This window comes from Pseudomonas sp. AC532, from assembly GCF_979258965.1.
Genome location: NZ_OZ409888.1, coordinates 3608486 through 3666156, shown reverse-complemented (window position 1 = coordinate 3666156; position 57671 = coordinate 3608486). Strand labels below are relative to the sequence as shown.

Below are 57671 nucleotides of genomic sequence, written 5' to 3'. Positions count from 1 at the left end.
AATTCGAGCGCGGCGAGCCACCGAAGAACATCGCCAAGCGCCTGCAGAAAGACGGCCTGGTCGAACGCTTCAACCAGCGCTCGGGCATCTTCACCCTGACGCGCATGAGCAACAACGACTGCTATTACCTGGACCGCAAGAGCCGGCTGTGCACCATCTATGAGCGCCGCCCGGACACCTGTCGCAACCACCCGAAAGTCGGTCCGCGCCCGGGTTACTGCGCCTGGCGCCCAAAGTAAATCCTGCAACTTCCGGTTACCCGCCTGCCTGAACGCCCCCGCACGCCAGTGCCTCGAACCCTCCATGCCCGGCCTTACCGCCCCGGAGGATTCGCATGCGTCACCGCTCCCTCATACGCCCCTTGCTCGCCGCCCTTGCCCTGCTCGGCAGCGGCGCCCAGGCCGACTCGCCAAGGCCTGGCTGGCAGGAACCGCTGCTTGAACGCCTGCAGGCGATAGCCGCCAGGCAGGATGGCGAGTTGGGCGTGTACGTGAAGGACCTGCACAGCAACCTGGCGGTCACCCTGCATGCCGAGGAACTCTGGTACATGGCATCGGGCATCAAGGTGCCGGTGGCCATCGCAGTGCTACGCGGCGTGGAGCGTGGCGACTGGACGCTCGACACCGGCTTGACCCTGGCCGCCGATGATTTCGTCGACGGCCCCGGCAGCACCAACCAGCACGGCCCGGGTGCGCGGGTCAGCGTTCGCGTGCTGCTCGAGCAAATGATCACCTACAGCGACAACAGCGCCACGGACCGGCTGATCCGCCTGGTCGGCCTCGACACCGTCAACCGCCTGGTCGGCGAGCTAGTGCCGGGGGGCTTCGAGCCGATTACCTCACTGGCCGACGTGCGTCGCCATATCTACCGCGAGCTGCATCCTGCTGCCGAACAGCTCGGCGGGCGCGACCTGATCCGCCTGCGCCAGGCCCGCAAGGATGCCGACCGCCTGGAGCGGCTGGCCTCCCTGCTGGGCGTGCCGCGCTCGCAACTGGCGCCGATCAGCCTCGATACGGCCTATGACCGTTACTACCGCAGCAACCTCAATACCGCGCGGCTTTCCGCCTACGGCTCGTTACTCGAACGCCTGGCAGCGGGTGAAGCGCTGGGCGCTGAGCAGACTGCCTACCTGCTGGGTGTGATGGGCCGGGTGAAGACCGGCAGCAAGCGCATCATCGCCGGCCTGCCGGATGACGCGCGCTTTGCACACAAGACCGGTACCCAGCGCGCACGCTTTTGCGATTCGGGGCTGATCGAAACGCCGGCTCGCGGCGCCGCCGAGCCGGTGCTGGTGGTGGCATGCGTGCGTGGTGAGCCATCCCTGGCCAGGGCTGAACGCAGCCTGCGCCAGGTCGGCGAGGCGCTGGACCAATCCGGCGTACTGCAGCGCGAAGCGATCAAATGAGGGTCCGTCCATGAAGCGATTGCTCGGCGGTACCGCGCTGCTCGGCTGCGCAGCAATCTCCCTGTGGCTATGGGCCGCGCCACAGCGAGACGAAGGCCTGGTGGCGCTCGAGCAGCGCCTGGTCGAACTCGACGAGGCCGCACCGGGCCAACTGGGTGTGTACCTGCTGCGCCCCGCGGACGGCAGCGAACTGAGCTACAACGCCGACCGCCCCTGGTACCTGGCGTCTGCCACCAAGGCGGCGATCGCCATCGCCGTGTTGCAGGCGGTGGATGACGGCACCCTGCAGATCGACCAGCAGGTCACCCTGGAGGAGCGCGACCGCGTCGACGGCTCAGGAGGCCTGGCCTGGGAAGCCCCCGGCGCGCAATACAGCATCGCCGAACTGCTCCGGGAGATGCTGCAGGAGAGCGATAACACGGCGGCCGACATGCTGATCCGCGTCGTCGGTGCAGAGCAGATCAACCAGCGCATCGGCGCAGCCGCTGGCGCCGGGTTCGGCGAAGTGACCACGCTGCTGGAGGTGCGCCGGGACCTCTATGGCCGGCTGCACCCCGACGCCCGCATGCTGGAGAATCGGCAGATCGTCGAAATCGCCGCGGCGCCCCTCGGCCCCCGACGTGTCGAGGCTGTCGCCAACGTGCTTGGCCTGCAAACCGCCCAGCTCGACACCAGCGACCTCGATGACGCCTACCGGCGCTATTACCAAACCGGCCTGAACAGCGCCACCCTGGTCGCCTACGGACAGTTACTCGGCAAGCTGGCGAGCGGCGACCTGTTGTCCCCCGCCAGCACCACGCTGCTCTACGACACCATGGGCCTGGGCAGCTACGACGCCTATCGCCTGGAAGCGGGGCTCGACAGAGAATTGCCGTTCATTCAGAAGACCGGCACCCAACAGCATCGCGCCTGCCATGTCGGTGTGGCCAACCCGCAGGACGAAAGCGCTCTGGTAATAGTCGTTTGCGCTGCCGAACTAGATGAGAACGACGAGGCCGGCAGGTTGTTCGAACAGGTTGGCGAGGCCATTCAGGAACACCTGCTCGACACCGCTGCCGTCGACGCTGCATAAGAGCCTGTTCACGATCTTTATGCGCCTGAAGTAGCAGCTACGAGGCAAAAGCAGACGGTGAGCAGAGTTTCTTTTGTAGGGTGGACGACGCTTCACCTACGCGGCCCGACCCGTCCAACGCTCTGCAATCGCAACGGTGGATGAAAAAAGCGCCATCCACCCTACGGGTCGAACGTCCGTTTTCGCCACTTAGCTGCCAAAATCGGCGAATCTGGGCTGAAAGATTATGAACAGACTCTAAGTGCCCCATCCCTGCACTGACCTGTGACATGAAACAGCGATGGCCTACCCGGTGCGCTGAACGCCCTTCACGTTCGCCCGTTGCCGCCACTGCCAGCCAATATGATTACAGCAAAGGCGCTAAGCCCTCGCATCATTGCCCAACTCTCGTCTGACAACACAAGTTTGGCGCCAGAAAATCGCAGAGCCTGGAAGCGACCTTGTAATCGCTCGCTGCCGTGACCTGGGCTTGCGTTAAGTCCGACAACAATTATCAACGGCGCTTTTGCACCCCACCCCACTCTTTTCGCTGCGGCCAGCCTGGCGGCACCCCGTCAGTTATTAAGTGCAGCTTAACGGCGCACTAAAACAAGACAGCAGAATTCCTATTAAAACAATAAAAGCACCAAACATGAGCAATGAAATTTTGACGCTGTAAATACGTCAAAACTTAAGCCATTGTTTTTTAAAGATAAAATTTAAACCATACGAATAATGGCACTCTGCCAAAACTTTTACTTGAACAATAAAAACAAGCACCCTACTATCGCCGCCGCTTAACACAGAATAAAACCTCCCCCCGCAATGCAGCCCTGCTTATTGCGCGCCTTTATAGGCGTGGCAATCAGTGGCGCATGCAAAAAAGCACCTATAGCCCTGCCTCACTTAATCAGGATGATGTTGTATGCGAATCAGTATTTTTGGCTTGGGCTATGTAGGTGCGGTGTGTGCCGCCTGCCTGTCGGCGCGTGGTCACCAGGTTATCGGCGTGGATGTTTCACAGGCCAAGATCGACCTGATCAACGAGGGCAAATCACCGATCGTCGAGCCCGGTCTTGCAGCACTGCTGCACAACGGCGTGGCGAGTGGGCTGTTGAAAGGGACCACCAATGTTGCCGAGGCGGTGCAGTCCAGCGAATTGTCGTTCATTGCCGTGGGCACACCCAGCAAGCGCAATGGCGACCTCGACCTGGCGTACATGGAGTCGGTGTGCACGCAGATCGGCATCGCCATGCGTGACAAGGCCGACAGGCACACCGTGGTGATTCGCAGCACGGTGCTGCCCGGCACGGTCAAGAACGTGGTCATCCCGCTGATCGAAGCGGCCTCCGGCAAGAAGGCCGGCATCGATTTCGGCGTTGCCACCAACCCGGAGTTCCTGCGCGAAAGTACCGCCATCAAGGACTATGACTTCCCGGCCATGACCGTGATCGGCGAGCTGGATGCGAAGTCCGGCGACCTGCTGCAGGAGCTTTACAGCGAGCTGGACGCACCGATCATCCGCAAGACCATCGAAGTCGCCGAGATGATCAAGTACACCTGCAACGTCTGGCACGCCACCAAGGTCAGCTTCGCCAACGAGATCGGCAACATCGCCAAGGCCTGCGGCGTCGACGGTCGCGAAGTGATGGACGTCGTCTGCCAGGACCACAAGCTCAACCTGTCGCGCTACTACCTGCGCCCGGGATTCGCCTTCGGTGGCTCCTGCCTGCCCAAGGATGTGCGCGCCCTGACCTATCGCGCCGGCCAGCTGGATGTCGACCACCCGCTGCTGGCCTCGATCATGCCGAGCAACCGTGTCCAGGTGCAGCGCGCCTACGACATGATCTCCAGCCAGGGCAAACGCAAGATCGGCCTCCTCGGGCTGAGCTTCAAGGCAGGCACCGACGACCTGCGCGAAAGCCCGCTGGTGGAGCTGGCGGAAATGCTGATCGGCAAGGGCTACGACTTGCGCATATTCGACAGCAACGTCGAATACGCCAGGGTCTTCGGGGCCAACAAGGACTACATCGAGTCGAAGATTCCCCATGTCTCCTCGCTGCTGTGCAAGGAACTCGACGAGGTGGTCGGCGCTTCCGACGTGCTGATCATCGGTAACGGTGACGACCGCTTTCGCGAGGTGCTGAACAACGCCGGGGACGACAAGCAGTTCATCGACCTGTTCGGTTTCATGAAGCACGCAAGCACGCCGAGCAAAGAAGGGATCTGCTGGTAATCGCCTGACAGCACGAGCCTCTGGATGACTGCAGCGCAGCATCCACGCTCACTGGCGGCCAGTGGCACGAGTCGATACTCCAAGGAGATACACCATGATTCCCCTCATTCTGTCCGGCGGCAGCGGTTCGCGGCTCTGGCCGCTCTCGCGCAAGCTTTATCCCAAGCAGTTCCTTGCGCTGACCAGCCCCGAGACGATGTTCCAGCAGACGCTACAGCGCCTGGCGCATGAGGGAATTGGCAAACCCATGGTGGTGTGCAACGAGCATCATCGCTTCATCGTCAGCGAGCAGCTCAGTGCCATCGGCTGCAGTGCCCAGACCATTCTGCTCGAGCCCTTTGGTCGCAACACCGCGCCCGCCGTCGCCATTGCCGCCATGCACCTGCTTGCAGAGGGGCGTGACGAACTGCTGCTGGTGCTGCCTGCCGACCACCTGATCGAGCAGGTCGAGGTGTTCCACCACGCGCTGGACATTGCCCGCCAGGCTGCCGAACAGGGCGAGATGGTGCTCTTCGGCGTGCCGGCAGAGCGACCGGAAACCGGTTACGGGTACATCAGGGCAGGCCTTGGTGCCAGCGGGCTGCCGGGGGGCGTGCTCGAGGTCGAACAGTTCGTCGAGAAACCCGACTTGACCACCGCCAGCCAGTTCGTGGCCAGCGGCGATTACTTCTGGAACAGCGGCATGTTCCTGTTTCGCTGCAGCCGCTACCTGGAAGAGCTGAAGCGCCATGCACCCGACATCTACGAAACCTGCCAGGCCGCGTTGAACCAGAGTGAAACGGACCTGCAGTTTCTGCGCATCGACCCGAGCGCCTTCGCCCGCTGCCCGGACAACTCGATCGACTACGCGGTGATGGAAAAGGTCGAGCGCGCCTGCGTCGTACCGCTGAGCGCCGGCTGGAACGACGTGGGCTCCTGGTCGGCGATCTGGGACGTGCAGGCCAAGGATGCCAATGGCAACAGCCACACCGGCGACGTCATCGTGCACGACAGCCACAACTGCCTGGTGCACAGCGAGCACAAGCTGGTGACGCTGGTCGGTCTCGACGACGTGGTGGTGGTGGAAACCAAGGATGCCGTGATGGTCGCGCACAAGGACCGTGTCCAGGACGTGAAGCACCTGGTCAGCACCCTGTCGCTGGACGGCCGTCCGGAAACGCAGAACCACTGCGAGGTGTATCGCCCCTGGGGCAGTTACGACTCCATCGACAACGGCCATCGTTTTCAGGTCAAGCGCATCATGGTCAAGCCGGGCGCCAGCCTGTCGCTGCAAAAGCACCACCACCGCGCCGAACACTGGATCGTGGTCACCGGCACCGCGAAAGTCACCTGTGACGACAAGACCTTCCTGCTTTCGGAAAACCAGTCCACGTACATCCCGATCGCCTCGGTGCACCGCCTTGCCAACCCCGGGAAGATTCCGCTGGAAATCATCGAGGTGCAATCGGGCAGCTACCTGGGCGAAGACGATATCGAACGTCTCGACGACGTGTACGGACGCGCGGACGCCACGCCCAACTGACCGCCTTTGCCACCATCGGCCAACGCCGCATGGCAGCACGGAACTGCTTCACATAGAGGGAACACATCAATGCGCAGGTATCTTTCCGGTGCTCTGGAATGGATCGAGACATCGCCGGTCTTTGGCAAGTTCTGCGGCTGGGCGTGCCTGTTCGCGCTGATTGCGCTGGCCTCGGAAATGGTCGCCCCGGAGTATCTCGACCCTTCGCACCAGAAGTTCATCTTCATCATCGGCGCGCTCGGCATGTGGCGCTACGGCAACGCGGCCATCCACTACCTGCGCGGCATGTACTTCCTGCACTGGCGCTTCCCCAGAATGCGCAAGGCGGTAGAGCGCATGGGCCCGGCGGCGCTGCCCGATCACATGTTCATGATCGTCACCAGCTTTCGCATTCCGACCCACACCACGTTCAAGGTCTACCAGTCGGTGCTTCAGGAAGTGCAGCGCCTGCCCGTGCCGTGCACGATCATCGCGTCGATCGTCGAGAAGGGTGACGAGAACTTCATCAAGGACATCATGCGTCAGGAGATTCGTGACCGCGACGACATCAAGCTGATCATCGTCCGCGCCCGAGGCACCGGCAAGCGTGACGGCCTGGCCCACGCGTTTCGCTCCCTGTCACGACAGATGCCCCTCGAGAACGCCGTGGTCGGCGTGGTCGACGGCGACACCATGATGCTGCCGGGTTGCGTCGAGCGGGCGGTGAGCCTGTTCGCCTACCTGCCAAGCGTCGGCGGCATCACCACCAACGAATTCTGCGAGGTGGAAGGCGGCACGCTGATGAAGCAGTGGCACACCATGCGTTTCGTGCAGCGCCACATCAACATGTGCTCGATGGCCCTCTCCAAACGCGTGCTGACGCTCACCGGGCGGCTGTCGTTCTTCCGCGCCAGCGTGATGACCAATCCCGAGTTCATCAAGGACGTCGAGGCCGACTTTCTCGATCACTGGCGCCTGGGTCGCTTCCAGTTCCTGACCGGCGACGACAAATCGTCGTGGTTCAGCCTGATGCGTTCCGGCTGGGACACCTTCTACGTGCCCGACAGCCATACCCTCACCGTCGAGCATCCACCAGACAGCAGCTTCCTGCGCGCGACCCGCCAGCTGATGTACCGCTGGTACGGTAACTCGCTGCGCCAGAACTTCCGTGCCACCACTCTGCTGGGCATGGACCGTCTCGGGCTGTTCACCATGTACGTGCTGTATGACCAGCGCGTGTCCATGTGGACCTGCCTGATGGGGTTGTCCGCATCGGTGGTCGCCGGCCTGCTGTTCGGTATCCAGTACCTGCTGCTTTATCTGTTCTGGGTGCTGCTGTCGCGCACGCTGGTGACGCTGCTGTTCTTCTTTGCCAAGCATCCGGTGTCGCCGATTTACCCCTTCGTTCTTTATTACAACCAGATCGTAGGGTCGGTGATGAAGGTTTACACCATGTTCCACATGGACCTGCAGAGCTGGACCCGACAGAAAACCAAACTCAGCAACGGCAGCGTCAATTTCGACGCGGCCCTGAACCGTTGGACCTCGAAAGCGATGCTGTTTTCTTCGCTCGCCATCTTCTTCGGGGTCATCACGGTCCTGCTCGATCTCACGCAACCTTAAGTAGGCGCGACTGCTATGAACTCTTCAGTCTTACCCACCAACGTCGTCCATGAAGCCATCGACGAGCGTCAATATGTACGGACCAAGATCCCGGCCAAGGTGCTGCTCGATGGTAATGGTCTCAGCAACCTGGAATGCGAAATCCAGGACATCTCCCTGGGCGGCCTGGGCCTGATCTACGACCAGTCGCTGACCATCGGCAGCCTGTTCAATGCCTCGATCCAGCTCAGGCTGAACAAGATCGATCTGAACATCGACGCCAAGGTGAAGATCGTTTCCCAGCGTGGCCGCGAAGTTGGTGCCGAGTTCGTCGAGCTCGACCGCCAGAAGCGCGACATCCTGCGCTACATCATCAGTGCTTACATGTCCGGCGAAATCGCCGACATCAACGGCCTGTTCAACGTGATGCAGCGCGAAAACTACATCAAGGAGCGCAAGCAGAAACACAGCGTTTCGCGCACTGCCGCAGACCGCCTGAAGGCTGCACTCGGCACCCTGCTGTTTCTCGCCATCGGCCTGGCGGCACTTGGCCTGATCGCCTACAAGAGCTACCTGCTGTTCTTCCGCGTGCCCGCCGCCCAGGCCATCGTCAGTGCCAACGCCTACGTGGTGGCCATGCCTGACAACGGCTACGTGAAGTACCTGCTCCAACCCAACCAGACCGAGGTCGCGGTGGGCGAGCCGGTGGCCAGCGTGTCCAGCCAACTGGCCGCGACGTTCACCACGCCGTCGGACATCCAGGCCCTGGCCGATCTTTCCCAGACCGACCTGCAGCTGCTGATGGGCCGCGCCCTGATCGAGACCGTGATCGCCAGCCCATGCGACTGCGAGGTGTTCTTCCCGGGCCAGAAGCTCGATGGCTACGCCTACAAGTACGCACCGCTGGTACACCTGCTGCCCAAGAACGAGGCGCTGTTCGTCAAAGCCACGGTGCCATTCGACCAGCTGGACAAGATGGCCCGCGTCAACACCGTGCGCATGCAGGTTTTCGGTATCGAGGAGCCCGTCAACGGCAGCGTCGTTTCCAGCAGCGTGGATGAGCTGAACCAGACCCTGGTGCTGAACATCAAGCCGGAGCATGAACTGCCGCGCGATGCCTATCAGAAACCGGTATCCGTGGAACTGTTCCTCGGCCTGCCAATGACCGCGCAGTTTTAAGGGCCGGCCATGAAGCTGCTACCGCCATTCGCCACCCTGCTCAGTGCCGCCCTGCTGGGCATCAGCCTCAGTACACCCGCAGCCGCCGGGCAGAGTCTGGAACAGATTCGCTATGCCCTGTTCAAGGACCCGGCGGCGCCGGTGGAGGCCGACCTGCGCCTGTTGGCCGAACGCGATGACCGGGCGGCTCAGCACCTGCTCGGCAACGTGCTTGCCGCCGACCCGGCGAGAACCCGCGAGGCCGTGCAGCTCTACCAGGCGGCCTTCGACGAGGGCCGTGGCGATATCGCCGCGCTTGGCTCGCTCGCCCGCCTGCTGGATCGCACGCCACGCGTACGCCTTGAGCAGACGGCCTACGTGCGTGACGCCCTGCAGCGATTCGCCCACGAGCGGGACCTGCGCAGCCTCAATACCAGCCTGGAAGTATTCGTCAGCTACCCGGCCCTGTTCACCGTTCCCCAGGTGAACACCCTGATCGACCTGTATGACCGCTCCTGCCTGGTGCAATGCAGCAGTGACCTGTACCGCGCCATACTGGCCGAACGGCAGGGCCACCTCGACGAGGCCAGGACCTGGTACGAGCGCGCCATGATGACCGACGTCCGCGCCGTCGACCGCTACTACCAGTTGCTGGGCGAACAGCAGGACCTGTTGTTCGCCGCGTTTGCGCGCAGCCGGATAGGCGACGCCAATCGCATGCCGGTCGAGGTGGTGCACCGTATCGGTACCCAGCTCGACAGCATCAGCACCGAGCGCTCGGTGGGCCTGCGCTACCCGCTTGCGCCCAGCCGCGCCGAGCTCGAGCGCCTGCCCGAAGCGCAACGTACCGCGCGCCGCGAACAGATCGACCAGACTCGCACCCAGCTCGAAAACGAAGCCAAGACCCTGCGCGGCGAAGCGCTGGCCTGGATCGACAATGCGGTCAATCGCGGCTGGGTACCGGCCATGGTTGCCAAGGTCAACTTCATGACCTCGACGCCGACCGAGAACAGCGCCGAGGATGCCGCCGCCCTGATCGACCGCATCGCCGAGAGCGAGCCGACTCGCGCCAAGGCATTGCGCGTCTCGCTGCACCTGGTAACCAGCTGGACCACGCTCGACCCCTACAAGGCCCAGGCGCTGATCGAGGAACTGGCCGCAGCCCAGTACCGCGACGCCAACCTGCTGCAGGGCGACCTGTACAGCCACGGCGGCCTGGACGAGCCGGACCAGCAAAAGGCCCTGGCGATCTACCAGGGCATCGCCGCCGGTGGCTCGTCCACGGCCTACTACCGCATGGCCTCGGTGTACGCCAGTGCCCGGGCGATCTGCTACGACCCGGTCAAGGCGTACGCCCATGCGCGCATGGCCGTCGACTTCGGCGACAGCCGCGCCCGCTACCTGATGCGTGAGCTGCAGCGCACGCTGTCACCGCAGCAGCTCGAAGAAGCCCAGCTCGTTCACGCCACTCTGCTCAAGGATGCGCCGCAATGACCCCTTTCAAGGCTTACGGTCTGAGCGCCCTGGCGCTCGCCCTGGTCCACTCGCATGCCTGGGCGCAAGAGCAGAGCGCAGCCGCTCTGCCGTTTGCCGAGCCGGTGGTGACCTCGGAGGTTTTCCACAAGCTGACCCTGCAAACCGGCTACGGCCCGCAGGACTCGACCGTTGGCAACGACCGCGAGAGCTTCCAGAGCTACCGTTACGAGCCCTCTTTCATCTGGTACTCGCCGGAAAAGCGCTGGGCCAAGTGGCAGGTGTTCGGCCGCGCATGGATCAACTACGACACCAGCCAGGCCTCCACCGCCCTGCAGGACGACAACAACCCCGATCGCGAAGCCCGCGAACGCCCCGAGTACTTCTACACCGAGCTGCGCGAGTTCTACGTACGCCGCAACCTGCTCGGCGATGACCCGCGCTATTCGATGACCCTGGGGCGACAAAGCTATTCCGATCGCTACGGCATCTGGTGGGACGACACCTTCGAATCCGCGCGCTTCGACTATCGGGACAGTTTCGGCAGCGGCTTCCTCGCGCTCGGCAAGAAGTTTTACTACTACAACACCGACGTCAACAGCCTCGATGCCACCGACGAAGACATCGTCTACGCCATGGGCGAGTACGCCTGGCGCTGGCAACAGGGCCATACGGCCGGCGTGCGCATGCTTTACGAAGACGACTATTCCGACAGCAACGTCAACGACCGCCAGGATTTCACCGGCGTGCGTGCAGGCCTGTTCTTCACCGGCGAGAACCTGGCCTTGGGCCCGATCAGCGACTACCACCTGGAACTCGCCACGCTGCGTGGCGACATCGACAGCACCGACGCCAACGGCGTGCAGAGCTCAAGCGACACCCGCGGCTGGGCGCTGCTCGGCGAAGTGGGCAAGCGCTTCAATGACCTGCCGTGGACGCCACGCTTCGCGCTGCGCGGCGGCCTCACCGACAAGCCCGATGACCAGAATGATGGCTTCTACCTGAACCGCATCCAGTCCGACCGCGTCGTCGACCCGGAGCGCTACAGCTCGCGCCTGATCAGTTCCTTCATCAACGTCAACGTGCGCAACCTGCAGTACTACGGCATCGCCCTGGAAACCCAGCCGACGCCCCGTACCTCGCTGGATTTCAAAATCAGCGACCTGTACCTGCGCAACGAGAACGGCGAGCTGCCCATCCGCATCGACAGCGATCAGCGCCGCACGCGCAACCAGCAGATTGCCCTGGGCAGCGACAACGGACGCTCGGTGGGCCAGGTGGTCGACGTGAACTACTACTGGCGCATGTTCCCCATCGCCCATGAGGGCAAGCACCTGAATCTCAACACCCTCGTCAGCGCCAGCTACCTGCGCGCCGGCGAAGCTGTGGCCAGCGGCGACGATTACCAGCTCACGCTGGGCATCGTGATGCGTTACTAGGGACGGACGATCATGGTTTTTTCATCGAACACGTTCCTGTTCCTGTTCCTGCCGATCTTCCTGATCTGCTACTACCTGGCTCGTCCGGGCTGGCGTTCCGGGGTCATCGTGCTGGGCAGCTACCTCTTCTATGCCTGGTGGCGACCTGATTTCCTGCTGCTGTTCGTCGCCATCACCTATTGGAACTACTGGTTCGGCCTGCGCATAAAAGCCCGGCTCGACGAGGGCAACAAGCAACGCGCCTTCCGCCTGCTGTGGCTGGGCATCATCGGCAACCTGTCGACCCTGGGCTACTTCAAGTACGCCAACTTCGGGATTGATGCGATTGCCGCGGCCCTGCAACCGTTGGGCATCAATACCTTCACGCTGGAACACATCATCCTGCCCCTGGGGATCTCGTTCTATGTGTTCCACGCGCTCAGCTATATCGTCGACATCTACCGCAAGGACGCCGAGCCGACCAACAACCTGGTCGACTTCGCCGCCTTCGTCGCGCTGTTCCCGCACCTGGTAGCCGGCCCCATTCTGCGCTACAGCCTGCTCGCCCCACAGTTGCGGCAGCGCACCCACTCGATGGAGCTGTTCTCGCTGGGCGTCAGCCGCTTCATGCTCGGTTTCATCATGAAGGTACTGATCGCCGACTCCCTGGCGCCGATGAACAGCCTGTTCGTCCGCGAGCCGGAGCTGCAGTTGACCGACGCCTGGTTCGGCCTGTTCATCTCTACGCTGCAGCTGTATTTCGACTTCGCCGGGTACAGCAACATGGCCGTCGGCCTGGCCTTGATGATGGGTTTCCGCTTCGCCGAGAACTTCAACCAGCCCTACGTCTCGCAGAGCGTTACCGAGTTCTGGCAGCGCTGGCACATGACGCTCGCCCACTTCCTGCGTGATTACGTGTACATGCCGCTGGTGCGCAAGCGCATCGCCGGGCCGATGGCAGCGCTGGTCTACACCATGCTGTTGTCCGGCGTCTGGCACGGCGCAAGCTTCGCCTTCGTGTGCTGGGGCCTGTTCTTTGGCGTCGCCATGGTGATCGAGCGCAAGCTGGGCATCGCCACCAAGATCAACACGCCCTACAACTTCCTGCGCAACATGCGCACCTGCCTGCTGATCGGCCTGAGCATGCCGCTGTTCTTCACCAGCAACATGTCGCACAGCCTGGATATCTATGCCGGCATGTTCGGCCTCAATGGCGTGGGCTCGCTGGACCTCTACACCATCGGCGCCTCGAAGATGGCAGTGGCTTTCGTCGCCCTCGCCGTCATCTGGCTGGTGTTGGCAGGCATCAACAACGTGCGCTTCTACGCGGGCAACAAGACCGGCTACTTCATGCGCCACGTCGGCGGCCTGAATAGCCTGTTGCTGTGGTGCGGCTTTCTGCTTTCGCTCAGCAGCCTGACCGCCAACTCCTTCTCACCGTTTCTCTACTTTCAGTTCTAGGAGAAAGTCATGTTTCCGGTGATGAGTTCGGCCCACAAGCTCAATGGCTACCTGTTCTGCCTGATGCTGGCGGGCATGCTGGTGTACTCCGTGCCCGCGGTAGTCAGCTTCGGCAAATCGCAGACCGATGCGCTGTCGCTGTTCATGGATGGCAAGCTGCTGCGCAAGTTCGAGCAGCGCTACGACAAGGACATCTTCCTGCGCGATCCATCGGTCAGGCTCTGGGCCAATATCCAGTACCAGCTGTTCGGCGAGGGCCGCAGTGGCGTGGTACTCGGCAAGGATGGCTGGCTCTACACCAACCAGGAATATCTAATCCCCAATGACCTGAGCGCCAACCTGGACAGTCAGCTCGGCAAGATCGTCGAGGTCCAGCGCCTGCTGCGCGAGCATGGCAAGCAGTTGATCGTCCTGCCGGTGCCTATGAAACTGGACATCTACGCCGAGCATGCCAACGCGCCGGTCGACCCGCGCGCGCTGAACCTGTACGAGCGCTTCATCAGCGCCCTCGGCCAGCGCCAGGTCAGCACGGCGAACGTTCGCGAGGCCTTCAAGCGCCACCCCGGCGACGCCGATCTGTTTGTCAGGACCGACACCCACTGGAGCCCCGCCGGTGCACGCCTGGCCGCCCAGGAGCTGGCCAGGCAGCACCCGCAACTGCGCGGCAACCAGCCCTACCAGAGCGCCCAGGTCGACGAGAAAACGCTCGAGGGCGACCTGCTGAACTACGTTCAATTCGCACCGCAGCTGGCGCCAGCGGTGTTCAGCGCGGTGACGATCCCGCTCTACGAAACCACCAACGACACCCAGCACGTCAGCGAAGACGCTCTGTTTGGCGAGCAGCAACAGTCGCTCGCCCTGGTGGGCACCAGCTACAGCAAGATCGACGACTGGAACTTCGCAGGCTTCCTCAAGGAGGCCCTGCAGAGCGACCTGATCAGCATGGCCGTGGAAGCGCGCGGCCCCTTCCAGGCGATGGACGACTTCACCGGCAGCGACTTGCTGAGCAACCCGCACATCCAGACGGTGATCTGGGAATTCCCGCTGCGCACCGTGTTCGCCCAGCGCGACAACAAAAAAAGCTGGCAAACCGCCCAGCATCAACCCTTCTAGCGTCGAGGACCTATCATGTCGACTAACGTTTCGCGGCTACTGCTGGTGCTGGGCCTGCTCGGCACCCTGTTCAACGGCGCGCAGGCCCAGGAGGTCAACGCCGACCTGTACGACGCCGTTGCGCCAGCCAACTCGGCCTTCGTGCGAGTGCTCAACCTCAGCGCCGGGGTGGTCGATTTCAGCCTGAGCAGCAAGAAAACCGCCCAGAAGGTCGGCCCCAATCAACTGGGCGCCTACCGCTTCACCACGCCGGGCAAGACCACGCTGACCATTGGCAGCGCACGTATCGAATCCGACCTGAAGGCCAACGCGGCCAGTACGCTGCTGTACATCGACGGCACCCTTACCGAGCTCAAGGACATCTACGTCAACGAGCCGAAGAAGGCCCAGCTGGCGTTCTACAACCTCACCGCGACCCCGACGGCACTGAAAACCGCCGACGGCAAGCACGAAGTGGTCGCCGCCCTTGGCAAGGCGCAGACCGGCGGGCGCATGGTCAATGAATTCAAGATCGCCTTCGCCGCGTACGCCGGCGAGCAGAAGATCGCCAGCTTCGACGAGATGTTTCTGAAAAAAGGCCGCTCCTACAGCTATGTCCTGCTGCCAGAGGGAGACGGTTACCGCGCCATCAGCCAGGCCAACGCCATCGACCCGGCCGAGTGAAACCTGCACACACCCGGCCGTTATTGGCCGCCTGGGCCAACATGACCATAAAGCGCGCGCACATGAAGAAGACACTGCAGTACGTATTCGCCACGACACTCGCTCTGTGCAGCCTGCCGAGCCTCGCCGACCCGAAAGACGCCAACTGCGACGGGCTCGAATGCCTGATCTGCTCGGCCGTTACCGACCCGGATCAGTATCAGGGCCGCGGCATGAAGCTGATGAGCTTCATCGCCCCCGGCGAAGACCGCTGGCTGTTTCGCTCCTCGGTGGATCTGGTCAACGAGTTCGGCATCCCGCCGACCATGCAGCCGGAGTTCGCGCGTCTGATGAAGACCTTCGCGGCCAAAGGCACCCATGTGGCAATCGCCGTGCAACCCACCCGCGGCCTGATGCACCACGACAAGGTGCGCCCGGACCGGGCCTATGGCTTCGACTACGTCAAGGCCAGCAGCAGCCTGGCGCGGTTTCAGCAGCAGCTCAAGGCCGGCGGCGCCATCGTTCCGGATATGCTTCAGGTGGTACGCAACCCGCCCCAGAACGACTATTTCTTCCGCCGCGACTCGCACTGGACGCCTTCCGGCGCGCAGGTCACTGCCCGCGTGCTGGCCGATGAAATCATGCGCCAGCCTTTCTATGGCGCCCTGACCAAGAAGGCCTACCGCACCGAGCCGGGCGTGACCATTCCCAAGAATGGCATCCTCGACATCGCCTTGGCGAACATCTGCAACAACACCTACGGCTATCAGTTCGTCAAGAACTACCGCACCGTGCCGGACTCCTCCGATGCCAGCGGCCTGTTCGATGAAGCCCCCGATCCCCAGGCCGTGCTGGTGGGCACGAGTAACTCGGCAGCCCGCGAAGACGAAACCCGCCAGTACAACTTCGATGGCTACCTCAAGGAATACCTGAGCATCGACGTGCTCAACTTCGCGCTGCCCGGTGCCGGGCAGGACGGTGCGCTGCTCGAATACCTGTTGTCGGACAGCTACTCGCCCGAAAAGCCACCCAAACTGGTGCTCTGGGAACTACCGGCCAACTACACGCTCGACAGTCCGTACCTGTACCGCCAGCTGATTCCCGCGATCAATGGTGGATGCAGCAAGGCCGAGGCGCTGATGAGCCATACCCAGCAGCGCCCGGCGCTCGGCGCCAACGAGCGGATCGAACTGCTCAGCAACGCTGGCGAGAACCGCCTGGACCTGCGTAACGCCAAGGCTTTCATCGACGTGAAGATCGGCGACAAGAGCGTCAAGGACTTCTACCTGATCACCTATTACGACAACGGTGCGCGCGACAAGGTCTGGATGCGCCGGCAGGCGGCGGTGACGGGCGGCCAGTATTATCTGGAGCTCAGCCCGTCGGCGGACTACAAGGACGCCAACCTGCTGTCGGTGTTTCTGGAACCCACCGCGCCGCTGGCCACCCCCACCTCCCTGGAGGCCAAGATATGTCGCTGAAGCGTCCCCTGCTCCTCGCCACGGCGCTGATGCTGGGCCAGCTACCAGCCCAGGCTACCGAGTCGATCTGGGCGACCCAGAGCAACCCGCTGGTCACCGGCCCGGGTGACTACCAGGCGCTGGTCTGCCCGCACAAGCCGCCCGCCGCCTATACCGGCCACCTGCAATTGCAGAGCAAGTACGACCAGAGCGACAGCAGCAAATCGACTCTGGTCCAGCAGTCCCGTGAGACGGCCCGCATCGGCACGCTGATCAGGGACTATATCGGCGGGCTGGCCACCGCCGCCAACCAGTTCCAGCGCGCCAAGAGCGCCGAGCAGGCACGCCTCGACCTGGCCTGCATCGACCAATGGCTGGAGGCGTGGGCCAAGGCCGGCGCCCTGCGCAGTACCGATGCAAGCGGCACCGGCATCGCCTCGCGCAAGTGGGCGCTGGCGGCCATTTCATCGACCCTGCTCAAGACCCAGGCGCTGAGCGGCGGCGCCTTCCAGCTCAGCGCCGTGCAAAAGCGCTGGTTGCTGCAACTGGCCGAACAGGTCGTCGCCGAGCACCAGCCACGCCATCGGCCGGGCTTCGCCTACTTCAACAACCACGATTACTGGGCCGGCTGGGCCGTGGCGGCCACCGGCATGCTGGTCGGCCGCGATGACCTGTTGGCCTGGGCCGACACCAACCTGCGCCGCGCCCTGGACCAGGCGACGCCGTCGGCAAGCGCCGATGCACGTTACCTGCCTCTTGAAGTCGCCCGCGCCCAGCTGGCAGCGGACTACAGCAACTACGCCATGGTCCCGCTGGTGCTGCTCGCGGAAGCTGCCGAGCACAACGGCCGCCCGCTGAACGGTGAGGAGCGCCAGCGGCTGCAGCAACTGGCCAACTTCACCGCCCGGGCCGTGCTGGAGCCAGACCAACTGCCCGAGCTGGAAGGCCGCAAACAGAAGAAGGTCGGCAGCCACAAGATGATCTGGCTGGTTCCCTTCCTCAATCGCTACCCGCAGCACACCTGGGCGCGTGCGCTCTACGACGAACAGGAAGGCGAAGTGGACAATTACAGCCAGATTGGCGGGCGACTGAAGCCGCTCTACAGCCGCTTCGAATGATTCAGGGGAAGATGCCGATGTTCACCAACCAGATTCTGCGCCGGCCAGCCATGGCGCTCGCCTTGCTGGGGCTGCTGTGCACCCATGCCAACGCCGCCGATTGGCAATGGGCCACCGAAACCGAGCAGCGGGCGCTGGCCGACCAGTTGAGCCAGCGCGTGGCGCAGCAGCTGCCACGCCCCACCATCGGCGTGCCGCAGGGCAGCGCCCGGGTGGAACTGCAGCTGATGTTCTCGGCCCAGTCGGGCAGTTGGCCATTCGAGCCGTTCGTCAATAACGGCCTGTTCCGCGCCATCGCCGGCTACCAGCCCAGCCACCCGCAGGCCGTCGTCGTCAGCGGCGGGGCGATCACGCTGGAGCAGCTGCACCAGCGCATGGGCGATGCACGCGTCATCAAACCCTACAAGGATGGCTACCTGCTCAGCTACCCGCTGATGATCGCTGCCGACGGCGGCCTGCTGGTGCATGACAGCAAACTCTATCTGTATACGCCAAGCGGCACGGCGCTGATCAACCAGGGCACCCTGAGCATCCGCAACGCCACCGTGGAAAGTGTCAGCGATGGCGACAGCGCCGACACCGACCGTCCATTCCGGCCGTTCATCATCGCCTGGGCCGGTAGCCGCACCGAGGTCAGCGACTCGCTGTTGCGCCGCCTCGGGTACAACGCGCACCTGTCCCGCGGGCTTAGCAGCGCGCGCAGCGCCGCGCAGGCCTCGCAGGCACCGGCCCAGGTGCTGATCCGCGACAGCCGCTTCGAGGCCCTCTCCAGCGTCGAGCTGCAGTACGCCGTGGCCGTGGTCGAGCGCAGTCAGTTCAGCCATCTGCAGCAATACGGCATCGACCTGCAGGACAGCCGCCTGCACCTGTCAGACAACCGTATCGAGCAGGTGCGCAATCAGAGCGGGATACGGGTACGGGGTTCGAGCAGCGGACTGATCGAGCGCAACAGCATCCTGCAGACGGCCAAGGCCGGCATCGAGATCAGTGACCAGAACGGTGACCTGGCCCTGACCGGTAACCAGATAGGCGCATCGAGAGGCAACGGCGTGCTGGTGCGCAATGCCGGGATCGGGGTCGACAGCGCCGTTGTGCTCGCCAGCAACCTGATAGGCAACAACGACGCCAGCGGCGTGTATGCCGACAACCTGCAGCGTGGCTACCTGATCGACAACCGGATTCAGGCCAGCCCGAACTACGCGATCAGTACCCTGAACCCGCGTGACCAGCGCAGCGAGCTGGTGATCATCGGCAATACCCTGAGCCATATCGGCAATGCGCTGATCCGCACCGAAGGCCTGCAGTCGCTGGTGCTGGGCAACAACGACTACCAGCTGGGCCCCATCACCCAGAGCGTGCTGGCCGGTGATCTGCTGCCCTTGCAAAGCCTGTTGCTCGACGCCACCCACAAGCGCGGCTGCCTGATCCAGGTAAAACCGGGCAGCGCCACCGAGGCCGGCTTTCCGCGTAACGAGGCCTGCGCCAAGACCGCCCTGAGTGAGGCGCCTGCCCTGCAGCAGGGCATCTAGGCGCACCTCGCGCTACCAGGTATATCCAGCGCAGCGTGGCCTGGATCACAGGCATGAAAAAGCCCCCGCCGGCGCGAGCCGGCGGGGGCTTTTCAGTAAGCTAGAACCGGATCAGTTCTTGGCTTTCTTGGCAGCGCGGGTGCGCTCGCCTTCGTCGAGGATCTTCTTGCGCAGACGGATCGACTTCGGGGTCACTTCGCACAGCTCGTCGTCCTGGATGAATTCCAGCGCCTGTTCCAGGGTGAATTTCACCGGTGGAACCAGAGCGATGGTTTCGTCTTTACCCGAGGCACGCATGTTGTCGAGCTTCTTGCCTTTGGTTGGGTTGACGCCCAGGTCGTTGTCGCGGCTGTTCAAGCCGATGATCTGACCGTTGTAGATTTCCTGGCCGTGCTCGACGAACAGCTTGCCGCGCGCCTGCAGGGTTTCCAGCGAGTAGGTCAGCGCCTTGCCGGTATCGATCGACACCAGTACGCCATTCTGACGGCCGGACATGTGGCCGGACTTCATGGTGTCGTAACGGTCGAAGATCGAGGTCAGGATGCCTGCACCGTTGGTCAGGGTCAGGAACTGGTTACGGAAACCGATCAGACCACGAGCCGGGATGTTGTATTCCAGGCGTACACGGCCCTTGCCATCCGGGACCATGTTGCTCAGGTCGCCCTTACGCAGGCCCATCTCTTCCATGACCTTGCCCTGCGCTTCTTCAGGGATGTCGATGGTGACGTTCTCGTACGGTTCCTGCTTGACGCCGCCGACCTCACGAATGATCACTTCCGGGCGGCCAACGCCCATTTCGAAGCCTTCGCGACGCATGTTTTCGATCAGTACCGACAGGTGCAGTTCACCACGGCCGGAGACCTTGAACTTGTCAGCCGAATCGCCTTCTTCGACGCGCAGGGCCACGTTGTACAGCAGCTCCTTGTCCAGACGCTCCTTGATGTTACGGCTGGTGACGAACTTGCCTTCCTTGCCGCAGAACGGCGAATCGTTGACCTGGAAGGTCATGGAAACGGTCGGCTCGTCGACGGTCAGCGGCTTCATCGCTTCGACATTGTTGATGTCGCACAGGGTGTCGGAGATGAACAGCTGGTCCATACCGCTGACGCACACGATGTCGCCGGCGAACGCCTCTTCAACGTCGATGCGGTGCAGGCCGTGGTGACCCATCAGCTTGAGGATACGACCGTTACGCTTCTTGCCGTCGGCGCCAATAGCCACAACCGGGGTGTTCGGCTTGACGCTACCACGGGCAATACGGCCAACGCCGATGATGCCGAGGAAGCTGTTGTAGTCCAGTGCCGAGATTTGCATCTGGAACGGGCCTTCGCGGTCAACGGCCGGAGCCGGGACGTTGTCGACGATCGACTGGTACAGCGGGGTCATGTCTTCGGCCATTTCGGTGTGGTCGAGACCGGCGATGCCGTTCAGGGCCGAGGCGTAGACGACTTTGAAGTCCAGCTGTTCTTCGGTGGCACCGAGGTTGTCGAACAGGTCGAAGATCTGGTCCAGAACCCAGTCAGGGCGCGCGCCCGGACGGTCGACCTTGTTGATCACCACGATCGGACGCAGGCCGGCTTCGAAGGCCTTCTTGGTCACGAAACGGGTTTGCGGCATCGGGCCGTCCTGAGCGTCGACCAGCAGCAGCACGGAGTCGACCATCGACATCACGCGTTCTACTTCACCGCCGAAGTCGGCGTGGCCGGGGGTGTCGACGATGTTGATGTGGTAGCCGTTCCAGTTGATCGCGGTGTTCTTCGCGAGAATGGTGATGCCGCGCTCTTTTTCCTGGTCGTTGCTGTCCATCACGCGCTCGTCGTTGAGCTCGCCGCGCTCCAGGGTGCCGGACTGGCGCAGGAGCTTGTCGACCAGGGTGGTTTTGCCATGGTCAACGTGGGCAATGATGGCAATGTTGCGGAGATTCTCGATCACAGTAGTGGTCTCGTAGGTTGGGTCGGGCTACCCAGCAGTTGCATTCAGCGGCCCAACGCGAAAAATCGGGATAAGGATAAAGGCAGTAGGTTAACGAAGTGTGGCGACAATGCCGCCGCGAATCGGGTCGGGAGGTCGGTGGCGGATACTGCCGCCATTCAGCCCAGGCGTTTTATGCCGGACGATAAACGCGCACATTGGCATGTCCCTCGCTCAGCAGGTGATGAGCATGCAAACGACTCATCACGCCCTTGTCGCAGTAAAGAAGGTACTGGCGGCTCGCATCCAGCTCTTTGAATCGGTTGTTCAGGGCGAAGAACGGCATGGTCTGCACGTCGACGCCGTCGAGCTGCAGCGGCGCGTCTTCGACCAGGTCCGGGTGGCGGATGTCGATCACCACGTGGCCGGGCAGCGCCTCGCGCAGCTCCTCGACCTGCACGTCCTGGCCCAACTCCTCGATCACCCGGTCGATCGGCAGCAGGCGAGCCCGCTCCAGCGCGCGCTCGAGCACCGCCATGTCGAATTGTTTCTCTTCATAGACGACGCGATCGGGCTTGGCCTTGGTGGTCGGGTTTACCGAGATCACGCCGCAGTATTCCGGCATGTGTCGCGCGAACGCGGCGGTGCCGATGGCCTCGGCGGTGTCGATGATGTCTTGCTTGTGGCTGGTGATCAGCGGGCGCAGCACCAGCTTGTCGGTGACCGAATCGATCACCGAAAGGTTCGGCAGGGTCTGGCTGGACACCTGGCTGATCGCTTCGCCGGTCACCAGGGCGTCGATCTGCAGGCGTTCGGCCAGGCGACTGGCGACGCGCAGCATCATGCGTTTGAGGGTCACGCCCATGTAGCTGTTGTCGACCTTGCCGAGAATCTCGGCGAGCACTTCCTCGAACGGCACGCTGATGAACAGCACGCGCTGCGAGCGGCCATATTTCTGCCACAGGTAGTGGGCGACTTCCATGACCCCCAGCTCGTGGGCGCGACCGCCGAGATTGAAGAAGCAGAAATGGGTCATCAGACCACGGCGCATGATCTGGTAGGCAGCGACGGTGGAATCGAAACCGCCGCTCATCAATACCAGGGTCTGCTCCAGCGATCCCAGCGGATAACCGCCCAGGCCCGGATGCTGGTGATGAATGACGAACAGGCGATCATGGCGGATCTCGATGCGCACTTCGATTTCCGGCTTCTTCAGATCGATGCCTGCGGCGCCGCACTGCTGGCGCAACTGGCTGCCCACATGACGCTCGACATCGATGGACGAAAACGTGTGCCGGCCGCCGCGCTTGCAGCGCACCGAAAACACTTTGCCAGGAAGCAGGTCAGCGTAATGACGTTTGCACTTTTCGACGATGTCGTCGAAATCGCCCAGAGGGTACTCGTCGATTTGCAGGAAATGCACGATGCCCGGCACGCAGCTCAGGCGCTCGATGATTTCCTGCAGAACCTTGGCCTCGGTGACCTCGGTTTTCACTTCCAGATTGTCCCACACACCGACCACCTGCAGCTGCGGATCGAGATCACGCGTGACTGCACGGATGTTCTTGGCCAACTGCCGGATGAAGTTCTTGCGAACCGGCGGGCTCTTGATGGTGATTTCCGGAAAGACTTTGACGATCAGTTTCATGGGAGCAAATATCGGGCACCAGGGCCTGAAAAACAGGGGCGCGGATTATAGCGGAAATTGCTCAAGCTTTGATCAAAAATCCGCAAACAATCCCTCATCGCACCAAAACAGAGCGCAATGTTGTTTTATCGCACCATTAAGGAGCCATACCGCACCCCGCTAATGCGAGAATACCCGCGCCAGCCCTGGCTTTCAGGGCATGAGCCCATCTCGGGGCACTGGCATGCAAATTGCTCTCTTGTGAGGCAGGGTGTCCTGGCAGACCATCTCGCCCGGCGTCACGAACTCAAAGAAGGGTTAATAGAAGACCCTATCCACCTGGAGGACAACATGTCTAAGGCTGTTCAACTGATCAAAGAACACGACGTGAAGTGGGTTGACCTGCGCTTCACCGACACCAAGGGCAAGCAGCACCACGTGACCATGCCGGCCCGTGATGCCCTGGACGACGAATTCTTCGAAGTCGGCAAGATGTTCGACGGCTCCTCCATCCATGGCTGGAAAGGCATCGAAGCCTCCGACATGATCCTGCTCCCGGACGACAGCACTGCCGTGCTCGACCCGTTCACCGAAGAGCCGACCCTGATCCTGGTCTGCGACATCATCGAGCCGAGCACCATGCAGGGCTACGATCGTGACCCGCGCTCCATCGCTCGTCGCGCCGAGGAATACCTGAAGACCACCGGTATCGGTGACACCGTCTTCGTTGGCCCGGAGCCCGAGTTCTTCATCTTCGACGAAGTGAAGTTCAAGTCCGACATCTCCGGTTCCATGTTCAAGATCTACTCCGAACAGGGTTCCTGGATGACCGACCAGGACGTCGAAGGCGGCAACAAGGGCCACCGCCCTGCCGTCAAAGGCGGCTACTTCCCGGTTCCGCCGTGCGACCACGACCACGAAATCCGTACTGCCATGTGTAACGCCATGGAAGAAATGGGCCTGGTCATCGAAGTTCACCACCATGAAGTGGCGACTGCCGGCCAGAACGAAATCGGCGTGAAGTTCAACACCCTGGTTGCCAAGGCTGACGAAACGCAGACCCTGAAGTACTGCGTGCACAACGTGGCCGATGCCTACGGCAAGACCGCTACATTCATGCCGAAGCCGCTGTATGGCGATAACGGTTCTGGCATGCACGTGCATATCTCCGTCTCCAAAGACGGCAAGAACACCTTCGCAGGTGAAGGCTATGCCGGCCTGTCGGAAACCGCTCTGTACTTCATCGGCGGCATCATCAAGCACGGCAAGGCCCTGAACGGCTTCACCAACCCGTCGACCAACTCCTACAAGCGTCTGGTTCCAGGCTTCGAAGCGCCGGTCATGCTGGCCTACTCGGCCCGCAACCGTTCGGCCTCGATCCGTATCCCGTACGTGTCCAGCCCGAAAGCGCGCCGCATCGAAGCCCGCTTCCCGGATCCGGCTGCCAACCCCTACCTGGCCTTCGCAGCACTGCTGATGGCCGGCCTGGACGGTATCCAGAACAAGATCCACCCTGGCGACGCAGCGGACAAGAACCTGTACGACCTGCCGCCGGAAGAAGGCAAGCTGATCCCGCAGGTGTGCGGCAGCCTGAAAGAAGCCCTGGAAGAGCTGGACAAGGGCCGCGCGTTCCTGACCAAGGGCGGCGTATTCTCCGACGACTTCATCGATGCCTACATCGAGCTGAAATCGGAAGAAGAAATCAAGGTGCGCACCTTCGTGCACCCGCTGGAATACGACCTGTACTACAGCGTCTAAGCCAGACTCGCTGCGCATAGCGGCGTGACAAAAACCTCCCCGGTTCGCCGGGGAGGTTTTTTTATGCGCGGTGATTTTTCGGGCGAGTGCAAATCCTCGCCGCGGCGCGCTTGCCAGCGCGCCGCGGCAGTGCAACGCTATCGCCATCATCTGGATAGGAGGCCGGCCCAATGCGCCGTACGCTCGCATGCATGCTGCTGGTACTGGCCCTGCCGGTCAGCGCACAGATCTACAAATACACCGATGCCAACGGCAATACGGTGTTCACCAATCAGCCGCCCGAAGGAACAAAGACTGAAAGCGTCGAGTTGCAGCCGATCAATACCACAGAGCCGGCGCCCACCGCGACGGAGCCGGCCACGCCGCGCCTGAGCGAGATGCCACAGAACCCCTATCAGTTACTGGCGCTGCGCGACCTGCCTGACGAGGAAGCGCTGCGCGCCAACAACGGCACCTTCTCGGTGGGCGTGAGCATCGAGCCACGCCTGGGCCCGGGCCACGCCCTGCAACTGATACTCGATGGCAAACCGTACGGGCCGGCCAGCACTACGCCTCGCCTGCAGCTGAACCAGATCGACCGCGGCGAGCACAGCCTGGCGGTTGCCGTCGTCAGGGGCGGGCAGATTATCCAGCAGAGCGACACACGCACCTTTACGGTGCAACGCGTGAGCACCAACAGTCCGGCCCGAGGTAACTGAGCCTTATGCGCACCCTGCTCTTCGGCCTGTTGCTGCTGACGGCCCTGCCCAGCGTGGCCCAGGTTTACACTTATGTGGATGCCGAGGGTAATCGCGTGTTCACCGACAGCCCCCGCGACGGCAATGCCAGGCAAGTGCAGATGGCGCCATCCAACCGCATCGGGCCACCACAGGCGCCCAGCCAGGCACCGGTCGCGCCATCCGCCCCGACCGGTCCGATTCTCAGCTACGAACTGCTGAGAATCACCATCCCCCAGCCCGACGCGACCATCAACGACAACGCCGGCAACCTGATCGTTACCGCCAATGCCGAGCCAGGCCTGCATCCGGGCCACAGCTATCGCTTGCTACTGGACGGCCAGCCTTACGCGGCGCCCGGTCGCAGCCCGGTGTTCGCGCTGGAAAACATCGACCGCGGCACGCACCAGATCGCCGTGGAGATCATCACCGAGGGCGGCATCATCGTCGAGCGCACCCCCAGCCAGCCCTTTCACATGAAACGGGTCACCCTGGCCCAGAAACGCAAGGTACAGCCTTGCCAGAAAGACGACTACGGCGTGCGCCCGGAGTGCCCGCTCAAGGACAAGCCCAAGGAAGAAGACAAGGGCATCAGCATCCTCCCCTTTCTATAAAGCACTGCATGGTCGGGTGCCGCTGATGGCAGCGCCGACCACAACCCCGACGTATCACCCATAAGCCGGCGCACCATTAAAGTGCATTAATACGCACTGATTTCTATACTCGTCCCAAATTGGCACACCCATGTTTTCATGGTTGCGCCGAAAAGTTGCCGAATCAGGCCTTGTGCGCATTTACACGCGTCTTTAAGGGGCTTTGGTTTGCTTCTTGCATTTTCTCCAGCACTGCCGGATGGCCAAGGTGCACCTCGATCGCCATACCCGACCGGCCCTTCTGCTGCAGCACTCCGCACGAGGAACGACTTTTGGCTGGCCCACACACGCAACGAGACATCACCCGCTGCGCCTCGTTGCCAGACTGCAACTATCGCCCTGCCCGGTTATCTTCACGCGCCCGGCCCGGGCTGGCGGGACCTGCCCAATGATCATCAACGACGCCCTGCACCGCCTGCTGCTCGACAACCTGACCACCGCCACCTTGCTGCTCAATGCCAACCTGCGCCTGGAATACATGAACCCGGCAGCCGAGATGCTCCTCGCGGTCAGTGGTCAGCGCAGCCATGGCCAGTTCATCAGCGAGCTGTTCACCGAGACCCGTGAAGCACTCGGTGCACTGCGCCAGGCAGTGGCCGAAGCACATCCCTTCAACAAGCGTGAAGCGGTACTCACCACCCAGACCGGGCACAGCCTGACCGTCGACTACGCCGTGACGCCGGTGCTCAGCCGCGGTGAAACCATGCTGCTGCTCGAGGTGCATCCGCGGGATCGCCTGCTGCGCATCACCAAGGAAGAGGCGCAGCTCTCCAAGCAGGAAACCACCAAAATGCTGGTGCGCGGCCTGGCTCACGAGATCAAGAACCCATTGGGTGGCATACGCGGCGCCGCGCAGCTGCTGGCCCGCGAGCTCCCCGACGAAAGCCTCAAGGATTACACCAACGTCATCATCGAAGAGTCGGACCGCCTGCGTAACCTGGTCGACCGTATGCTCGGTTCCAACAAGCTGCCCTCGCTGGCGATCACCAACGTGCACGAGGTGCTGGAGCGGGTCGCCAGCCTCGTCGAGGCCGAGAGCCAGGGCAGCATCATCCTGGTGCGCGACTATGACCCGAGCATTCCGGACCTGGTGATAGACCGCGAACAGATGATCCAGGCGGTGCTCAACATCGTGCGCAACGCCATGCAGGCGATCGCCTCGACTCCCGACCTGCGCCCCGGCCGCATCAGCCTGCGCACACGTACCCTGCGGCAGTTCACCATCGGCTACATCCGCCATCGCCTGGTGACCAAGATCGAGATCATCGACAACGGCCCCGGCATCGCACCGGAGCTGCAGGAAACCATCTTCTATCCCATGGTCAGCGGGCGTGCCGACGGCACCGGGCTGGGCCTGGCGATCACCCAGAACATCATCAGTCAGCATCAAGGCCTGATCGAATGCGAGAGCCATCCTGGCAATACCGTGTTCTCGATCTTTCTGCCGCTGGAACAAGGAGCAACTCCGACATGAGCCGCAGTGAAACCGTATGGATCGTTGACGACGACCGCTCCATCCGCTGGGTACTGGAAAAGGCCCTGCAGCAGGAGGGCATGAGCACCCAGAGTTTCGACAGCGCCGATGGCGTACTCGGCCGCCTCACGCGTCAGCAGCCAGACGTGATCATCTCCGACATCCGCATGCCCGGCTCCAGCGGCCTGGAGCTGCTGGCCAAGATCCGCGAGATGCACCCGCGCCTGCCGGTCATCATCATGACCGCGCACTCCGACCTCGACAGCGCCGTGGCGTCCTATCAGGGCGGCGCCTTCGAATACCTGCCCAAGCCGTTCGATGTCGACGAAGCGGTGTCGCTGGTCAAGCGCGCCAACCAGCATGCCCAGGAACAGCAGGGCCTGCACGTACCTGCCGTACAGACACGTACGCCGGAAATCATCGGCGAGGCGCCGGCGATGCAGGAGGTGTTCCGCGCCATCGGCCGGCTCTCGCACTCCAATATCACGGTGCTGATCAACGGCGAATCCGGCACCGGCAAGGAGCTGGTCGCCCATGCCTTGCATCGCCACAGCCCGCGCGCGGCGTCGCCTTTCATTGCGCTGAACATGGCGGCGATTCCCAAGGACCTGATGGAATCCGAACTGTTCGGCCATGAAAAGGGCGCGTTCACCGGCGCGGCCAACCAGCGCCGCGGGCGCTTCGAGCAGGCCGATGGCGGCACGCTGTTTCTCGACGAAATAGGTGACATGCCGGCCGATACCCAGACGCGCCTGCTGCGCGTACTGGCCGACGGCGAGTTCTACCGGGTCGGCGGCCACACGCCGGTAAAGGTCGATGTGCGCATCATCGCGGCCACTCACCAGAACCTGGAAAGCCTGGTGACTGCCGGCAAGTTCCGCGAAGACCTGTTTCATCGTCTGAACGTGATCCGCATTCACATCCCGCGGCTGTCGGATCGCCGTGAGGACATCCCCACCCTGGCACGGCATTTTCTCAGCCGCGCGGCGACCGAGCTGGCCGTCGAGCCGAAACTGCTGAAGGGCGAAACCGAGGACTACCTGCAGCAACTGGCCTGGCCGGGTAACGTGCGCCAGCTGGAAAACACCTGCAGGTGGATAACGGTAATGGCCTCGGGGCGCGAGGTGCATGTCGACGAGTTGCCTCCCGAGCTACTCGTTCAGCCCCAGGACAACGCGCCGGTCAGCAACTGGGAGCAGGCCCTGCGGCAATGGGCCGACCAGGCGTTGGGCCGCGGCCAGTCCAACCTGCTCGACAGCGCCGTGCCGGCCTTCGAGCGGATCATGATCGAGACCGCGCTCAAGCACACCGCCGGCCGTCGCCGCGACGCCGCGCTGCTGCTCGGCTGGGGGCGCAACACCCTGACGCGCAAGATCAAGGAGCTGGGCATGAATATCGACGGCTCCGAAGACGACGACAGCGACGACAACTAAGCCACGCCGCCTCTCCCCAAACGCCGCGCCCTGACCGGGGCGCGGCGTTTTTCATGGGCCATCGGCTCAACCGCCTCGTGATCGCAACAACCACTGGGCAATCCCTCCCGGGAACAAACGCGCTGGAAGCAGGCATTGCAGAAGTAGGCATCGCCGGAGCGGGCCATGCCCGCGATCTTTGCCCGCACCCGCAGGAACGGATAACCATCGAGATGCGCGACCTTTCGTGCGTATGGCTACCTCCCACGCCTGTTCACGGACAGCTTTGATACCTCTGATAACTCAACGCGTGCACGCCATCAGCGCACAAAACGTACCCTCATGCACTCGAGCGGAACATCCGCGGCTGCGAGCCAGAGGCGCCGAAATCGGCCACAACTGTCTGCAATCCACACCCCACGGGCCCTACAGCGAATTTGAGAAAACTGGCACGGCATCTGCAATGGTACAGATAACCCAGTTTCGGGGACCTTGGTACAGGCAGGCCGGGGATTCCCCTCTTTCTTTGGGAGCCTCGGTACAGGCAGGCCGGGACCTCCCTTCTTTCTTCAGGGGCTCTGATACAGGCAGATCAGAGATTCCCTTTTTCTTCGGGAGCCCGGGTACAGGCAGGCCAGGTGCTCCCTCTTTTATCCCTACCGCGGCGCCAGACGGATCGTCAGGCGCCAGCGGCCCTCGACCTCTTCAGCATTCAGTGCAGCGTGCAACGGGCGAGCCGCCACCACGCGCAGCTCCAGTTCCCGCCCTTCACGCACCACGCGCCAGTTGGCGGCGCGCCCGGCGATCTGCAACTGGCCCTGACGCTCACGGCCAAGCCCCTCGAAGCGCAAGGCGAACGTGCCATGGGCATCGCCGATCTGCACCTGCGGCTCGACGTTGAACCACAGCACCAGCCGATCATCCGCAATATCCAGCCCCTGCATGTGCAGCGTATCGGGATGGAACAGGCGGCCGATCATCAGCCCGACAAGAAAACCGAAGATCGCCAGCGAGCCGATCACGCGCATCCACGGACGCGGTCTTGACGGCTTATCAGGCGTAGAATGGCGGCCGTCTTCTGGCTCGGAGCCGTGCATGTTTCATGTCATCCTTTTTCAACCGGAAATTCCGCCCAACACCGGCAACATTATCAGGCTCTGCGCCAACAGCGGCTGCCACCTGCACCTGATCGAGCCGCTCGGTTTCGAGCTGGACGACAAGCGCCTGCGCCGAGCCGGGCTGGATTACCACGAATACGCCCCGCTGCAGCGCCACGCCAGCCTGGAGGCGTGCCTGGCCAGCATCGGCCAACCGCGGGTGTTCGCCTTCACCACCAAAGGCTCCCAGCCATTTCACGAGGTGGCCTACCAGCCAGGCGATGCGTTTCTGTTCGGCCCGGAAAGCCGCGGTCTGCCGCCGGAAATCCGCGACGCCCTACCGGAACAGCAGCGTGTACGCCTGCCGATGCGCGAGGGGTGCCGAAGCCTCAACCTGTCCAACACGGTCGCGGTGGCCGTCTACGAAGCCTGGCGCCAGCACAGCTTCAGCATGGACGACTAAGCCTGTAGCCCGGCGTTGAGCGAAGCGATACCCGGGAATGCAGTCGTTGGGACACGCTTTTGTGCCTACATAAAAAAACGCCCCGAAGGGCGTTTTTTGCAGCAGCCGATAACTCAGTTGGCCGCTTGCTGGCGTTGCAGCTCCTGGGCGTACAGGGCATCGAAGTTCACCGGTGCCAGCATCAGCGCCGGGAACGAGCCACGCACCACCAGATTGTCCAGCGCTTCACGGGCGTAAGGGAACAGGATGTTCGGGCAGAACGCACCCAGGGTGTGACTCATGGAGCCGGCGTCCAGGCCCTTGATCAGGAAGATACCAGCCTGCTGCACTTCGGCGATGAACGCGGTTTCTTCACCGTTCTTGACGGTCACCGAGAGGGTCAGCACCACTTCGTGGAAGTCGCCTTCCAGAGCTTTCTGACGGGTATTGAGGTCCATCGCGACGCTCGGCGTCCACTCCTGGCGGAAGATCTCGGGGCTCTTCGGCGCTTCGAAGGACAGGTCACGCACGTAGATACGCTGCAGCGAGAACTGTGGAGTCTGCTCGTCTTGTACGGCACCGGTAACTTGTTCGGTCATGGGCGAAGCCTTCTGCTGTATGGGCTTAAAGAAAGGGTTTGGCGCTATCAGGCGCGCAGCAACGCATCGAGCTTGCCTGCACGCTCCAGGGCGTACAGGTCATCGCAGCCGCCTACATGGGTGCCGTCGATCCATATCTGCGGCACCGAAGTACGACCGGCCTTGCGGGTCATTTGCGCACGCACCTCAGGCTGGCCGTCGACACGGATCTCATCGAACGTCACGCCCTTGTTGGTCAACAATTGCTTGGCGCGAACGCAATAGGGGCACCAGTCACTGGAGTAGATGACGACCTTGCTCATATCACTTGACCACGGGCAGGTTGTCGCTGCGCCAGGTGGCAATGCCACCGCCGAGCCGGGCAGCGGTAAAGCCCGCCTTCTTCAGGTCGCGGGCGGCAGTACCGGCCTGCTGGCCCAGGGCGTCGACGACGATCAGCGTCTTGCCCTTGTGCTTCTCGAGCTCGGCGATACGCGACGTCAGCTTGTCGTGCGGGATATTCAGCGAACCCACGATGTGGCCGCTGGAAAAATCCTTGTTGTTGCGAATATCGATCACCACACCCTCGTCACGATTGATCAGCGCAGTGACCTCGCGGCTGCTCAGGCTCTTTCCACCCTTTTGCAGCTCGGTGAAGATCAGCAGCGAGAGAATGATGACGAACAGGCCGCTGAGGATGAAGTGGGTGGTAGCGAATTCAATGAGGTTGGCAAGCATCACGCGGTTCCGGGACGGTAAAATGTCGGCCAGTATACACAGCCATGCGGGTCCCACCAAAGGCCGTGCGGCGGTGACGGGATCTTTCCGGGGCCGTAGAATGTCTGATCTTTTTTGCGTCCCTCAAACAGAGCGAGCCCCGTATGAGCGCAACGCCCAAACCCCTGGTTCTGGTCATTCTCGACGGCTTCGGCCACAGCGATTCCCCCGAGCACAATGCGATCTTCGCCGCCAACACCCCGGTGTACGATCGCCTGCGCGCCACCCAGCCCCACGGGCTGATCTCCGGCAGCGGCATGGACGTCGGCCTGCCGGATGGGCAGATGGGCAACTCCGAAGTAGGCCACATGAACCTAGGCGCCGGGCGCGTGGTGTACCAGGACTTCACCCGGGTGACCAAGGCGATTCGCGATGGCGAATTCTTCGAGAACCCGGCCATCACCGGCGCGGTGGACAAAGCGGTGGGCGCCGGCAAGGCGGTACACATCCTCGGCCTGCTGTCCGACGGTGGCGTGCACAGCCACCAGGATCACCTGGTGGCGATGGCCGAGCTGGCAGCCCGCCGCGGCGCCGAAAAGATCTACCTGCACGCCTTCCTCGATGGCCGCGACACCGCACCGAAAAGCGCCCAGGGCTCGATCGAGCTGCTCGACGCCACCTTCGCCAAACTCGGCAAGGGCCGCATCGCCTCGCTGATCGGCCGCTACTTCGCCATGGATCGCGATAACCGCTGGGACCGCGTGGCCCAGGCCTACAACCTGATCGCCGATGGCCACAGCCAGTTCCAGGCGGCAACCGCCGTGGCCGGCCTGGAGGCCGCCTACGCCCGTGGCGAGAGCGACGAGTTCGTCAAGGCCACCAGCATCGGCGAGCCGGTTCGTGTCGAAGACGGCGACGCCGTGGTGTTCATGAACTTCCGCGCCGACCGCGCCCGTGAGTTGACCCGCGCCTTCGTCGAGCCCGGCTTCGATGCCTTCGAGCGTGCCCGCGTGCCACAGACCGCCGGCTTCATCATGCTCACCCAGTACGCGGCGAGCATCGACACGCCAAGCGCCTACAAGCCGGAGCCGCTGGTCAACGTACTCGGCGAGTACCTGGCCAACAACGGCAAGACCCAGTTGCGCATTGCCGAGACCGAGAAATACGCCCACGTCACCTTTTTCTTCTCCGGTGGCCGTGAAGAGCCGTTCCCCGGCGAGGAGCGCATCCTCATTCCTTCGCCCAACGTCGCCACCTACGACCTGCAGCCACAGATGAACGCACCCGAAGTCACCGACAAGATCGTCGACGCCATCGAGAACCAGCGTTACGACGTGATCGTGGTCAACTACGCCAACGGTGACATGGTCGGCCACACCGGCGTGTTCGACGCGGCCGTGGCTGCCGTGGAATGCCTGGACACCTGCGTAGGTCGCATCGTCGAGGCGCTCGACAAGGTTGGCGGCGAGGCGCTGGTCACCGCCGACCATGGCAACGTCGAGCAGATGCAGGACGAATGCACCGGCCAGGCGCACACCGCCCACACCTGCGAGCCGGTGCCGTTCATCTATGTGGGCAAGCGTGACGTCAGCATCCGCGAAGGCGGCGTGCTGGCCGACGTGGCGCCAACCCTGCTGACCCTGATGGGCCTGCCGATCCCCAGGGAAATGACCGGCACCAGCATCGTTACGCTCAACTGAGCCCAGGTTGCTCAACTCCGGCCAGGGTCGACCGATGGAGGCGAGCGCCAAAGCTCCCATCGGTCGACCACCAGACGCCTTGAGTCGGCATTCGCCATTCAAGGCGTTTTTTTTACCCGGCACCACGGGCATACTAGGGTCTGTTGCTGTTTCAGCATGACCGCGTGGCGGCTGTGCCGGCCCCTGAACTGTCAACAGCCCCTTACGTTCCCCGCCAGGTACCGCCTGCCCCATGTTCCGTGCCCTCGCCCTCATTCTTTTGACCAGCCTGCTGGTGCCGGCCTTTGCCGACCAGAAAGCCGACACGCAAAAACAACTGGATGCCGCCAGCGCCGATGTGGCCGAGCTGAAGAAACTGCTGGAGCAGTTACAGCAGGAGAAATCCGGCGTACAGAAACAACTCAAGTCCACCGAAACCGAGATGGGCGACCTGGAAAACCAGGTCAAGAGCCTGCGCCAAGAGCTGCAGGAGAGCGAGGAGGAACTCAAGCGCCTCGATCAGGAGAAAAAAAAACTCCAGGACGCGCGCCTTGAGCAACAACGGCTGATCGGTATTCAGGCCCGCGCCGCCTACCAGGGCGGCCGCCAGGAATACATCAAGCTGCTGCTCAACCAGCAGAACCCGGAAAAGTTTTCCCGCACCCTGACCTACTACGACTACCTCGCCGAAGCACGCATGGAACAGCTGACCGCCTTCAACGAGACGCTGCGCCAGTTGGCCAATGTCGAGAAGGACATCGGCCACCACCAGGCCCAGTTGCAGGAACAGAAAGGCCAGCTCGATGCGCGCAGCAACGAACTGGCCGCGGTGCGCAAGGAGCGCCAGCTCGCCCTGGCCAAGCTCAACAAGGATTACGCCGCCCGTGACCAGCGCCTCAAGGCGCGCGAGCAGGAGCAGGCCGACCTGAACCGGGTTCTCAAGACCATCGAGGAAACCCTGGCCCGGCAGGCACGCGAAGCCGAACAGGAGCGCCAACGCGCCCTCACGGCGGCCCGTGAAAAGCCCAGCGCACCGGTAACCGGCAAGCGCACGGAGAGTGGCCCGCTGGTCAGCTCTGGAGCGACTTATGGCGGCCCCTTCGCCAATGCCCGGGGTAAGCTGCCATGGCCGGTCAATGGCCGTCTGGTGGCGAGATATGGAACCCCGCGCGGCGAAGACGCTCGGACTAAGTGGGACGGTGTGCTGATCGGCGCGACCGCCGGCAGTCAGGTACGCGCTGTGCATGGTGGTCGTGTGGTTTTCGCAGATTGGTTGCGCGGCTCCGGGCTTCTGGTCATCCTCGACCACGGCAACGGTTACCTGACCCTCTACGGGCACAATCAGAGCCTGCTCAAGGACGCCGGAGACATCGTCAAGGCCGGCGACCCCATCGCCACCGTTGGTACCAGCGGCGGGCAGGATACGCCGGCCCTGTATTTCGCGATTCGCCAGCAGGGCCGCGCCAGCGATCCGGCCCAATGGTGTCGGGCGCAAGGATAAGCGCCATCTCATTGTCGTAGGAGTTAGTTCGAATGCCGCAACTGTCCCGCCTCACCTCTTTGGCCCTGGCGATTGCCCTGCTTGGTGGCGCACCCGTGCTGCATGCCGACCAGGCTCCGATCACCCCGCCGCCAGCCGCCGACCAGAGTGCAGCGCCCCTGCCGCTGGACGAGCTGCGCACCTTCGCCGAGGTGATGGACCGCATCAAGGCCGCCTACGTGGAGCCCGTCACCGACAAGGAACTGCTGGAAAATGCCATCAAGGGCATGCTCAGCAACCTCGACCCCCATTCGGCCTACCTGGATCCCAAGGCGTTCACCGAGCTGCAGGAAAGCACCAGCGGCGAATTCGGCGGCCTGGGCATCGAAGTGGGCACCGAAGACGGCTTCATCAAGGTCGTCTCGCCGATCGATGACACGCCGGCCTCCAAGGCCGGCATCCATCCCGGCGACCTGATCGTCAAGATCGACGGCCAGCCCACCAAGGGCCTGTCGATGATGGAAGCCGTGGAAAAGATGCGCGGCAAGGCCGGCAGCAAGATCCTGCTGACCCTGGTACGCGAGGGGGGCAAGCCGTTCGACGTCGAGCTGACCCGTGCGGTGATCAAGGTCACCAGCGTGCGCAGTCAACTACTCGACCCAGGCTACGGCTACATTCGCGTCACCCAGTTCCAGGTCAACACCGGCGAGGAAGTCGGCAAGGCGCTCAACAAGCTGCGCAAGGACAACGGCAAGAAGCTCAGCGGCCTGGTGCTTGACCTGCGCAACAACCCGGGCGGCGTACTGCAGTCGGCCGTCGAGGTGGCGGATCACTTCCTCAAGCAGGGCCTGATCGTCTATACCAAGGGCCGCATTCCCAACTCGGAGCTGCGCTTCTCCGCCGACCCGATCGACGCAAGCGAGGGGGTACCGCTTGTGGTGCTGATCAATGGCGGCAGTGCTTCGGCTTCGGAAATCGTCGCCGGCGCCCTGCAGGACCAGAAGCGTGGCGTGGTGATGGGCACGGACAGCTTCGGCAAGGGCTCGGTGCAAACCGTACTGCCGTTGAACAACGACCGTGCGCTGAAGATCACCACGGCGCTGTACTTCACCCCCAACGGCCGCTCCATCCAGGCCCAGGGCATCGTCCCGGACGTGGAAGTGGCGCGCGCCAAGCTGACCCGCGAAAGCGACGACCCGAGCCTCAAGGAAGCAGACCTGCAAGGTCACCTGGGCAACGGTAACGGCGGTGCCGATCGTCCAAGCCAGGGCAGCGCCGGCAGAGCGGCTCGCCCGCAGGATGACGACTACCAGTTGAGCCAGGCGCTGAACCTGCTCAAAGGCCTGAACGTCACCCGCGCCGACTAAGCCGCCACCATGAAAAAGCCCCGCTGCAGCCTGCTGCAGCGGGGCTTTTTATTACCGCAGCGGCCGGACAGCAGCTGCGCCCATGCCTCACCCTGTAGGAGCCGCGACCTCGCGGCGAATCGTGGGGCCGACGCGAAACCTGCAGAATGGCCGCAATTATTCGCGCCGGGGGCGACGCTCCTACGCGGAAGGTGGTTCGGCCCTGCAACCCGCGCCCATGCGCATGCCCATGCCCATGCCCCACCCTGCAGGAGCCGCGACCTCGCGGCGAATCGTAGGGCCAACGCGAAACCTGCAGGATGGCCGCAATCATTCGCGCCGGGGGCGACGCCCCTACGCGTGAAGCAGCGCACCCTGTAACCCGCGCCATGCCCCACCCTGCAGGAGCCGCGACCTCGCGGCGAATCGTGTGGCCGACGCTAAACCTGCAGCATGGCCGCAATCATTCGCGCCGGGGGCGACGCTCCTACGCGGGAGGCAGCGCACCCTGTAACCCGCGCCATGCCCACCCTGTAGGAGCCGCGACCTCGCGGCGAATGGTGGGGCCGACGCGAAACCTGCAGGATGGCCGCAATCATTCGCGCCGGGGGCGACGCTCCTACGCGGGAGGCAGCGCACCCTGTAACCCGCGCCATGCCCACCCTGTAGGAGCCGCGACCTCGCGGCGAATGGTGGGGCCGACGCGAAACGTGCAGGATGGCCGCAATCATTCGCGCCGGGGGCGACGCTCCTACGCGGGGAGGTGGTTCGGCCCTGCAACCCGCGCCCATGGCCATGCCCATGCCTCACCCTGCAGGAGCCGCGACCTCGCGGCGAATGGTGGGGCCGACGCGAAACCTGCAGGATGGCCGCAATTGTTCGCGCCGGGGGCGACGCTCCTACGCGTGAAGCAGCGCACCCTGTAACCCGCGCCATGCCCCACCCTGCAGGAGCCGCGACCTCGCGGCGAATCGTGTGGCCGACGCAAAACCTGCAGAATGGCCGCAATTTTCGCGCCGAGGGCGACGCTCCTACGCGGGAGGTGGTTCGGCCCTGCAACCCGCGCCCATGCCCATGCCTCACCCTGCAGGAGCCGCGACCTCGCGGCGAATCGTGGGGCCGACGCGAAACCTGCAGGATGGCCGCAATCATTCGCGCCGGGGGCGACGCCCCTACGCGTGAAGCAGCGCACCCTGTAACCCGCGCCATGCCCCACCCTGCAGGAGCCGCGACCTCGCGGCGAAATGGGCGCTTCTTACAGGTAGCTGTTGATCATCTCATCGATGAAGCCTTCGTTGCGCAGCTCGTCCAACGCCTTTTGCAGGCGCTGCACCACTTCGTCCGGCGTGTCCTTGTTCAGCGCCAGGTAGAGTTCGGCGTCATTGAAGCGCAGCACCGTGGTCAGGCCGCTCACGCCCTCCTGCTTGGCCAGATAACGGCCGACCGGGTCGGTGGTGGCCCACAGGTCGATCTTGCCGCTGGTGAGCTTCTTCACGTTCTCCTGGTCACGCAGCGCATTCACCGGGCTCAGGCCCTGGCCTTCCAGGTGCTGGCTGACCGCGTCGTTCTTGTAGGCGCCAATGGTGTACTGGCTGGCGTCCTTCAGGCTGTTGACGGTGACGTTGTTGCCGGGCGCGGCCAACAGCACCCAGCCAGTCTTGGCCAGCGGGCCGACCCATTTGAACAGCGGCTGGCGCTCGGGGGTGAAGGTGGTGGAGAACAGACCGTAGTTGGGCTTGTCGAGGGTCAGCTTGTAGAGGCGATCCCAGGGGAAACGCAGGGTCAGCGTGTAGTCGATCTTGGCGCGCTTGAACATTTCACGAACGATCTCGGCATTGATGCCGTCGATGCCATCGTCACGTGCGAAGTTCTTGTCGTCCACCGCCATGTTGAACGGAGGAAAGTTCTCGGTCAGCAGCACCATCTTGTAATCGGCTGGCAGCTCGGCCCTGGCGGTACACGCCGCCAGCGTGAACCCGAGCACTGCAATTGCCTTTATCGTCTTCAACATCAGTCGTCCCCGCCGCGTGGTTATGATTATGGTTGGCGGCTTCCTGCCGAATCCCCGCGTCATCCCCCTCCGTGGCAATGACTAGCGCATGCCAATGGCACGCCGCATTGCAGCATGATGCCGGCGCCTGGCTCCACGAGCGCCCCCTCGGTAGCGCCCGCTTCGCATGGCTAAATGGCCTTCATGCCTAAAGATAACTGTTGAGGATATTGTCGACGTAACCCTCAGTACGCATCTTGTCCAGTTCGGACTGCAGCTTCTGTACCACCTCGTCCGGCACTTCCTTGTTGAGTGCCAGATAAAGCTGGGCGCTGTGGAAGCGCAGTACGGTTTTCAGGCCGCTGACGCCTTCCTGGCGCGCAAGGTAACGACCGGCAGGGTCACCGGTGGCCCACAGGTCGATCTGCCCGCTGTCGAGTTTCTTGGCATTTTCCTGATCGCGCAGCGAGGTGATCGGCTGCAATCCCTGCTTCTCCAAATGCTCGGCGATGGCATCGCCCTTGTAGGCGCCGATGCGATACTGCTTGGCCTGCTGCACGTTGTTGACCACCAGCTTGCTGTCACCACGTGCCAGCAGTACCCAGTCGTCCGGGCCGATCGGGCCTACCCACTTGAACAGTTCCTCGCGCTCGGGCAGCCGCGCGGTCACGAACACGCCGTAATCGGGCTTTTCAAGCGCGAGTTTGTAGATGCGATCCCAGGGAAAACGCAGGGTGAGGCTGTACGACACGCCGGCACGCTTGAACATTTCGCGCACCACATCGGCGGCGATGCCATCGATATTGTCTTCCTGCGCGAAGTTCTTGCCGTTGATCGCCATGTTGTACGGCGGGAAATTTTCCGTCAGCAACACCACGTTGTAGTTCGGATCGATTTCGGCACGCGCTGCCGATGCCATCAAAAGCAGGGCACCCGCCGCTGCCAACCACAGACGTTTCCACATGTACTCGACTACCTGTCAATCCAGAGTGTTGACGGGCGGCCAGGAAGGTCACGCCCGGAGCGACCGGGCCGGTCCTGTCAGATGTGGCGCGCTAGACGCTCTGGCTTGACTCGATCCCTGTCACACGGCTACTAGCTTAGCGCCATTAGCGGGCATGCCAAAGCCCAATTGCACCAAGTTGGACGCATTGCACATCCAGCCTGCGTGCAGCCGCGCTCAGCGCACCACGATACCGCGACTGGCCAGATACGCCTTGGCCTCCGGAACCGTGTATTCGCCGAAGTGAAAGATGCTTGCCGCCAGGACAGCCGCCGCCTTGCCCTCGATGATGCCGTCGGCCAGGTGTTGCAGGTTGCCGACTCCGCCGGAGGCGATCACCGGGATGCCCACGGCTTCGCTGATGGCGCGGGTCACGCCGAGGTCGTAGCCACTCTTCACGCCGTCCTGGTCCATGCTGGTGAGCAGAATCTCGCCAGCGCCCAGGCCTTCCATCTTTTGCGCCCAGGCGACGGCATCCAGGCCGGTCGGCTTGCGGCCGCCGTGGGTGAAGATTTCCCAGCGCGGCACCTCGCCCGGGCCGGAGACCTTCTTGGCGTCGATGGCCACCACGATGCATTGCGAGCCGAAGCGCGACGCCGCCTCGCCGACGAACTCGGGCGTGAATACCGCGGCAGTATTGATCGACACCTTGTCGGCACCGGCGTTGAGCAGGTTGCGGATGTCCATCACGGTGCGCACGCCGCCGCCTACGGTAAGCGGGATGAACACCTGGCTGGCCATGCGCTCGACGGTGTGCAGCGTGGTATCGCGACCATCGACGCTGGCGGTGATGTCGAGAAAGGTAATCTCGTCGGCACCCTGTTCATCGTACCGACGGGCGATCTCTACCGGATCTCCGGCGTCGCGGATGTTCTCGAACTTGACGCCCTTGACCACACGGCCGTTGTCCACGTCCAGGCAAGGGATGATGCGTTTGGCGAGAGCCATACGGAACTCCGTAGGGCGGACTCAGGAGCAAAGCGAACAGTCCGCCGGTTGACGATCGCGTACTGCCTGCGGCGAGTACGCCCTACATTACTTGCTGAAGTTGTCGCAGAAGGCCTGAGCCTCGGCGACGTCCAGGGTGCCTTCATAGATGGCGCGGCCGGTGATAGCGCCGATGATGCCTGGCGAGCGCGCCAGCAGCAGCTTCTCGATGTCGCCCAGGTTGTGGATGCCGCCCGAGGCGATCACCGGGATGCGACTTGCTGCGGCCAGAGCCGCGGTGGCTTCGACATTGCAGCCCTGCATCATGCCGTCCTTGGCGATGTCGGTATAGACGATCGCCGAGACGCCATCGGCCTCGAAGCGGCGCGCCAGATCGGTAGCCTGTACGGTGCTGACTTCCGCCCAGCCGTCGGTGGCGACGAAACCGTCCTTGGCATCCAGACCAACGATGACCTTGCCCGGAAAGGCCTTGCAGGCGTCGGTAACGAATTGCGGATCTTTCACCGCCTTGGTGCCGATAATCACGTAGCTGACCCCAGCCTTGACGTAATGCTCGATGGTTTCCAACGAGCGAATGCCGCCACCGATCTGGATCGGCAGGTTCGGGTAGCGCCTGGCAATGGCAGTGACCACCTCGCCATTCACCGGCTTGCCTTCGAACGCGCCGTTGAGATCGACCAGGTGCAGGCGGCGGCAACCGCCCTCGACCCATTTGGCAGCCATGCTCACCGGGTCATCGGAGAACACCGTGGAGTCTTCCATGCGGCCCTGGCGCAGACGCACGCAGGCGCCGTCCTTGAGGTCGATAGCGGGAATAATCAGCATCTGCACACCTTGTTCAGTTCAATCAGCGTTGGCTGGAATCAATCTTTCTCGAGCGCCCAGAGGTCGACTTCGAGGCTTTCGAAGCGCTCGCGCAACAAACTGTGCGCATCGGTGATCGCTCGGTTGTAGTAATGCGGCGCTACGTCACGGCCAAACAGCTCGAGCAGTTCAAGCACTTCGAAGGAGCCCAGCTCCAGCTCGAAACGCTCGGCCAGAAAACGCTGCAGTTTGTGCACCGCATCGCTTTCCTGCTCGGGCGTGAGCGTGAGGATCGGGCTCTTGAGCCTGGCCATCTACCAGCGGCCATCCCAGGCGGCGAAGTTCTGCAGCAACTGCAAGCCGTGGGTATGGCTCTTCTCGGGGTGAAACTGCACGGCAAAGCGCGAACCGTCGGCCAGCGCGGCGGCGAAATCCTTGCCGTAGTGGCCGCGACCGACGACCTGCTGCGCCTTGGCAGCCTCGATGTAATAGCTGTGCACGAAGTAGAAACGCGCCTGGTCCGCAATGCCGTGCCACAACGGGTGGTTGACCGCCTGGCTGACTTCGTTCCAGCCCATATGGGGCACCTTGAGGGGCTCCCCGTCCTCGACCATATCCTTGCCGAAGAAACGCACCTGGCCGGGGAACAGGCCGATGCAGTCGACGCCGTCGTTCTCTTCGCTGCGCTCGAGTAGCGCCTGCATGCCCACACAGATGCCCAGGAACGGGCGATCCTGGCTGACTTCGCGCACCAGCTCATCGAAGCCCAGGCGGCGAATCTCGGCCATGCAGTCGCGGATCGCGCCGACGCCGGGAAACACCACGCGGTCGGCCTCACGAATCACCTGTGCGTCGCTGGTCACCAACACCCGGCCAGCACCGACGTGCTCCAGGGCCTTGGCCACCGAGTGCAGGTTGCCCATGCCATAGTCGATGACTGCAACCGTCTGCATCAGAGTACGCCCTTGGTCGATGGCATCTGCCCGGCCATGCGCGGGTCGAGTTCCACGGCCATGCGCAGCGCGCGGCCGAAGGCCTTGAACACGGTTTCGATCTGGTGGTGGGTATTCACGCCGCGCAGGTTGTCGATGTGCAGGCTGACCTGGGCATGGTTGACGAAGCCCTGGAAGAATTCCTGGAACAGGTCGACATCGAAACCACCGACCACCGCACGGGTGAACGGCACGTGCATCTGCAGGCCCGGGCGACCGGAGAAGTCGATCACCACGCGCGACAGCGCTTCGTCCAGCGGCACGTAGGAATGCCCGTAGCGGGTCATGCCCTTCTTGTCGCCAACCGCCTTGGCGAACGCCTGGCCGAGGGTGATGCCGACGTCTTCGACGGTGTGGTGATCGTCGATCTCGAGGTCGCCCTTGCAGAAGATGTCGAGGTCGATCAGGCCGTGGCGGGCGATCTGGTCAAGCATGTGCTCGAAGAACGGCACGCCGGTATCGAAGGTGGCCTTACCGGTGCCATCCAGATTGATCGAGACCTTGATCTGGGTCTCCAGGGTATTGCGCTCGACGGATGCCGTACGTTCGGCCATCACCTGCTCCACAAAATCGTTGGGCGAAAGGGCAGCCATTATAGGCTGATAAGCAGCGAAGCTATAAAGCCGCACGGCGAAAATGCACGAAAAACGCTTGAGGTCAGGGCTAAAAATCGACGGGCATAAAAAATCCCGCTGGCGCACCGGGCGCCAGCGGGATTTTTGAACCGCAGCCTGTTACTGGAACAGAACGACGGTCTTCTGCAGGGTTACCCACACACCCCAGGCCAGCGGGATACCCACGGCCAGCCAGGCGGCGATGACCAGTGGCTTGCTCGACGGATCGGCAGCCCACTCCAGCTCGGCAGCGGATGGCGCGGATTTCTCGCCATGGGCACGCTCGGCGGCCAGTTCTGCTTCGCTCATGAAGTACTTCGGATCAACCGGGCGAACCAGCAGGTTGCAGACGAAGCCCAGCACCAGCAGGCCGGCGAGGATGTACAGGGTGATGTCGTAGGCAGCTGCGCGTTCGACGCCGATGCTCAGCTGATACTCGCGCAGGTAGTTCACCAGCACCGGGCCCAGCACGCCAGCGAAGGCCCAGGCGGTCAGCAGGCGACCGTGGATCGCGCCAACCATCTGGGTACCGAACAGATCCGCCAGGTAAGCCGGAACCGTGGCGAAACCGCCACCGTACATGGACAGGATCAGGCAGAAGGCGAATACGAACAGCGCGATGCTACCCAGGTGACCGGTCCACGGGACCAGCGCGTACAGGGTGAAACCCAGCGCGAAGAACACGAAGTAGGTCGCCTTGCGGCCGATCAGGTCGGAGAACGATGCCCAGAAGAAACGACCGCCGATGTTGAACAGGCTCAGCAGGCCGGTGAAGCCGGCAGCGATTGCCGCGATCTGCATCAACTGCTCTTTGCTCAGCTCGCTGAACGGTACGTTCACGCCGATCAACTTGCCGCCGAACACTTCCTGCAGCATGGGCGATGCCATGCCGATGATGCCGATACCAGCGGATACGTTCAGGCACAGCACGGCCCAGACCAGCCAGAATTGCGGGGTTTTCCACGCGGTGTTCACGTGGACGTGGCCCTTGGTGATCATCGCATCGTTGGCCTTGGCAGCCGGCGCGACCCAGCCAGCCGGTTTCCAGCCAGTTGGCGGAACGCGGTAGGACAGCGCGCCGCCGACCATGAAGATGAAGTAGATCACCGCCATGACCACGAAGCTCTGCCACACACCGACGTCGGTCTCGCTGGAGAAGTGGCCCATCAGCGCTGCCGCCAGTGGAGCACCGACCATCGCACCGCCGCCGAAGCCCATGATGGCCATACCGGTCGCCATGCCGCGCTTGTCCGGGAACCACTTGATCAGTGTCGATACCGGGGAGATGTAACCAAGGCCCAGACCGATACCACCAATCACACCGGAACCGACCCACATCAGCCAGATCTGGTGGGTATAGATGCCCAGCGCCGAAATCAGCAGACCACCACACCAGCACACGGCCGAAACCAGGCCGGCCTTGCGTGGGCCTGCGTGCTCCAGCCAGCCGCCCCACACGGCAGCCGCGCAACCAAGGAAGACGAAGAACAGGGTGTAGATCCAGCCGAGCATGGAGATCTGCCAATCGCAGTTGCTGGCGAATATCTGCTCAAAGAAGCCGATATCCGGCGCGCAGGCGACGGCAGTATCGATACCAATGGCTTTCGACAATGGCAGCCAGAATACGGAAAATCCGTAGGCCATGCCGATGCACAGGTGAATGGCGAGGGCAGCTGGCGGAACCAGCCAGCGGTTGAAACCGGGCTTAGCGATGATGCGCGCCTTGGACAGGAACGCAGGGGTCGCTGAAGCACCGTTTTGCACGGTGGCGTCAGTCATTTTTTCTTCTCTGATTTAGTTGGCAAACAAGACGATTATTGGCGACGCCCATGGATAAGAGCGTTACCTGATATGAACCAAGTTGAGGCGGGTCCTTCACAGCGAGCAGCGCGCTGGAAATCCCGTGACATTGTGTCACATCGCCATGGTGATTACGCAACCATCGACAGGCACTTTTGCGCGCGCGAGACATCTTTCTCAGACTGCCGACATTATTTACCGACGGCCGGTAACTAAGCCTCTCTGCAAGGTTCCAACGGATGCGTCGATGACAGCCCAGCGCCTGCCGCGACGATTGGAAAAATACCCCGCACACCTCTCATGGAAACTGCCATGGATAGCATCGATACCCTGATCATCGGCGCCGGCGCACTCGGCCTTGCCTGCGCCGCACGCCTGGCCGCGCCGGGGCACAGCACGTTGATCGTCGAGCAGGAAGGCCTGATGGGCAGCCACACCTCCAGCCGCAACTCGGAGGTCATTCACGCCGGCATCTATTACCCGCCAGGTTCGCTCAAGGCCGAGCTGTGCCTGGAAGGCCGCGAGCGCCTGTACGCCTGGTGCGAGCAGTGGCAGGTGCCGTACCGGCGCCTCGGCAAGCTGCTGGTGGCGGTGAGTGACGAGGAGCGCGGCAAGCTCGAGGCGCTGGCCGACAATGCCCACGCCAGCGGCGTCGATGAGCTGCTGGCGATCGATCGCGCACGCCTTGCCGCCCTGGAGCCCGCGGTGCGCGGCGTCGCAGCCCTGCTCTCGCCCAATACCGGCATCATCGACAGCCATGCCTTTCTGCAATCGCTGCTTGCCTGCGCCGAACGCCAGGGCGCCGAACTGGTGCTGCAGACCCGGGTCGACAGCCTGACTCATGACGGTGACGGCTGGATCGCCAGCGGCAGCAGCGCTGGCGAGCCGTTCAGCCTCAAGGCTCAGCGCGTGATCAACGCCGCCGGCCTGTTCGCCCAGCACCTCGCGCAGCGCACCGACGGCCTGGCGCCGCAGCACATCCCGCGCCTGCACTTGTGCCAGGGCAACTACTTCAATTACAACGGCAAATCGCCGTTCAGCCATCTGGTCTATCCGATGCCGGAGGCCAATACCAGCGGCCTCGGCGTACATGCCACCCTGGACCTGGGCGGGCAGTTGCGCTTCGGCCCCGACACCCGCTACCTCGACAGCATCGACTACCGTGTCGACGAGACCCTGCGCGACGCCTTCGCCAGCGCCATCAGCCGCTATTTCCCCGCGCTCGACAGCACGCGGCTGGTGCCTGGCTATGCCGGCATTCGCCCCAAGCTCGGCGGCCCCGGAGAGCCCGCGCAAGATTTCATGCTGCAAATGCCGGCCGAGCATGGTCTACAGGGGCTGGTGAATCTGTTCGGGATCGAATCGCCGGGTCTCACCGCCAGCCTGGCCATTGCCGAACGCATTGCCCACAGGCTTTAACCGCGGGGATGCCGTCGGCGCTATACTCGCGGATTCAAATTTTCGTCACTGCATAGGACTCGTCCATGAAAGCGCTCGGCAAAATCCTGGGTCTGTTCTTCCTCGGACTGCTGCTGATCATCGTGGCGTTGGGCTTTGCCCTGACTCACCTGTTCGACCCCAACGATTACAAGGATGAAATCCGCCAGCTGGCACGCGACAAGGCCAACCTGGAGCTGACCCTCAACGGCGACATCGGCTGGAGCCTGTTCCCGTGGCTGGGCCTGGAGCTGACCGACGCCACGCTGGCCAGCGCCAGCACGCCGGACAAGCCCTTCGCCAACCTGCGTCTGCTCGGCCTTTCGGTGCGCGTACTGCCGCTGCTGCGCAAGGAAGTGCAGATGAGCGACATCCGTGTCGATGGCCTCAACCTCGACCTGCAGCGCGACGAGAACGGCCATGGCAACTGGGAAGACGTCGGCCGTCCTGCCGCCAAGCCGGGCGAAGCGCCGGCCGAGCAGAGCGCTGCCAACGAGACGCCGAACGCGCAAACCGAGCCCGCCCAGGACAGCACCCAGCCGATCAGGCTGGACATCGACAGCCTGATCGTCAACGGCGCCCGAGTGGACTACCGCGACGCCCAGAAGGGCCAGCAATTCAGTGCCGAAAGCATTCAGCTCACCACCGGCGCCATTCGTGAAGGTGCGGCCGTACCGATCAAGCTCAGCGCCTTCTTTGGCAGCAACCAGCCGGTCATGCGTGCGCGCAGCGAGCTGCAGGGTGAACTGCGCTTCGACCGCGCGCTCAAGCGCTACCAGCTCGAAGATGCACGCCTGTCCGGGGAAGCCTCCGGCGAGCCGTTCAACGGCCAGACCCTCACCTATGCCGCCCAGGGCCAACTGCTGGTCGACCTGGCGGCCCAGGTTGCCGAGTGGAACGGCCTGAAGCTCTCGGCCAACCAGCTGCGCGCCCTGGGTGAGCTGAAAGTCCGCGACCTGCAAAGCGAACCCAAACTGTCCGGTGGCCTGTCCGTGGCCCCGGTGAACCTGCGTGAATTTCTCGCCAGCCTCGGCCAGAAGTTGCCGCCGATGACCGACGAGAAAACCCTGTCGCAGTTCGAACTGGTGACCCAGCTCGGCGGCACGCCCACCAGCCTGTCGCTCGATGAACTGACCCTCAAGCTCGACGAAAGCACCTTCACCGGCAGCATTGCCGTCGCCGACTTCGCCAAGCAGGCGCTGCGCGTGCAGCTCAAGGGCGACAAGCTGAACCTCGATCGTTACCTGCCACCGCAGAGCAAGGACAAGAAAGACAGCGACACCGCCCGCAAGGCCGAAGTGCGCGAGACCGTCGCCAATGCCGGACAAGCCGGCAGCACCCCGGTGCCCAACGCACCCACTCAGCAGGCCTGGAGCTCCAGCGAAGTACTGCCCATCCCCCTGCTGCGCAAGCTCGACGTGCAGACCAGCCTGACCCTCGAGCAGTTGACGCTGTACAAGCAGGCACTGACCGACGTCAGCCTGAAGGCTCGCGGCCAGGGCGGCGCTCTCAATCTCGAAGAACTGCGCGGCAACCTCGGCAAAGGCAGCTTCGCCATCAGCGCCGATGCCGACGTTCGCCCGGCCGTGCCGGTGCTCAGCCTGCACACACAGCTCAACGCCATACCGGTCGAGCCCTTTCTCAAGGACGAACAGCGCCCCTCGCCCCTCAAGGGCCTGCTCGACCTGAACAGCGACCTGACCACCAGCGGCAACAGCCAGAAGGCCTGGGTCGACGCGCTCAACGGCACCGCCAGCTTCCTGCTCAACGACGGTGTGCTGGTCGATGCCAACCTGGAGCAACAGCTGTGCCGCGGCATCGCCACCCTCAACCGCAAATCGCTGAGCAGCGACCCGCGCAGCAAGGACACGCCCTTCGAGCGCCTGCAGGGCAGCCTCAACATTCGCAACGGCGTGGCCAGCAACCCCGACCTGCAAGCGCGTATTCCCGGCCTCAGCGTGGCCGGCAACGGTGACCTCGACCTGCGCGTGCTGGGCCTGGACTATCGCGTCGGCATCACCATCGAAGGTGACCAGCGCGAAATGCCCGACCCTGCCTGCGAGGTCAATCCTCGCTACGCCGGCGTGGCCTGGCCGCTGCACTGCCGTGGCCCGCTGGAGCTCGGCGCCAAGGCCTGCCGCCTCGACCAGGAAGGCATGGGCAAAGTGGCCGCCAAACTGGCCGGTGACCGTATCAACGAGAAACTCGAAGAAAAGCTCGGTGACAAGGTCAGCCCCGAACTGAAAGACGCACTCAAGGGCCTGTTCAACCGATGACACCCGAGCAATTCTCCAGCGCGGTCCTGCGCTGGTACGACGTGCACGGCCGCAAGGACTTGCCCTGGCAGCAGGGCATCACGCCTTACCGCGTGTGGGTCTCGGAAATCATGTTGCAGCAGACCCAGGTCAGCACCGTACTCGGCTACTTCGACCGCTTCATGAGCGCGCTGCCTACCGTGCGCGACCTGGCCGAAGCACCACAAGACGAAGTGCTGCACCTGTGGACCGGCCTGGGCTACTACACCCGCGCTCGCAACCTGCAGAAGACTGCCCAGATCATCATGCGCGACCATGCCGGCGAGTTTCCGCGCAGCGTTGAAGCGCTCACCGAACTGCCCGGCATCGGCCGCTCCACGGCAGGCGCCATCGCCAGCCTGAGCATGGGCCTGCGCGCGCCCATTCTCGATGGCAACGTCAAACGTGTGCTGGCCCGCTTCGTGGCCCAGGAAGGCTACCCGGGCGAACCCAGAGTGGCCAAGCAGCTGTGGGCCGTGGCCGAGCGTTTCCTGCCTGAAGAGCGCTTCAATCACTACACCCAGGCGATGATGGACCTCGGTGCCACGCTGTGTACCCGCAGCAAGCCCACCTGCCTGCTGTGCCCGGTGCAGAGCGGCTGCGAAGCGCACCTGCTCGGCCTGGAGATCCGTTACCCGATCGCCAAACCGCGCAAGGAACTGCCGCAGAAGCGCACGCTGATGCCGATGCTCGCCAGCCGCGACGGCGCCATCCTGCTCTACCGACGACCTTCGACCGGGCTCTGGGGCGGCCTGTGGAGCTTGCCCGAGCTGGCAGACCTCGACGCGCTGGCAGCCCTGGCCGACCAGCACCAGTTGCGCCTTGGCGAACGCCGCCAGCTAGACGGCCTGACCCACACCTTCAGCCACTTCCAGCTGGCCATCGAACCCTGGCTGATCGAGGTCGACGGCGTACCCGGCTTCGTGGCCGAGGCCGACTGGCTCTGGTATAACCTCGCCACCCCGCCGCGCCTGGGCCTCGCCGCCCCGGTGAAGAAACTGCTCAAACGCGCGGCCGACGTATTGCACACAGGAGAAATGGCATGACCCGCACCGTGATGTGCCGCAAGCACAAACAACAACTGCCCGGCCTGGATCGCGCGCCCTACCCTGGCGCCAAAGGCGAAGACATCTACCAGAACGTATCCAAACAGGCCTGGGAAGAATGGCAGAAGCACCAGACCCTGCTGATCAACGAACGTCGCCTGAACATGATGAATGCCGAGGACCGCAAATTCCTGCAGGCCGAGATGGACAAGTTCCTGTCCGGTGAGGATTACGCCCAGGCGGAAGGCTACGTTCCCCCCAGCGAATGAGGCGCGGGACGTAAGCGCCCGGAATATTTAAATATTTTCCAAAAAACGTTTGACAGCAAAAAGCGAAAACCGTCTAATACGCCCCGTTGCCCAGGTAGCTCAGTCGGTAGAGCAGGGGATTGAAAATCCCCGTGTCGGCGGTTCGATTCCGTCCCTGGGCACCACCTTTCTTCTCAGGTGGTGCCAGCATCACATGAGAAAATAAAAAACCGGCCTTGGGCCGGTTTTTTATTGCCTGCAAAAAAGTACCGTCCAGCCGACAGCCTGAACACGTCAGCCTGGCCCCCCTCCAAAGCACAGACCTCGCGCCTTCCATGCCGAGGCTCATGCAGCCGGAGCCAACCATGCACCTCTCTATCGCCCTTAATGCCGCAAACGACCCCAAGCAACCTCCCGTCGAGCCGCACGAAACGCCGATCAACGATCCAGGTAACGAGGATCCAGGCTCCATTGTCGATGATCCGGATAGCCCGTTCAGCCCACAACGCCCCATCGAGGAACCGGGAAGGCCGAGCCCTGAGAAGCGCTGAACGCCTTTTAGAACTGCCGAGCGAATCGATACCCGGTCAATCTCGTCCCCGGCACGGGGAAAGGGATAGATAGCCGCCGGGCTGCGATGAATTCGCGGGGGCGGGCCGTGCCAGCGACGGCGCCCCCACCATGGTTCGCGCGCATGGCGCGCTCCCACAGGTATCTGGTATCGATAGCTGCTTCAGCTTAGCGCCGCGTAGTCGGGCTGAGCGAGGTGATGCCTGGGGCTCTTGCTAACGCCTTCACCCATCCGGAGTGGGTGACCGTGGGAGCGGGCCATGCCCGCGAGCTCATGGACATGCCCCTGGTCGCCTCCTCTGCTCCTCAATCGAGCAGGTGAGCGATCTGCGTGCTCAGGGTTTCCAGGGTGAAGGGCTTGCTGAGCAGCGGCGCGGAGTCCAGCAGTGCACTGCCGGTTTCGCGCACTTCGGCAGGATGGCCGCTGATGAAAATCACCTTGAGATCAGGACGCAGCAGCAGGGCCGGCTCGGCAATGCGCACACCGGAGACGCCACCTGGCAGGCGGAAATCGGTGACCAGCAGATCCAGATAAGGCTTGGTGGCGAGGATGGCGAAGGCGTCGGTGGCGCAGTCAGCCTGCAAGACACTGTAGCCCTCGCCCTGCAGGTACTCGGCCAGCAACATGAGCAGGAGCGGATCGTCTTCGACGATCAGTACGGTTCGGGTGGATTGGTTCATTGCCCTGCTCCTGGCTCTTTTTTACTCCTTCGCTTCGACCCTGCCGGTACGCCGAGTTCAACCTATATCTGCGGGCCGGCGGCGCGGCAGCCATAGGCTGAACAGCGAGCCCTGCCCCAGACTGCTGTGCACCTCGATGCGCCCACCATGCGCCTTGACGATCTGGTCCGAGATGAACAGCCCGAGACCCAGGCCGGCGATCGATTCGCTGCTCACGGCACGCTCGAACTGCTGGAAGATACGCTGCTGGTTCTCCTGGGAGATGCCGATACCGTGATCGCGTACATCGATGCGCACGCCGTCGTCCACCGCCCGGGCACGCACCTCGATGGGCCGCCCCGCGCCATAACGCAAGGCGTTGCTGAGCAGGTTGCTGATCACCTGCTCGACACGAAACTGATCCCAGCTGCCATGCAGGGCCTCGTCGCTGTCGAGCTGCAGGTCACAGCCGGCCACGGCCATCTGCTGGGCAAAATTCTCGGCGACGTTGCGCACGGTTTGCGCGAGGTCGAACTCCACCGGGCGGATCGACAGCTTGCCGGTGCGAATGCGTGACACATCGAGCATGTCTTCGATGAGGCGGATGAGGCTGTGGATCTGCCGCTCGTCACGGTCGAACATGGCCCGCAAATTGTCTTCGCTGAACGCCGTCAGGTTGCCCTTGGCGAGGTGCATCTTGCGCAGTTGGGTGTCGAGAATCAGGCCGTTGAGCGGTGTGCGCAGCTCATGGGAGACGATCGACATGAAGTCGTCTCGCATGCGCACAGCGTGCTGCAATTCGCCCTGGGTGGAGCGTAGCTCGTTGAGCAATGCATCCTGCTCCTGTCGGGAGCGCTCCAGCGCAGCCAGTTGCTGGGCCATGACCTTGCGCTGGCGGTAGAGGTCGACGAATACCGCCACCTTGCTCTGTACCGCCTGGATATCCAGCGGCTTGTAGAGGAAGTCCACGGCACCACTTTCATAGCCCTTGAAGGCGTAATTCATCTCGCGGCCGGCGGCGCTGACAAAAACGATGGGAATGTGCTTGGTCTTCTCGGTGCCGCGCATCAGCTCGGCGAGCTCGAAGCCGTTCATGCCGGGCATCTGTACATCGAGGATGGCCAGGGCGAACTCGTGTTCGAGCAGCAGCACCAGCGCGTCGTCGGCGCATTGCGCCTTGAACACTTCACGATCGTCGCGGCGGATCAGCGCCTCGAGTGCCAGAAGGTTCTCCGGCAGGTCATCGACGATCAGCAATTTGCATCCGGTGCTACTCAACATGGGCGTGAGTCCAGTTCGGCTAGCAATGCGAGAATGCCCCGCAAAGAAAGAATGTAATCGGGGCGATGCAGCGCCAGCGCCGCTTCTGGCATGGTGCGAACCTGTGCCTCCTGCGGATCCTGCACCACGGTCATACCACCCCGCTGTTTTATTGTGTTCAGGCCCAAAGCGCCGTCCTGATTGGCGCCGGTCAGCAATATGCCCATCAGGTTGGCGCCGTAGACGTCGGCGGCCGACTCGAACAGGTAATCGATCGATGGCCGCGAATAGTGCAGCGGCTCATCACGGCTGTAGGAAAAGCGGCGGTCCGCTTCGATGCACAGGTGGTAACCGGGCGCCGAGAAATACAAGGTGCCCGCCTGCAGTTGTTCCTTGTCCTGCGCTTCCTTCACACGCAACGCCAGGCGCCGGCCAAACAGCGCAGGCAAGAGGCTTTCACGGCTGTCTGGCAGATGCAAAACCACCGCCAACGGTAAACCGTAGCTTGCCGGCAGCCCGTCGAACAGCGTCATCAACGCTTCTACCCCCCCTGCCGAGGCGCCGATCACCACTGCTTCGAGCATCCTTGGCTGACTGCTCATAGCTTGCGAAACACTCGTTCCTGACGATTGAGCGCCTCGAAACGCCCCGCATAGGCAGAGAAATCCAGACTTTCCTTGCTGCCCAGGCCGAGAAACGCGCGATGGCCAAGTGACTCGTGGAACAGCCCGAAGGCGCGGTCCTGCAGCGCCTTGTTGAAGTAGATCAAAACATTGCGACAGGAGATGAACTGGGTTTCCGAGAACACGCTGTCGGTGGCGAGGCTGTGATCGGCGAACGTCACGTTGGCGCACAGGAAGCGCTCGAACAGCGCGCCATCGTAGGCGGCCGTGTAGTAATCGGAGAGCGATCCCTTGCCGCCGGAGCGTTGATAGTTCTCGCTGTACAGGCGCATGTTGTCGATGGGGAAAATGCCCTTCTGGGCCTTGGCCAGCGAATGCGGGTTGATGTCCGTGGCATAGATGATCGAGCGCTCCAGCAGCCCCTCCTCATGCAGCAGGATGGCCAGCGAATACACCTCCTCACCGGTGCTGCAGCCTGCCACCCAGAGTTTGAGCGACGGGTAGGTGCGCAGAAACGGCACCACCTCCTGGCGCAGGGCCAGGAAGTAGGACGGGTCGCGGAACATTTCACTGACCGGGATGGTGAGAAACTGCAGCAGTTGCATGAAAGCCGCGGGGTCGTGAATGATCCGCCCCTGCAGCTCGGAGATGCTCGCGCAGTCGAACTGGCGCATGGCGTGAACCATCCGGCGCTTGAGCGAAGAGCCGGCGTAATCGCGAAAATCGTAGCTGTACCTCAGGTAGATGGCCTCGATCAGCAGGCGCAGCTCGATATCCTGCGTTTGCTCGGACATGTCAGATGCGCTCCAGCTTGGGCAGCCACACGCGGATCAGCGAGAACAGGCGGTCGAGGTCGATGGGCTTGGCCAGGTAGTCATTGGCACCGGCCTTCATGCACAGGTCCTGGTCGTCCTTCATCGCCTTGGCCGTCACCGCGATGATCGGCAGCTTGCGCCAGCGCGGGTTCTCGCGGATGCGCCGGGTGGCTTCGTAGCCATCCATCTCCGGCATCATCACATCCATCAGCACCAGGTCGATGTCGCTCACCGCTTCGAGTTTGCCGATGGCTTCGCGGCCGTTGCGCGCCACCTCGACCTGGGCGCCCTTGTGTTCCAGGGCGCTGGTGAGGGCGAAGATATTGCGCACGTCATCATCGACCAACAGGATACGCCGGCCCTCGAACACCTTGTCGCGGCTGCGCGCAGTCTTGAGCATGCTCTGCCGCTCGCTGGACAGCTCGGACTCGACCATGTGCAGGAACAGGGTGACCTCATCGAGCAACCGCTCGGGAGAACGGGCGCCCTTGATGATGATGGAGCGCGAGTATTTGAGCAGCTCGGCCTCCTCGGCCCGCGTCAGGTTGCGCCCGGTGTAGACGATCACTGGCGGGAACGAGCGGATGTTTTCGCCGCCCATGCGCGCCAGCAGCTCGTCGCCCTGCATGTCCGGCAGTTTCAGGTCGATGATCATGCAGTCGAAGATATGCTGGCGCAGTTGCTTCAGGGCCTGCTCACCAAACTCGACGGCAACGATCTCGATGTCGTCATCGCCGATCAGGCGGGCAATGCTGTCGCGTTGCAGCTTGTCGTCCTCGACCACCAGCACGCGTTTCATCTTTTGCGTCAGGCGCGCTTCGAGCTTGCTGAACACGCCCTTGAGCTGGTCACGGGTCGCCGGCTTCTGCGCGTAGCCCACGGCGCCCATCTGCAGGGCCGCTTCGGCCATGTCCTCAACGGAAATCACGTGCACCGGAATATGCCGAGTGCCCGGGTTTTCCTTGAGGCGCTGCAGCACCGAGAGGCCGGAAACGTCCGGCAGGCGCATGTCCAGCAGGATGGCGTCGGGGTGGTGAGTGGTCGCCAGTTCCAGGCCATCCTCGGCGCAATGGGCGACCAGGCAGCGGTAGTCGAGCTCGTGGGCCAGGTCGTAGAGGATGTGAGCGAACTGCGGCTCGTCCTCGATCACCAGCACGCTGCGGCCGCCGAGCACCGACATGCCGCGGTCATCGGGGAAGGTCGCAACGGGCTTCTCGACGGGAGCGTCGCGGACCGGCTCGGGCGCCCGCGGCGCGATGCTGCGCGCGACCTGCACCGGCTGCGCCGCAAGTGCTTCGGCCTCGCCTGCCTGCGGTGAATAACTTTCCGGCAGCACCAGGGTGAACACACTGCCCTGCCCGGGCTCGCTGGCCACACTGATCGAGCCGCCCAGCAGCACGGCCAGGTCGCGGGAGATCGACAAGCCCAGGCCGGTGCCGCCAAAGCGCCGGTTGGTGGTGCCGTCGGCCTGGCGGAAGGCTTCGAAAATGTATTCCTGCTGATCCTTGCGAATGCCGATGCCGCTGTCGCGCACGGCGAATGCCACGCCCTGGTCGGCGCGGCTGATGCTCAAACTGACCGAACCCTGCTCGGTGAACTTGATGGCGTTGGACAGCAAGTTCTTGAGAATCTGCTCGACGCGCAGGCGATCGGTGTACAGCGAACGCGGCACGTCGTCGGCCACCTGCACCTCAAAGCTCAGGCGCTTTTCTCCGGCCAATGGCTGGAAGGTGGTTTGCAGGCTCTGAGCGAGGCGCACCACGTTGGCATTTTCCGGGCGCAGATCGAGCTTGCCGGCCTCGACCTTGGAGATGTCGAGGATGTCGTTGATCAGGTTGAGCAGATCGTTGCCGGCGGAATAGATCGAATCGGCGAACTTGACCTGTTCGGCGTCCAGGTTGCCCTTGGGGTTGTCGGAGAGCAGCTTGGCCAGGATCAGCGAGCTGTTGAGCGGCGTGCGCAGTTCGTGGGACATGTTGGCCAGGAACTCGGACTTGTAGCGGCTGGCACGCTGCAACTCTTCGGCGCGCTCTTCGAGCTGCTCCTGGGCCTGCCGCAGGGCGCTGTTGCGGTCATCGAGGGCATCGCGCTGCGACGACAGCTGCTCGTTGGTCTGCTCCAGTTCGGCCTGCTGGGTTTCCAGGTGCGCCTGGGATTCCTTGAGCGCGCGCGACTGCTCTTCGAGCTCCTCGTTGGCAGTTTTCAGCTCTTCCTGCTGCACCTGCAGCTCTTCGTTGAGCTGCTGGGTTTCGGCCAGAATTTCCTGCAGGCGATGGCGGTAGCGGGCGGCTTCGACCGAGGCGCCTACGCTGGAGGCGATCTGCCTGAGGAACTCGCCATCACGCTCGCTAAGCGGGCGCAGGAAGCCCAGCTCGATCACCCCATTGACCTCGCCATCATTGTCGATGGGCAGCAGGGCGACCGTCAGCGGCTCACCCTGGCCAAGCCCGGAACTGACCTTCAGATAATCGGCCGGCAGTTGCTCGAGGGTCAGCAGGCGGCGGTTCTGCGCCACCTGGCCGACCAGGCCTTCGGCGCTGTAGAACGACTGTTCGGCCTTTTCCAGCTCGCGGGAGAATCCATAGCTGGCGACGCGGCGCAGGCCACCGTGCTCTTCACGCACGTAAAGCGCGCCCACCACGACCCCCAGGTGGCTGGCCAGAAACTCCAGCATGTTGCGCCCCAGCACCGGCAAGGCCTGCTGGCCGATCAGCCGCTCGGCCATCTCGGTCTGGCCGTTGCGCAACCAGGCCTGGGCCTGCAGACGCTCATTGTGCTCGTCCTGCTTCTTGAGGATGGCGCCGTAGGTGCTGGTCAGGCTCATCAGCTCGCGCCGCCCGAACAGTGCGAGCGAGCCACTGAACAGCAGGGTGAACAGCACGAACAAACCAATGGTGAGGGTGGCGGTGTTGGAGGCCGTATCGTTGCGCTCCTTGCGCAGGCGCTGCTCCTGGGCGATGAAGGCGGCATACTCGGTGCGAATGGCGTCGGTCAGCTGCTTGCCGCGGCCGTCACGCACCGGGTCGAGAAAGTTGCCGCCCTCGCGTTTGGCGTTGATCGCCGTCTGCGCGAACGTGTTCCACTCCTCCTGCAACGCGGCGATAGTACGCAGACGATCGAGCTGCACCGGGTTGTCCGCCACCAGCTCGGTGAGGATATCCATCTCGGCCTTGATGCGCGGCTTGGCGATTTCGAACGGCTGCAGGAAGCGAATGTCACTGGACAGCAGATAACCGCGAAAGCCCGTTTCCTGATCGATCGACAGCTTCAGGCCTTCATTGGCGTTGTTGAGCACGCGATCGGTGTGCTGCACCCAGCCCAGTACATTGAGCAGGTAACTGATCAGCACCACGAAGAACACCGCGCTGACCACCCCCACGCCCAGCGGCAAGGCGACGTTGCGCCTGAGAATGCGCTTGAAGCTGTTCTCATCGATGGAAGAGGTGTTGGTCATCGGAGTTTCCTGGCCGCGATTGGATAATGCATCGATCTGCATGCTTGTTCGGTAAACGGCCGATGGTAATGCGCCGACTGAACTTTATCCAACAGTCAGCGCAGGGCGGCCCGCGCGCTTGGATTACGCACACAGCGGCCAGGTTCGACTTATTTTGCAACGCATGTCGACAACTGCGTCACAGCGTGGCGCCAACCGGTAAAGACGGTAACTTTTCAGCCCGGCGGCACCCTTGCGGTGCAGATCGGGCACCCATTTCGTGCCATGCTAATTGTCCAGCCCTCGTCAGCCCTACCAGGCTGCAGCGCCTCGCGATCGACTACCTGGCCAACCGCCTGGCGATGCCGATCCACGCATTCATCCTTCCTTTACCGAGGTAACGCAGTGTCAGACCCAGCTATCAATGCATCGCCGAGCGCCCAGCGCATCCTGCTGGTGGAGGATTCCGAAGTGGTGCGCATGCTCACCGTAGAAGTGCTCGAAGAACTCGAGTACAGCGTGATAGAAGCGGCTGAGGCGCAACAGGCGTTGCAGGTACTGCGTAGCGACGAGCACATCGACCTGCTGATGACCGACATCGGCCTGCCCGGCATGAATGGCCAGGAGCTGGCCATCGCGGCGCGCCAGCTTCGCCCGGATCTCAAGGTGCTGTACGCCAGCGGTTATGCGGAAAGCGTCGAGATCGACAAGAACGAGCCGGCGACCCGTACCGACATCATAGGCAAACCGTTCTCCCTCGATGCCCTGCGCGACAAGGTTCAGGGCATGCTCGGCAACTGAGGGTTTCGGGCTCGGTTAGGTCAAACAGGCCATTGGCACTGGAATTGCGAGACGGATGTGAGTAGGGTTCGCGTCTTTTTTGAAAGCGTAGTCTGCAGCGCCCGGCTGGTCCGCGCCTCCCTCGGCTCTGGAGACCGCGCCACCGTGCCGTCGCCGGCACCGTTAGAGGAATGGCCAAACGCCGTTTTTTGCCGCGGGGCGACAAGCAACTGCACTGATGCGACACCCCCGTGAGCGTAGCGGCGGCGGGCCAGCAGTACCCTTGGCGCCCCCTGG

Annotated in this window: 49 protein-coding genes and 1 tRNA gene (1 of these 50 cut by a window edge); 31 read left to right on the top strand and 19 right to left on the bottom strand. The window is 63.0% G+C overall.

Annotation, left to right across the window (positions count from 1 at the left end):
- The 15 genes from ACZ0AV_RS17070 to ACZ0AV_RS17000 form a co-directional block, all read left to right on the top strand.
- A protein-coding gene (locus ACZ0AV_RS17070; protein ID WP_499152123.1) for a YkgJ family cysteine cluster protein crosses the window boundary here: on the top strand, positions 1-239 show its 3' portion. 154 nt of this gene lie to the left of the window's left edge; only the last 239 of its 393 coding nucleotides appear in the window; its start codon lies off the left edge, out of view; the stop codon is at positions 237-239.
- 95 nt (positions 240-334) lie between these two features.
- On the top strand, positions 335-1405 hold the full coding sequence (locus ACZ0AV_RS17065; RefSeq protein WP_499152122.1) for a serine hydrolase: 1071 nt from the start codon (positions 335-337) through the stop codon (positions 1403-1405).
- 10 nt (positions 1406-1415) lie between these two features.
- Positions 1416-2477, top strand: coding sequence for a serine hydrolase (locus ACZ0AV_RS17060; RefSeq protein WP_499152121.1), 1062 nt, complete (start codon positions 1416-1418; stop codon positions 2475-2477).
- Positions 2478-3381: 904 nt separating this feature from the next.
- Positions 3382-4692: a nucleotide sugar dehydrogenase gene (locus ACZ0AV_RS17055; protein WP_499152120.1), complete on the top strand. Its 1311-nt coding sequence runs from the start codon at positions 3382-3384 to the stop codon at positions 4690-4692.
- 94 nt (positions 4693-4786) lie between these two features.
- Positions 4787-6214: a mannose-1-phosphate guanylyltransferase/mannose-6-phosphate isomerase gene (locus tag ACZ0AV_RS17050; protein ID WP_499152119.1), complete on the top strand. Its 1428-nt coding sequence runs from the start codon at positions 4787-4789 to the stop codon at positions 6212-6214.
- A gap of 69 nt (positions 6215-6283) precedes the next feature.
- Positions 6284-7816 carry a glycosyltransferase gene (locus tag ACZ0AV_RS17045; RefSeq protein ID WP_499152118.1) on the top strand — a complete coding sequence of 511 codons (1533 nt, stop codon included), beginning with the start codon at positions 6284-6286 and terminating at the stop codon, positions 7814-7816.
- A gap of 15 nt (positions 7817-7831) precedes the next feature.
- On the top strand, positions 7832-8974 hold the full coding sequence (locus tag ACZ0AV_RS17040; RefSeq protein ID WP_499152117.1) for a PilZ domain-containing protein: 1143 nt from the start codon (positions 7832-7834) through the stop codon (positions 8972-8974).
- Positions 8975-8983: 9 nt separating this feature from the next.
- Positions 8984-10447 (top strand): SEL1-like repeat protein, encoded by a 1464-nt coding sequence (locus ACZ0AV_RS17035; RefSeq protein WP_499152116.1) that lies wholly within the window; start codon positions 8984-8986, stop codon positions 10445-10447.
- Positions 10444-11865, top strand: a complete 1422-nt coding sequence (locus ACZ0AV_RS17030; RefSeq protein ID WP_499152115.1) for an alginate export family protein — start codon at positions 10444-10446, stop codon at positions 11863-11865. The genes ACZ0AV_RS17035 and ACZ0AV_RS17030 overlap by 4 nt, the downstream gene beginning before the upstream one ends.
- Positions 11866-11877: 12 nt before the next feature.
- On the top strand, positions 11878-13305 hold the full coding sequence (locus ACZ0AV_RS17025; RefSeq protein ID WP_499152114.1) for an MBOAT family O-acyltransferase: 1428 nt from the start codon (positions 11878-11880) through the stop codon (positions 13303-13305).
- Positions 13306-13314: 9 nt separating this feature from the next.
- Positions 13315-14418 carry an alginate O-acetyltransferase gene (locus ACZ0AV_RS17020; protein ID WP_499152113.1) on the top strand — a complete coding sequence of 368 codons (1104 nt, stop codon included), beginning with the start codon at positions 13315-13317 and terminating at the stop codon, positions 14416-14418.
- Positions 14419-14433: 15 nt separating this feature from the next.
- Positions 14434-15081 carry an alginate O-acetyltransferase AlgF gene (locus ACZ0AV_RS17015; RefSeq protein WP_499152112.1) on the top strand — a complete coding sequence of 216 codons (648 nt, stop codon included), beginning with the start codon at positions 14434-14436 and terminating at the stop codon, positions 15079-15081.
- A gap of 62 nt (positions 15082-15143) precedes the next feature.
- Positions 15144-16541 (top strand): alginate O-acetyltransferase AlgX-related protein, encoded by a 1398-nt coding sequence (locus tag ACZ0AV_RS17010; protein ID WP_499152111.1) that lies wholly within the window; start codon positions 15144-15146, stop codon positions 16539-16541.
- Positions 16532-17638 carry a polysaccharide lyase gene (locus ACZ0AV_RS17005; protein WP_499152110.1) on the top strand — a complete coding sequence of 369 codons (1107 nt, stop codon included), beginning with the start codon at positions 16532-16534 and terminating at the stop codon, positions 17636-17638. The genes ACZ0AV_RS17010 and ACZ0AV_RS17005 overlap by 10 nt, the downstream gene beginning before the upstream one ends.
- 17 nt (positions 17639-17655) lie before the next feature.
- On the top strand, positions 17656-19167 hold the full coding sequence (locus tag ACZ0AV_RS17000; RefSeq protein WP_499152109.1) for a right-handed parallel beta-helix repeat-containing protein: 1512 nt from the start codon (positions 17656-17658) through the stop codon (positions 19165-19167).
- 111 nt (positions 19168-19278) lie between these two features.
- Here ACZ0AV_RS17000 and typA read toward each other — a convergent pair whose 3' ends face one another.
- Positions 19279-21099: a translational GTPase TypA gene (gene typA / locus ACZ0AV_RS16995; protein WP_499152108.1), complete on the bottom strand. Its 1821-nt coding sequence runs from the start codon at positions 21097-21099 to the stop codon at positions 19279-19281.
- 172 nt (positions 21100-21271) lie between these two features.
- Positions 21272-22726 carry a tRNA uracil 4-sulfurtransferase ThiI gene (gene thiI, locus ACZ0AV_RS16990; RefSeq protein ID WP_499152107.1) on the bottom strand — a complete coding sequence of 485 codons (1455 nt, stop codon included), beginning with the start codon at positions 22724-22726 and terminating at the stop codon, positions 21272-21274.
- 330 nt (positions 22727-23056) lie between these two features.
- Between thiI and glnA the strand changes: the two genes are divergently transcribed.
- The 5 genes from glnA (at position 23057) to ntrC (ending at position 28739) form a co-directional block, all read left to right on the top strand.
- Positions 23057-24463, top strand: a complete 1407-nt coding sequence (gene glnA, locus ACZ0AV_RS16985; RefSeq protein WP_070880561.1) for a glutamate--ammonia ligase — start codon at positions 23057-23059, stop codon at positions 24461-24463.
- Between the two features lie 170 nt (positions 24464-24633).
- Complete coding sequence (locus tag ACZ0AV_RS16980) at positions 24634-25161, top strand: DUF4124 domain-containing protein (protein ID WP_499152106.1); 528 nt, start codon at positions 24634-24636, stop codon at positions 25159-25161.
- 5 nt (positions 25162-25166) lie between these two features.
- Positions 25167-25793 (top strand): DUF4124 domain-containing protein, encoded by a 627-nt coding sequence (locus ACZ0AV_RS16975; protein WP_499152105.1) that lies wholly within the window; start codon positions 25167-25169, stop codon positions 25791-25793.
- A 427-nt stretch (positions 25794-26220) separates the two neighbouring features.
- Complete coding sequence (glnL, locus tag ACZ0AV_RS16970; protein ID WP_499152104.1) at positions 26221-27306, top strand: nitrogen regulation protein NR(II); 1086 nt, start codon at positions 26221-26223, stop codon at positions 27304-27306.
- Positions 27303-28739, top strand: coding sequence for a nitrogen regulation protein NR(I) (ntrC, locus tag ACZ0AV_RS16965; RefSeq protein WP_499152103.1), 1437 nt, complete (start codon positions 27303-27305; stop codon positions 28737-28739). The genes glnL and ntrC overlap by 4 nt, the downstream gene beginning before the upstream one ends.
- 635 nt (positions 28740-29374) lie before the next feature.
- Here ntrC and ACZ0AV_RS16960 read toward each other — a convergent pair.
- On the bottom strand, positions 29375-29746 hold the full coding sequence (locus ACZ0AV_RS16960; RefSeq protein WP_499152102.1) for a hypothetical protein: 372 nt from the start codon (positions 29744-29746) through the stop codon (positions 29375-29377).
- 67 nt (positions 29747-29813) lie between these two features.
- On the opposite strand from ACZ0AV_RS16960, the gene trmL reads away from it, so the two are divergent.
- Positions 29814-30278, top strand: a complete 465-nt coding sequence (gene trmL / locus ACZ0AV_RS16955; RefSeq protein ID WP_499152101.1) for a tRNA (uridine(34)/cytosine(34)/5-carboxymethylaminomethyluridine(34)-2'-O)-methyltransferase TrmL — start codon at positions 29814-29816, stop codon at positions 30276-30278.
- A 113-nt stretch (positions 30279-30391) separates the two neighbouring features.
- Here trmL and secB read toward each other — a convergent pair whose 3' ends face one another.
- The 3 genes from secB to ACZ0AV_RS16940 are packed head-to-tail and all read right to left on the bottom strand — an operon-like array spanning position 30392 to position 31573.
- Positions 30392-30856: a protein-export chaperone SecB gene (secB, locus tag ACZ0AV_RS16950; RefSeq protein WP_499152100.1), complete on the bottom strand. Its 465-nt coding sequence runs from the start codon at positions 30854-30856 to the stop codon at positions 30392-30394.
- A 47-nt stretch (positions 30857-30903) separates the two neighbouring features.
- On the bottom strand, positions 30904-31158 hold the full coding sequence (gene grxC, locus ACZ0AV_RS16945; RefSeq protein ID WP_499152099.1) for a glutaredoxin 3: 255 nt from the start codon (positions 31156-31158) through the stop codon (positions 30904-30906).
- A 1-nt stretch (position 31159) separates the two neighbouring features.
- On the bottom strand, positions 31160-31573 hold the full coding sequence (locus tag ACZ0AV_RS16940) for a rhodanese-like domain-containing protein (protein WP_499152098.1): 414 nt from the start codon (positions 31571-31573) through the stop codon (positions 31160-31162).
- A gap of 143 nt (positions 31574-31716) precedes the next feature.
- Here ACZ0AV_RS16940 and gpmI point away from each other — a divergent pair, with 143 nt between their 5' ends.
- The 3 genes from gpmI (at position 31717) to ACZ0AV_RS16925 (ending at position 36078) form a co-directional block, all read left to right on the top strand.
- Positions 31717-33252: a 2,3-bisphosphoglycerate-independent phosphoglycerate mutase gene (gene gpmI / locus ACZ0AV_RS16935; protein WP_499152097.1), complete on the top strand. Its 1536-nt coding sequence runs from the start codon at positions 31717-31719 to the stop codon at positions 33250-33252.
- Between the two features lie 232 nt (positions 33253-33484).
- The gene (locus tag ACZ0AV_RS16930) at positions 33485-34732 is read left to right on the top strand and encodes a murein hydrolase activator EnvC family protein (protein ID WP_499152096.1); all 1248 of its coding nucleotides are present in this window, start codon (positions 33485-33487) and stop codon (positions 34730-34732) included.
- A 32-nt stretch (positions 34733-34764) separates the two neighbouring features.
- Positions 34765-36078, top strand: a complete 1314-nt coding sequence (locus tag ACZ0AV_RS16925) for a S41 family peptidase (protein ID WP_499152095.1) — start codon at positions 34765-34767, stop codon at positions 36076-36078.
- Positions 36079-37312: 1234 nt separating this feature from the next.
- Here ACZ0AV_RS16925 and ACZ0AV_RS16920 read toward each other — a convergent pair.
- The 8 genes from ACZ0AV_RS16920 to ACZ0AV_RS16885 all read right to left on the bottom strand — a co-directional run bounded on the left by ACZ0AV_RS16920 (position 37313) and on the right by ACZ0AV_RS16885 (position 44187).
- Positions 37313-38068 carry a substrate-binding periplasmic protein gene (locus tag ACZ0AV_RS16920; RefSeq protein ID WP_499152094.1) on the bottom strand — a complete coding sequence of 252 codons (756 nt, stop codon included), beginning with the start codon at positions 38066-38068 and terminating at the stop codon, positions 37313-37315.
- A 187-nt stretch (positions 38069-38255) separates the two neighbouring features.
- A complete protein-coding gene (locus ACZ0AV_RS16915; RefSeq protein WP_499152093.1) occupies positions 38256-39011 on the bottom strand; it encodes a substrate-binding periplasmic protein in 756 nt (251 codons plus the stop codon).
- Between the two features lie 216 nt (positions 39012-39227).
- A complete protein-coding gene (hisF, locus tag ACZ0AV_RS16910) occupies positions 39228-39998 on the bottom strand; it encodes an imidazole glycerol phosphate synthase subunit HisF (RefSeq protein ID WP_499152092.1) in 771 nt (256 codons plus the stop codon).
- 87 nt (positions 39999-40085) lie between these two features.
- Entirely contained in the window at positions 40086-40823 is a 738-nt protein-coding gene (gene hisA, locus ACZ0AV_RS16905) for a 1-(5-phosphoribosyl)-5-[(5-phosphoribosylamino)methylideneamino]imidazole-4-carboxamide isomerase (RefSeq protein ID WP_499152091.1), read from the bottom strand.
- Positions 40824-40861: 38 nt separating this feature from the next.
- The gene (locus ACZ0AV_RS16900) at positions 40862-41116 is read right to left on the bottom strand and encodes a DUF2164 domain-containing protein (RefSeq protein WP_499152090.1); all 255 of its coding nucleotides are present in this window, start codon (positions 41114-41116) and stop codon (positions 40862-40864) included.
- Positions 41117-41755 (bottom strand): imidazole glycerol phosphate synthase subunit HisH, encoded by a 639-nt coding sequence (gene hisH / locus ACZ0AV_RS16895; protein WP_499152089.1) that lies wholly within the window; start codon positions 41753-41755, stop codon positions 41117-41119. It abuts the gene before it with no gap.
- Positions 41755-42348, bottom strand: coding sequence for an imidazoleglycerol-phosphate dehydratase HisB (gene hisB, locus ACZ0AV_RS16890; protein WP_084308285.1), 594 nt, complete (start codon positions 42346-42348; stop codon positions 41755-41757). Before hisB ends, hisH begins: the two co-directional genes overlap by 1 nt.
- A 180-nt stretch (positions 42349-42528) precedes the next feature.
- The gene (locus ACZ0AV_RS16885; RefSeq protein WP_499152088.1) at positions 42529-44187 is read right to left on the bottom strand and encodes an OFA family MFS transporter; all 1659 of its coding nucleotides are present in this window, start codon (positions 44185-44187) and stop codon (positions 42529-42531) included.
- Positions 44188-44520: 333 nt separating this feature from the next.
- Here ACZ0AV_RS16885 and ACZ0AV_RS16880 point away from each other — a divergent pair, with 333 nt between their 5' ends.
- The 6 genes from ACZ0AV_RS16880 (at position 44521) to ACZ0AV_RS16855 (ending at position 49784) form a co-directional block, all read left to right on the top strand.
- Positions 44521-45627 (top strand): NAD(P)/FAD-dependent oxidoreductase, encoded by a 1107-nt coding sequence (locus ACZ0AV_RS16880; RefSeq protein ID WP_499152087.1) that lies wholly within the window; start codon positions 44521-44523, stop codon positions 45625-45627.
- A 65-nt stretch (positions 45628-45692) separates the two neighbouring features.
- Entirely contained in the window at positions 45693-47921 is a 2229-nt protein-coding gene (locus tag ACZ0AV_RS16875) for an AsmA family protein (protein ID WP_499152086.1), read from the top strand.
- The gene (gene mutY, locus ACZ0AV_RS16870; RefSeq protein ID WP_499152085.1) at positions 47918-48985 is read left to right on the top strand and encodes an A/G-specific adenine glycosylase; all 1068 of its coding nucleotides are present in this window, start codon (positions 47918-47920) and stop codon (positions 48983-48985) included. The genes ACZ0AV_RS16875 and mutY overlap by 4 nt, the downstream gene beginning before the upstream one ends.
- A complete protein-coding gene (locus ACZ0AV_RS16865; RefSeq protein WP_070880539.1) occupies positions 48982-49254 on the top strand; it encodes an oxidative damage protection protein in 273 nt (90 codons plus the stop codon). Before mutY ends, ACZ0AV_RS16865 begins: the two co-directional genes overlap by 4 nt.
- A gap of 88 nt (positions 49255-49342) precedes the next feature.
- A tRNA-Phe gene (locus tag ACZ0AV_RS16860) sits at positions 49343-49418 on the top strand.
- A gap of 180 nt (positions 49419-49598) precedes the next feature.
- Positions 49599-49784 (top strand): hypothetical protein, encoded by a 186-nt coding sequence (locus tag ACZ0AV_RS16855; protein WP_499152084.1) that lies wholly within the window; start codon positions 49599-49601, stop codon positions 49782-49784.
- Positions 49785-50109: 325 nt separating this feature from the next.
- On the opposite strand, the gene ACZ0AV_RS16850 is transcribed toward ACZ0AV_RS16855, so the two are convergent.
- Genes ACZ0AV_RS16850 through ACZ0AV_RS16830 form a run of 5 tightly spaced genes read right to left on the bottom strand, consistent with a single transcriptional unit; the run spans position 50110 to position 56615 of the window.
- On the bottom strand, positions 50110-50484 hold the full coding sequence (locus ACZ0AV_RS16850; RefSeq protein ID WP_499152083.1) for a response regulator: 375 nt from the start codon (positions 50482-50484) through the stop codon (positions 50110-50112).
- A gap of 57 nt (positions 50485-50541) precedes the next feature.
- The gene (locus tag ACZ0AV_RS16845; protein WP_499152082.1) at positions 50542-51744 is read right to left on the bottom strand and encodes a hybrid sensor histidine kinase/response regulator; all 1203 of its coding nucleotides are present in this window, start codon (positions 51742-51744) and stop codon (positions 50542-50544) included.
- The gene (locus ACZ0AV_RS16840) at positions 51738-52325 is read right to left on the bottom strand and encodes a chemotaxis protein CheB (protein WP_499152081.1); all 588 of its coding nucleotides are present in this window, start codon (positions 52323-52325) and stop codon (positions 51738-51740) included. The genes ACZ0AV_RS16845 and ACZ0AV_RS16840 overlap by 7 nt, the downstream gene beginning before the upstream one ends.
- A complete protein-coding gene (locus ACZ0AV_RS16835; RefSeq protein ID WP_499152080.1) occupies positions 52322-53140 on the bottom strand; it encodes a CheR family methyltransferase in 819 nt (272 codons plus the stop codon). Before ACZ0AV_RS16835 ends, ACZ0AV_RS16840 begins: the two co-directional genes overlap by 4 nt.
- 1 nt (position 53141) lies before the next feature.
- Positions 53142-56615 (bottom strand): response regulator, encoded by a 3474-nt coding sequence (locus ACZ0AV_RS16830; RefSeq protein WP_499152079.1) that lies wholly within the window; start codon positions 56613-56615, stop codon positions 53142-53144.
- Between the two features lie 384 nt (positions 56616-56999).
- Between ACZ0AV_RS16830 and ACZ0AV_RS16825 the strand changes: the two genes are divergently transcribed.
- The gene (locus ACZ0AV_RS16825; protein ID WP_499152078.1) at positions 57000-57395 is read left to right on the top strand and encodes a response regulator; all 396 of its coding nucleotides are present in this window, start codon (positions 57000-57002) and stop codon (positions 57393-57395) included.
- Positions 57396-57671: the final 276 nt, after the last annotated feature.

What these genes read in the sequence shown, in the direction of transcription:
- ACZ0AV_RS17065 (WP_499152122.1), top strand. Translation starts at nt 335, where the DNA reads ATGCGTCACCGCTCCCTCATACGCCCCTTGCTCGCCGCCCTTGCCCTG.
- ACZ0AV_RS17060 (WP_499152121.1), top strand. Translation starts at nt 1,416, where the DNA reads ATGAAGCGATTGCTCGGCGGTACCGCGCTGCTCGGCTGCGCAGCAATC.
- ACZ0AV_RS17055 (WP_499152120.1), top strand. Translation starts at nt 3,382, where the DNA reads ATGCGAATCAGTATTTTTGGCTTGGGCTATGTAGGTGCGGTGTGTGCC.
- ACZ0AV_RS17050 (WP_499152119.1), top strand. Translation starts at nt 4,787, where the DNA reads ATGATTCCCCTCATTCTGTCCGGCGGCAGCGGTTCGCGGCTCTGGCCG.
- ACZ0AV_RS17045 (WP_499152118.1), top strand. Translation starts at nt 6,284, where the DNA reads ATGCGCAGGTATCTTTCCGGTGCTCTGGAATGGATCGAGACATCGCCG.
- ACZ0AV_RS17040 (WP_499152117.1), top strand. Translation starts at nt 7,832, where the DNA reads ATGAACTCTTCAGTCTTACCCACCAACGTCGTCCATGAAGCCATCGAC.
- ACZ0AV_RS17035 (WP_499152116.1), top strand. Translation starts at nt 8,984, where the DNA reads ATGAAGCTGCTACCGCCATTCGCCACCCTGCTCAGTGCCGCCCTGCTG.
- ACZ0AV_RS17030 (WP_499152115.1), top strand. Translation starts at nt 10,444, where the DNA reads ATGACCCCTTTCAAGGCTTACGGTCTGAGCGCCCTGGCGCTCGCCCTG.
- ACZ0AV_RS17025 (WP_499152114.1), top strand. Translation starts at nt 11,878, where the DNA reads ATGGTTTTTTCATCGAACACGTTCCTGTTCCTGTTCCTGCCGATCTTC.
- ACZ0AV_RS17020 (WP_499152113.1), top strand. Translation starts at nt 13,315, where the DNA reads ATGTTTCCGGTGATGAGTTCGGCCCACAAGCTCAATGGCTACCTGTTC.
- ACZ0AV_RS17015 (WP_499152112.1), top strand. Translation starts at nt 14,434, where the DNA reads ATGTCGACTAACGTTTCGCGGCTACTGCTGGTGCTGGGCCTGCTCGGC.
- ACZ0AV_RS17010 (WP_499152111.1), top strand. Translation starts at nt 15,144, where the DNA reads ATGAAGAAGACACTGCAGTACGTATTCGCCACGACACTCGCTCTGTGC.
- ACZ0AV_RS17005 (WP_499152110.1), top strand. Translation starts at nt 16,532, where the DNA reads ATGTCGCTGAAGCGTCCCCTGCTCCTCGCCACGGCGCTGATGCTGGGC.
- ACZ0AV_RS17000 (WP_499152109.1), top strand. Translation starts at nt 17,656, where the DNA reads ATGTTCACCAACCAGATTCTGCGCCGGCCAGCCATGGCGCTCGCCTTG.
- thiI (WP_499152107.1), bottom strand. Translation starts at nt 22,726, where the DNA reads ATGAAACTGATCGTCAAAGTCTTTCCGGAAATCACCATCAAGAGCCCG.
- glnA (WP_070880561.1), top strand. Translation starts at nt 23,057, where the DNA reads ATGTCTAAGGCTGTTCAACTGATCAAAGAACACGACGTGAAGTGGGTT.
- ACZ0AV_RS16980 (WP_499152106.1), top strand. Translation starts at nt 24,634, where the DNA reads ATGCGCCGTACGCTCGCATGCATGCTGCTGGTACTGGCCCTGCCGGTC.
- ACZ0AV_RS16975 (WP_499152105.1), top strand. Translation starts at nt 25,167, where the DNA reads ATGCGCACCCTGCTCTTCGGCCTGTTGCTGCTGACGGCCCTGCCCAGC.
- glnL (WP_499152104.1), top strand. Translation starts at nt 26,221, where the DNA reads ATGATCATCAACGACGCCCTGCACCGCCTGCTGCTCGACAACCTGACC.
- ntrC (WP_499152103.1), top strand. Translation starts at nt 27,303, where the DNA reads ATGAGCCGCAGTGAAACCGTATGGATCGTTGACGACGACCGCTCCATC.
- ACZ0AV_RS16960 (WP_499152102.1), bottom strand. Translation starts at nt 29,746, where the DNA reads ATGCGCGTGATCGGCTCGCTGGCGATCTTCGGTTTTCTTGTCGGGCTG.
- trmL (WP_499152101.1), top strand. Translation starts at nt 29,814, where the DNA reads ATGTTTCATGTCATCCTTTTTCAACCGGAAATTCCGCCCAACACCGGC.
- secB (WP_499152100.1), bottom strand. Translation starts at nt 30,856, where the DNA reads ATGACCGAACAAGTTACCGGTGCCGTACAAGACGAGCAGACTCCACAG.
- grxC (WP_499152099.1), bottom strand. Translation starts at nt 31,158, where the DNA reads ATGAGCAAGGTCGTCATCTACTCCAGTGACTGGTGCCCCTATTGCGTT.
- ACZ0AV_RS16940 (WP_499152098.1), bottom strand. Translation starts at nt 31,573, where the DNA reads ATGCTTGCCAACCTCATTGAATTCGCTACCACCCACTTCATCCTCAGC.
- gpmI (WP_499152097.1), top strand. Translation starts at nt 31,717, where the DNA reads ATGAGCGCAACGCCCAAACCCCTGGTTCTGGTCATTCTCGACGGCTTC.
- ACZ0AV_RS16930 (WP_499152096.1), top strand. Translation starts at nt 33,485, where the DNA reads ATGTTCCGTGCCCTCGCCCTCATTCTTTTGACCAGCCTGCTGGTGCCG.
- ACZ0AV_RS16925 (WP_499152095.1), top strand. Translation starts at nt 34,765, where the DNA reads ATGCCGCAACTGTCCCGCCTCACCTCTTTGGCCCTGGCGATTGCCCTG.
- ACZ0AV_RS16920 (WP_499152094.1), bottom strand. Translation starts at nt 38,068, where the DNA reads ATGTTGAAGACGATAAAGGCAATTGCAGTGCTCGGGTTCACGCTGGCG.
- ACZ0AV_RS16915 (WP_499152093.1), bottom strand. Translation starts at nt 39,011, where the DNA reads ATGTGGAAACGTCTGTGGTTGGCAGCGGCGGGTGCCCTGCTTTTGATG.
- hisF (WP_499152092.1), bottom strand. Translation starts at nt 39,998, where the DNA reads ATGGCTCTCGCCAAACGCATCATCCCTTGCCTGGACGTGGACAACGGC.
- hisA (WP_499152091.1), bottom strand. Translation starts at nt 40,823, where the DNA reads ATGCTGATTATTCCCGCTATCGACCTCAAGGACGGCGCCTGCGTGCGT.
- ACZ0AV_RS16900 (WP_499152090.1), bottom strand. Translation starts at nt 41,116, where the DNA reads ATGGCCAGGCTCAAGAGCCCGATCCTCACGCTCACGCCCGAGCAGGAA.
- hisH (WP_499152089.1), bottom strand. Translation starts at nt 41,755, where the DNA reads ATGCAGACGGTTGCAGTCATCGACTATGGCATGGGCAACCTGCACTCG.
- hisB (WP_084308285.1), bottom strand. Translation starts at nt 42,348, where the DNA reads ATGGCCGAACGTACGGCATCCGTCGAGCGCAATACCCTGGAGACCCAG.
- ACZ0AV_RS16885 (WP_499152088.1), bottom strand. Translation starts at nt 44,187, where the DNA reads ATGACTGACGCCACCGTGCAAAACGGTGCTTCAGCGACCCCTGCGTTC.
- ACZ0AV_RS16880 (WP_499152087.1), top strand. Translation starts at nt 44,521, where the DNA reads ATGGATAGCATCGATACCCTGATCATCGGCGCCGGCGCACTCGGCCTT.
- ACZ0AV_RS16875 (WP_499152086.1), top strand. Translation starts at nt 45,693, where the DNA reads ATGAAAGCGCTCGGCAAAATCCTGGGTCTGTTCTTCCTCGGACTGCTG.
- mutY (WP_499152085.1), top strand. Translation starts at nt 47,918, where the DNA reads ATGACACCCGAGCAATTCTCCAGCGCGGTCCTGCGCTGGTACGACGTG.
- ACZ0AV_RS16865 (WP_070880539.1), top strand. Translation starts at nt 48,982, where the DNA reads ATGACCCGCACCGTGATGTGCCGCAAGCACAAACAACAACTGCCCGGC.
- ACZ0AV_RS16855 (WP_499152084.1), top strand. Translation starts at nt 49,599, where the DNA reads ATGCACCTCTCTATCGCCCTTAATGCCGCAAACGACCCCAAGCAACCT.
- ACZ0AV_RS16850 (WP_499152083.1), bottom strand. Translation starts at nt 50,484, where the DNA reads ATGAACCAATCCACCCGAACCGTACTGATCGTCGAAGACGATCCGCTC.
- ACZ0AV_RS16845 (WP_499152082.1), bottom strand. Translation starts at nt 51,744, where the DNA reads ATGTTGAGTAGCACCGGATGCAAATTGCTGATCGTCGATGACCTGCCG.
- ACZ0AV_RS16840 (WP_499152081.1), bottom strand. Translation starts at nt 52,325, where the DNA reads ATGAGCAGTCAGCCAAGGATGCTCGAAGCAGTGGTGATCGGCGCCTCG.
- ACZ0AV_RS16835 (WP_499152080.1), bottom strand. Translation starts at nt 53,140, where the DNA reads ATGTCCGAGCAAACGCAGGATATCGAGCTGCGCCTGCTGATCGAGGCC.
- ACZ0AV_RS16830 (WP_499152079.1), bottom strand. Translation starts at nt 56,615, where the DNA reads ATGACCAACACCTCTTCCATCGATGAGAACAGCTTCAAGCGCATTCTC.